Source organism: Pseudomonas sp. NPDC087612, from assembly GCF_044743505.1.
In the GTDB taxonomy this organism is placed as follows: Bacteria; Pseudomonadota; Gammaproteobacteria; order Pseudomonadales; family Pseudomonadaceae; genus Aquipseudomonas.
This window is the reverse complement of the sequence record NZ_JBIUWO010000015.1, coordinates 1-54,935: the sequence shown is the minus strand read 5'-3', so window position 1 is coordinate 54,935 and position 54,935 is coordinate 1. Positions and strand designations below refer to the sequence as shown.

General features: G+C 63.2%; 53 protein-coding genes and 1 pseudogene (1 of these 54 running past the window's edge). 33 read left to right on the top strand and 21 right to left on the bottom strand.

Annotated features, from left to right (window positions below):
- On the bottom strand, window positions 1-483 hold the 5' portion of the coding sequence (locus ACIOVF_RS25845) for a putrescine utilization regulator PtrR (RefSeq protein WP_093382780.1). 405 nt of this gene lie to the left of the window's left edge; only the first 483 of its 888 coding nucleotides appear in the window; its start codon is at window positions 481-483; its stop codon lies beyond the left edge, outside the window.
- A gap of 103 nt (window positions 484-586) precedes the next feature.
- Here ACIOVF_RS25845 and ACIOVF_RS25840 point away from each other — a divergent pair, with 103 nt between their 5' ends.
- Window positions 587-1,978, top strand: coding sequence for an aldehyde dehydrogenase family protein (locus tag ACIOVF_RS25840; protein WP_401293540.1), 1,392 nt, complete (start codon window positions 587-589; stop codon window positions 1,976-1,978).
- A gap of 12 nt (window positions 1,979-1,990) precedes the next feature.
- Here the strand turns inward: ACIOVF_RS25840 and ACIOVF_RS25835 are convergent, their stop codons facing one another.
- Window positions 1,991-3,382, bottom strand: coding sequence for a PLP-dependent aminotransferase family protein (locus tag ACIOVF_RS25835; RefSeq protein ID WP_401293537.1), 1,392 nt, complete (start codon window positions 3,380-3,382; stop codon window positions 1,991-1,993).
- A gap of 87 nt (window positions 3,383-3,469) precedes the next feature.
- Here ACIOVF_RS25835 and ACIOVF_RS25830 point away from each other — a divergent pair, with 87 nt between their 5' ends.
- The 3 genes from ACIOVF_RS25830 (at window position 3,470) to ACIOVF_RS25820 (ending at window position 5,508) form a co-directional block, all read left to right on the top strand.
- Window positions 3,470-3,931 carry a GNAT family N-acetyltransferase gene (locus tag ACIOVF_RS25830; protein WP_045202028.1) on the top strand — a complete coding sequence of 154 codons (462 nt, stop codon included), beginning with the start codon at window positions 3,470-3,472 and terminating at the stop codon, window positions 3,929-3,931.
- A complete protein-coding gene (locus ACIOVF_RS25825) occupies window positions 3,924-4,565 on the top strand; it encodes an FMN-dependent NADH-azoreductase (protein ID WP_401293534.1) in 642 nt (213 codons plus the stop codon). The genes ACIOVF_RS25830 and ACIOVF_RS25825 overlap by 8 nt, the downstream gene beginning before the upstream one ends.
- Window positions 4,566-4,629: 64 nt before the next feature.
- Window positions 4,630-5,508, top strand: a complete 879-nt coding sequence (locus tag ACIOVF_RS25820) for an alpha/beta hydrolase (RefSeq protein ID WP_401293531.1) — start codon at window positions 4,630-4,632, stop codon at window positions 5,506-5,508.
- A gap of 265 nt (window positions 5,509-5,773) precedes the next feature.
- Here the strand turns inward: ACIOVF_RS25820 and ACIOVF_RS25815 are convergent, their stop codons facing one another.
- The 3 genes from ACIOVF_RS25815 to ACIOVF_RS25805 form a co-directional block, all read right to left on the bottom strand.
- Window positions 5,774-6,091 (bottom strand): DUF2388 domain-containing protein, encoded by a 318-nt coding sequence (locus ACIOVF_RS25815; protein WP_045201991.1) that lies wholly within the window; start codon window positions 6,089-6,091, stop codon window positions 5,774-5,776.
- Window positions 6,092-6,159: 68 nt separating this feature from the next.
- Window positions 6,160-6,903 (bottom strand): hypothetical protein, encoded by a 744-nt coding sequence (locus ACIOVF_RS25810; RefSeq protein ID WP_045201988.1) that lies wholly within the window; start codon window positions 6,901-6,903, stop codon window positions 6,160-6,162.
- Between the two features lie 121 nt (window positions 6,904-7,024).
- Entirely contained in the window at window positions 7,025-9,349 is a 2,325-nt protein-coding gene (locus tag ACIOVF_RS25805) for an FdhF/YdeP family oxidoreductase (protein WP_401293528.1), read from the bottom strand.
- 341 nt (window positions 9,350-9,690) lie between these two features.
- Here ACIOVF_RS25805 and moaA point away from each other — a divergent pair, with 341 nt between their 5' ends.
- Window positions 9,691-10,695, top strand: a complete 1,005-nt coding sequence (gene moaA, locus ACIOVF_RS25800; protein WP_401293526.1) for a GTP 3',8-cyclase MoaA — start codon at window positions 9,691-9,693, stop codon at window positions 10,693-10,695.
- 19 nt (window positions 10,696-10,714) lie between these two features.
- Here the strand turns inward: moaA and ACIOVF_RS25795 are convergent, their stop codons facing one another.
- Window positions 10,715-11,863: a glycerate kinase gene (locus ACIOVF_RS25795; RefSeq protein WP_195884115.1), complete on the bottom strand. Its 1,149-nt coding sequence runs from the start codon at window positions 11,861-11,863 to the stop codon at window positions 10,715-10,717.
- A 110-nt stretch (window positions 11,864-11,973) separates the two neighbouring features.
- Complete coding sequence (locus ACIOVF_RS25790; protein ID WP_045201980.1) at window positions 11,974-13,074, bottom strand: sugar diacid recognition domain-containing protein; 1,101 nt, start codon at window positions 13,072-13,074, stop codon at window positions 11,974-11,976.
- Window positions 13,075-13,235: 161 nt separating this feature from the next.
- Between ACIOVF_RS25790 and ACIOVF_RS25785 the strand changes: the two genes are divergently transcribed.
- Together ACIOVF_RS25785 and ACIOVF_RS25780 are read left to right on the top strand one after the other, a co-directional pair.
- Window positions 13,236-14,570 carry an MFS transporter gene (locus ACIOVF_RS25785; RefSeq protein WP_093382740.1) on the top strand — a complete coding sequence of 445 codons (1,335 nt, stop codon included), beginning with the start codon at window positions 13,236-13,238 and terminating at the stop codon, window positions 14,568-14,570.
- 111 nt (window positions 14,571-14,681) lie between these two features.
- Complete coding sequence (locus tag ACIOVF_RS25780; RefSeq protein WP_401293522.1) at window positions 14,682-15,689, top strand: aldo/keto reductase; 1,008 nt, start codon at window positions 14,682-14,684, stop codon at window positions 15,687-15,689.
- Here the strand turns inward: ACIOVF_RS25780 and ACIOVF_RS25775 are convergent.
- From ACIOVF_RS25775 to ACIOVF_RS25765, 3 genes are all read right to left on the bottom strand, one after another.
- A complete protein-coding gene (locus ACIOVF_RS25775; protein WP_249744351.1) occupies window positions 15,667-18,246 on the bottom strand; it encodes a PAS domain-containing hybrid sensor histidine kinase/response regulator in 2,580 nt (859 codons plus the stop codon). The two genes, ACIOVF_RS25780 and ACIOVF_RS25775, sit on opposite strands and share 23 nt — an antisense overlap.
- On the bottom strand, window positions 18,176-19,339 hold the full coding sequence (nosP, locus tag ACIOVF_RS25770; protein ID WP_401293519.1) for a nitric oxide-sensing protein NosP: 1,164 nt from the start codon (window positions 19,337-19,339) through the stop codon (window positions 18,176-18,178). Before nosP ends, ACIOVF_RS25775 begins: the two co-directional genes overlap by 71 nt.
- Before the next feature lie 152 nt (window positions 19,340-19,491).
- Window positions 19,492-20,673, bottom strand: a complete 1,182-nt coding sequence (locus ACIOVF_RS25765) for a porin (RefSeq protein ID WP_045201972.1) — start codon at window positions 20,671-20,673, stop codon at window positions 19,492-19,494.
- Between the two features lie 339 nt (window positions 20,674-21,012).
- On the opposite strand from ACIOVF_RS25765, the gene ACIOVF_RS25760 reads away from it, so the two are divergent.
- Both ACIOVF_RS25760 and ACIOVF_RS25755 read left to right on the top strand, forming a co-directional pair.
- Entirely contained in the window at window positions 21,013-22,083 is a 1,071-nt protein-coding gene (locus ACIOVF_RS25760; protein WP_401293515.1) for an enoyl-CoA hydratase/isomerase family protein, read from the top strand.
- Window positions 22,084-22,099: 16 nt separating this feature from the next.
- On the top strand, window positions 22,100-23,251 hold the full coding sequence (locus ACIOVF_RS25755; RefSeq protein WP_401293512.1) for an acyl-CoA dehydrogenase family protein: 1,152 nt from the start codon (window positions 22,100-22,102) through the stop codon (window positions 23,249-23,251).
- An 84-nt stretch (window positions 23,252-23,335) separates the two neighbouring features.
- Here ACIOVF_RS25755 and pedF read toward each other — a convergent pair whose 3' ends face one another.
- Window positions 23,336-23,773, bottom strand: coding sequence for a cytochrome c-550 PedF (gene pedF / locus ACIOVF_RS25750; RefSeq protein WP_045201967.1), 438 nt, complete (start codon window positions 23,771-23,773; stop codon window positions 23,336-23,338).
- A gap of 260 nt (window positions 23,774-24,033) precedes the next feature.
- Between pedF and exaA the strand changes: the two genes are divergently transcribed.
- Complete coding sequence (gene exaA, locus ACIOVF_RS25745) at window positions 24,034-25,905, top strand: quinoprotein ethanol dehydrogenase (protein WP_093382724.1); 1,872 nt, start codon at window positions 24,034-24,036, stop codon at window positions 25,903-25,905.
- A gap of 78 nt (window positions 25,906-25,983) precedes the next feature.
- On the top strand, window positions 25,984-26,622 hold the full coding sequence (locus ACIOVF_RS25740; RefSeq protein ID WP_045201964.1) for a pentapeptide repeat-containing protein: 639 nt from the start codon (window positions 25,984-25,986) through the stop codon (window positions 26,620-26,622).
- Here the strand turns inward: ACIOVF_RS25740 and ACIOVF_RS25735 are convergent.
- Complete coding sequence (locus ACIOVF_RS25735; protein WP_093382718.1) at window positions 26,619-27,245, bottom strand: response regulator transcription factor; 627 nt, start codon at window positions 27,243-27,245, stop codon at window positions 26,619-26,621. The two genes, ACIOVF_RS25740 and ACIOVF_RS25735, sit on opposite strands and share 4 nt — an antisense overlap.
- A 161-nt stretch (window positions 27,246-27,406) precedes the next feature.
- Between ACIOVF_RS25735 and ACIOVF_RS25730 the strand changes: the two genes are divergently transcribed.
- The 11 genes from ACIOVF_RS25730 to ACIOVF_RS25680 all read left to right on the top strand — a co-directional run bounded on the left by ACIOVF_RS25730 (window position 27,407) and on the right by ACIOVF_RS25680 (window position 38,973).
- Window positions 27,407-28,072 carry a response regulator gene (locus tag ACIOVF_RS25730; RefSeq protein ID WP_401293506.1) on the top strand — a complete coding sequence of 222 codons (666 nt, stop codon included), beginning with the start codon at window positions 27,407-27,409 and terminating at the stop codon, window positions 28,070-28,072.
- A gap of 546 nt (window positions 28,073-28,618) precedes the next feature.
- Complete coding sequence (locus ACIOVF_RS25725; RefSeq protein ID WP_401293505.1) at window positions 28,619-29,680, top strand: 3-deoxy-7-phosphoheptulonate synthase; 1,062 nt, start codon at window positions 28,619-28,621, stop codon at window positions 29,678-29,680.
- 115 nt (window positions 29,681-29,795) lie between these two features.
- Window positions 29,796-30,077, top strand: coding sequence for a peptidylprolyl isomerase (locus tag ACIOVF_RS25720; protein WP_093382710.1), 282 nt, complete (start codon window positions 29,796-29,798; stop codon window positions 30,075-30,077).
- Window positions 30,078-30,170: 93 nt separating this feature from the next.
- The gene (locus tag ACIOVF_RS25715; protein ID WP_401293503.1) at window positions 30,171-32,024 is read left to right on the top strand and encodes an extracellular solute-binding protein; all 1,854 of its coding nucleotides are present in this window, start codon (window positions 30,171-30,173) and stop codon (window positions 32,022-32,024) included.
- A complete protein-coding gene (locus tag ACIOVF_RS25710; protein WP_401293501.1) occupies window positions 32,021-33,079 on the top strand; it encodes a microcin C ABC transporter permease YejB in 1,059 nt (352 codons plus the stop codon). Before ACIOVF_RS25715 ends, ACIOVF_RS25710 begins: the two co-directional genes overlap by 4 nt.
- On the top strand, window positions 33,079-34,101 hold the full coding sequence (locus ACIOVF_RS25705) for an ABC transporter permease (RefSeq protein ID WP_045201955.1): 1,023 nt from the start codon (window positions 33,079-33,081) through the stop codon (window positions 34,099-34,101). The genes ACIOVF_RS25710 and ACIOVF_RS25705 overlap by 1 nt, the downstream gene beginning before the upstream one ends.
- 29 nt (window positions 34,102-34,130) lie before the next feature.
- Window positions 34,131-35,522 (top strand): sigma-54 interaction domain-containing protein, encoded by a 1,392-nt coding sequence (locus ACIOVF_RS25700; protein WP_401293498.1) that lies wholly within the window; start codon window positions 34,131-34,133, stop codon window positions 35,520-35,522.
- Between the two features lie 233 nt (window positions 35,523-35,755).
- Window positions 35,756-37,147 carry a GntP family permease gene (locus tag ACIOVF_RS25695; RefSeq protein WP_401293495.1) on the top strand — a complete coding sequence of 464 codons (1,392 nt, stop codon included), beginning with the start codon at window positions 35,756-35,758 and terminating at the stop codon, window positions 37,145-37,147.
- A gap of 10 nt (window positions 37,148-37,157) precedes the next feature.
- Window positions 37,158-37,928: a 3-hydroxybutyrate dehydrogenase gene (hbdH, locus tag ACIOVF_RS25690; RefSeq protein WP_045201949.1), complete on the top strand. Its 771-nt coding sequence runs from the start codon at window positions 37,158-37,160 to the stop codon at window positions 37,926-37,928.
- 57 nt (window positions 37,929-37,985) lie between these two features.
- Window positions 37,986-38,465 carry a serine protease inhibitor ecotin gene (gene eco / locus ACIOVF_RS25685; protein ID WP_401293492.1) on the top strand — a complete coding sequence of 160 codons (480 nt, stop codon included), beginning with the start codon at window positions 37,986-37,988 and terminating at the stop codon, window positions 38,463-38,465.
- 232 nt (window positions 38,466-38,697) lie between these two features.
- Window positions 38,698-38,973: a peptidylprolyl isomerase gene (locus ACIOVF_RS25680; protein WP_007932676.1), complete on the top strand. Its 276-nt coding sequence runs from the start codon at window positions 38,698-38,700 to the stop codon at window positions 38,971-38,973.
- Here the strand turns inward: ACIOVF_RS25680 and ACIOVF_RS25675 are convergent.
- Window positions 38,970-39,230 carry a DUF1652 domain-containing protein gene (locus tag ACIOVF_RS25675; RefSeq protein ID WP_045201943.1) on the bottom strand — a complete coding sequence of 87 codons (261 nt, stop codon included), beginning with the start codon at window positions 39,228-39,230 and terminating at the stop codon, window positions 38,970-38,972. The genes ACIOVF_RS25680 and ACIOVF_RS25675 overlap by 4 nt on opposite strands.
- A 276-nt stretch (window positions 39,231-39,506) precedes the next feature.
- Here ACIOVF_RS25675 and ACIOVF_RS25670 point away from each other — a divergent pair, with 276 nt between their 5' ends.
- Window positions 39,507-41,852, top strand: a complete 2,346-nt coding sequence (locus ACIOVF_RS25670) for an autotransporter outer membrane beta-barrel domain-containing protein (protein ID WP_401293488.1) — start codon at window positions 39,507-39,509, stop codon at window positions 41,850-41,852.
- A 37-nt stretch (window positions 41,853-41,889) separates the two neighbouring features.
- A pseudogene (locus ACIOVF_RS25665) lies at window positions 41,890-44,160 on the top strand (autotransporter outer membrane beta-barrel domain-containing protein).
- Here ACIOVF_RS25665 and ACIOVF_RS25660 read toward each other — a convergent pair.
- Entirely contained in the window at window positions 44,157-44,783 is a 627-nt protein-coding gene (locus ACIOVF_RS25660) for a LysE family translocator (RefSeq protein WP_093382680.1), read from the bottom strand. The pseudogene ACIOVF_RS25665 and the gene ACIOVF_RS25660 overlap by 4 nt on opposite strands.
- Before the next feature lie 305 nt (window positions 44,784-45,088).
- Here ACIOVF_RS25660 and ACIOVF_RS25655 point away from each other — a divergent pair, with 305 nt between their 5' ends.
- The 3 genes from ACIOVF_RS25655 to ACIOVF_RS25645 all read left to right on the top strand — a co-directional run bounded on the left by ACIOVF_RS25655 (window position 45,089) and on the right by ACIOVF_RS25645 (window position 47,443).
- Window positions 45,089-45,820 (top strand): hypothetical protein, encoded by a 732-nt coding sequence (locus ACIOVF_RS25655; protein WP_045201935.1) that lies wholly within the window; start codon window positions 45,089-45,091, stop codon window positions 45,818-45,820.
- Window positions 45,821-45,927: 107 nt separating this feature from the next.
- The gene (locus tag ACIOVF_RS25650; protein ID WP_401293484.1) at window positions 45,928-46,737 is read left to right on the top strand and encodes an AraC family transcriptional regulator; all 810 of its coding nucleotides are present in this window, start codon (window positions 45,928-45,930) and stop codon (window positions 46,735-46,737) included.
- Between the two features lie 79 nt (window positions 46,738-46,816).
- On the top strand, window positions 46,817-47,443 hold the full coding sequence (locus tag ACIOVF_RS25645; protein WP_401293481.1) for a LysE family translocator: 627 nt from the start codon (window positions 46,817-46,819) through the stop codon (window positions 47,441-47,443).
- Here the strand turns inward: ACIOVF_RS25645 and ACIOVF_RS25640 are convergent.
- Entirely contained in the window at window positions 47,421-48,116 is a 696-nt protein-coding gene (locus ACIOVF_RS25640) for a metallophosphoesterase (protein WP_401293478.1), read from the bottom strand. The two genes, ACIOVF_RS25645 and ACIOVF_RS25640, sit on opposite strands and share 23 nt — an antisense overlap.
- 182 nt (window positions 48,117-48,298) lie before the next feature.
- On the opposite strand from ACIOVF_RS25640, the gene ACIOVF_RS25635 reads away from it, so the two are divergent.
- From ACIOVF_RS25635 to ACIOVF_RS25625, 3 genes are all read left to right on the top strand, one after another.
- Window positions 48,299-48,637, top strand: a complete 339-nt coding sequence (locus ACIOVF_RS25635; protein ID WP_401293475.1) for a hypothetical protein — start codon at window positions 48,299-48,301, stop codon at window positions 48,635-48,637.
- 15 nt (window positions 48,638-48,652) lie between these two features.
- On the top strand, window positions 48,653-48,979 hold the full coding sequence (locus ACIOVF_RS25630; protein ID WP_045201922.1) for a DUF2388 domain-containing protein: 327 nt from the start codon (window positions 48,653-48,655) through the stop codon (window positions 48,977-48,979).
- 78 nt (window positions 48,980-49,057) lie between these two features.
- On the top strand, window positions 49,058-49,339 hold the full coding sequence (locus ACIOVF_RS25625; protein ID WP_401293471.1) for a hypothetical protein: 282 nt from the start codon (window positions 49,058-49,060) through the stop codon (window positions 49,337-49,339).
- A gap of 9 nt (window positions 49,340-49,348) precedes the next feature.
- Here the strand turns inward: ACIOVF_RS25625 and ACIOVF_RS25620 are convergent, their stop codons facing one another.
- Genes ACIOVF_RS25620 through ACIOVF_RS25600 form a run of 5 tightly spaced genes read right to left on the bottom strand, consistent with a single transcriptional unit; the run spans window position 49,349 to window position 52,487 of the window.
- On the bottom strand, window positions 49,349-49,876 hold the full coding sequence (locus ACIOVF_RS25620; RefSeq protein WP_401293468.1) for a DUF2867 domain-containing protein: 528 nt from the start codon (window positions 49,874-49,876) through the stop codon (window positions 49,349-49,351).
- A 12-nt stretch (window positions 49,877-49,888) separates the two neighbouring features.
- Window positions 49,889-50,314: a bleomycin resistance protein gene (locus ACIOVF_RS25615; RefSeq protein ID WP_401293465.1), complete on the bottom strand. Its 426-nt coding sequence runs from the start codon at window positions 50,312-50,314 to the stop codon at window positions 49,889-49,891.
- 30 nt (window positions 50,315-50,344) lie between these two features.
- Window positions 50,345-50,692 carry a hypothetical protein gene (locus ACIOVF_RS25610; protein WP_401293463.1) on the bottom strand — a complete coding sequence of 116 codons (348 nt, stop codon included), beginning with the start codon at window positions 50,690-50,692 and terminating at the stop codon, window positions 50,345-50,347.
- 47 nt (window positions 50,693-50,739) lie between these two features.
- Window positions 50,740-51,756: a fimbrial protein gene (locus tag ACIOVF_RS25605; protein ID WP_401293460.1), complete on the bottom strand. Its 1,017-nt coding sequence runs from the start codon at window positions 51,754-51,756 to the stop codon at window positions 50,740-50,742.
- The gene (locus tag ACIOVF_RS25600) at window positions 51,753-52,487 is read right to left on the bottom strand and encodes a molecular chaperone (protein ID WP_401293457.1); all 735 of its coding nucleotides are present in this window, start codon (window positions 52,485-52,487) and stop codon (window positions 51,753-51,755) included. Before ACIOVF_RS25600 ends, ACIOVF_RS25605 begins: the two co-directional genes overlap by 4 nt.
- Window positions 52,488-52,597: 110 nt before the next feature.
- Here ACIOVF_RS25600 and ACIOVF_RS25595 point away from each other — a divergent pair, with 110 nt between their 5' ends.
- Window positions 52,598-52,969, top strand: a complete 372-nt coding sequence (locus tag ACIOVF_RS25595) for a hypothetical protein (protein WP_401293454.1) — start codon at window positions 52,598-52,600, stop codon at window positions 52,967-52,969.
- A 7-nt stretch (window positions 52,970-52,976) separates the two neighbouring features.
- Here ACIOVF_RS25595 and ACIOVF_RS25590 read toward each other — a convergent pair whose 3' ends face one another.
- Entirely contained in the window at window positions 52,977-53,183 is a 207-nt protein-coding gene (locus ACIOVF_RS25590; RefSeq protein ID WP_045201909.1) for a DUF6434 domain-containing protein, read from the bottom strand.
- A gap of 145 nt (window positions 53,184-53,328) precedes the next feature.
- On the opposite strand from ACIOVF_RS25590, the gene ACIOVF_RS25585 reads away from it, so the two are divergent.
- Together ACIOVF_RS25585 and ACIOVF_RS25580 are read left to right on the top strand one after the other, a co-directional pair.
- On the top strand, window positions 53,329-53,562 hold the full coding sequence (locus ACIOVF_RS25585; protein WP_045201907.1) for a hypothetical protein: 234 nt from the start codon (window positions 53,329-53,331) through the stop codon (window positions 53,560-53,562).
- 261 nt (window positions 53,563-53,823) lie between these two features.
- Window positions 53,824-54,558: a hypothetical protein gene (locus ACIOVF_RS25580; RefSeq protein WP_045201905.1), complete on the top strand. Its 735-nt coding sequence runs from the start codon at window positions 53,824-53,826 to the stop codon at window positions 54,556-54,558.
- The last annotated feature ends 377 nt before the right edge of the window (window positions 54,559-54,935 follow it).

Below are 54,935 nucleotides of genomic sequence, written 5' to 3'. Positions count from 1 at the left end.
TTCGACGAACACCGGCACCCCCTCGAGCGCCGGGTGCAACACCGGGCCGTCGACGAAGGCGGCGCTCAGGCGCCCGGCCAGCACGCCGTCGATCATCGCCCCGGACGGCCCGGTGGTGAGGTCCAGTTCGACCTTGGCATAGGCCTGGTTGTAAGCCGCCAGCAGCGTCGGAATGCGCACCGCGGCGGTGCTTTCCAGCGAGCCGAGGGCGAAGGCGCCTTGCGGCTCGTCACCCGCCACGGTCAGCCGCGCCTCGGCCACCAGGTCGAGAATACGCCGGGCATAGTCGAGAAAGTTCCAGCCCGCCGGCGACAGGCGCAAACGGCTTTTTTCGCGGATGAACAGCTCGGCACCCAGCTCCTGCTCCAGCTGCTTGATCCGCGTGGTCAGGTTCGACGGCACCCGATGGATGTGCTGGGCCGCGGCACTGATGCTGCCCTGCTCGGCCACCGCCTTGAACATCTCCAGTTGCACCAGATCCATAGTCATTCTCTCTGCGTGAATGTTTTGCTCAGTATTATTCAGTTTAAGGCAAAGACACAACGCAGTAGTCTGAAACCGTTCCCCTCCCCTCAGGACCGCCGTGATGACCGCGATCAACTTGCACACCCACGCCTTGTCGATCAACCCCGCCAATGGCGAGCAGATCGGCCACTATGCCTACGAAAGCGACGCTGTCCTCGATGCTGCCCTGAGCCGCGCCGCCCAGGGCTATGCTGCCTGGCGCCGCACGCCGGTAGCGGAACGCACCGCATTGCTGCTGGCCCTGGCCGGCGCCCTGCGCAACAACGCCGAGGCCATGGCGCGGATGATCACCGACGAAATGGGCAAGCCGGTGGCCCAGGCCAGGGGTGAAATCGAGAAATGCGCGCAGCTCTGCGAATGGTACGCGGCCAACGGCCCGGCCATGCTCGAGGCTGAAGCGGCCCCGGTGCCCGTCGGCAAGGCGCGCATCGAATACCGCCCGCTCGGCCCGCTGCTGGCAGTGATGCCGTGGAACTTCCCGATCTGGCAGGTGCTGCGCGGCGCGGTGCCGGCGTTGCTGGCCGGCAATACCTATGTACTCAAGCACGCGCCGAACGTGATGGGCAGCGCCTACCTGCTGCTCGAGGCGTTCCAGCGCGCAGGTTTCCCCGAGGGCGTGTTCGAGGTGATCAACGTCACCCCAGAGGGCGTGTCCAAGGCCATCGCCGACCCGCGCATTGCCGCCGTGACCCTGACTGGCAGCGTACGCGCCGGTACCGCCATCGGCGCCCAGGCCGGCGCCGCGCTGAAAAAGTGCGTGCTGGAGCTGGGCGGCTCCGACCCGTTCATTGTCCTCAACGATGCCGACCTTGATGAAGCGGTCAAAGCCGCCGTCATCGGCCGTTACCAGAACACCGGCCAGGTCTGCGCCGCAGCCAAGCGCCTGATCGTCGAGCAAGGCGTGGTCGAGGCCTTCACCCGCAAATTCGTCGAGGCCACCCAGGCGCTGGTCATGGGCGATCCGCATGCCAGCGAGACCTACATCGGCCCGATGGCCCGCTTCGACCTGCGCGATGAGCTCGACCAGCAAGTCCAGGCAACCCTGGCCGAGGGCGCGACCCTGCTGCTTGGCGGTGGCAAGGTGCAAGGCAACGGCAACTACTACCAGCCCACCGTGCTGGCCGACGTCACCGACCAGATGACTTCGTTCAAGCAGGAGTTGTTCGGCCCGGTGGCCTCGATCATCACCGCCCGCGATGCCCGCCATGCCCTGCAACTGGCCAACGACAGCGAATTCGGCCTGGCCTCGACTATCTACACTGCCAATGCTGCGTTGGCCGAGCAACTGGCCGATGAGCTGGACACCGGCGGCGTGTTCATCAACGGCTACTGCGCCAGCGACCCGCGGGTGACCTTCGGCGGCGTGAAGAAGAGCGGCTTTGGCCGTGAGTTGTCGCACTTCGGCGTACGCGAGTTCTGCAATGCGCAGACTGTGTGGGTGGACCGCAACTGACAGCCGCCACGGCTAAAGGCCCATCGCCAGGCGTAACTGCCTGGCCAGCGCAACGGCTTGTTCGCGGCTGGTGACATTGGTAAAGCCGATCAACAACCCGCGCCGTTGCCCGGGTTGTCGGTACCAGCCTGAAAGCGGCTCGATCGCCAGGCCAAGCACCCGCGCGCGGCGGGCAATCGCACAATCGTCGAAGCCGCCGCGCACATCTGCCACCAGGTGCATGCCGCCTGCCTGATTGTCCAGTTGCAGATACTCACCGAGTTCGGCCTGCAAGGCCTCGACCAGTTGCTGGCGCCGCTGGGCATAGAGGCTGCGCATCTTGCGCAAGTGCCGGGCAAAATGGCCTTCTTCGATAAATGCGCTCACCGTCGCTTGCAACAACTGCGGGCAGTGGTTGTGCATGTCCCGGGCCACGCTGGCGAAGCGCTCTACCTGGGCCTGAGGAACCACCAGATAGGCCAGGCGTATGCCCGGCGCCAGTACTTTGCTGAAGGTCGCGCAGTACAGCACCCGCCCCTCGCTGTCGAGGCTCTTGAGTGCCGGCACCGGCCGGCCGCGGTAACGGTACTCGCTGTCGTAGTCGTCCTCGATGATCCAGCTGCCCTGGCTACTGGCCCAGTCCAGCAGGCGCTGGCGCCGCGGCAGCGACAGCGTGACGCCAAGAGGGCTCTGGTGATGGGGCGTGACCAGGGCAAAGCGCGCATCAGCAGCCCGAGCGATAGCGGCGTCGACATCAAGGCCGTCGCCATCCACCGGCACCGGCACCAACTGCACCCGGGCGTGCTCAAGAAAACGCCTGGCCTGGAAGTAACCCGGGTCTTCGAACAAGCAGCGGTCACCGTCCTCCAGCAGGCTGGAGCAGATCAGGTCGAGACAGGCACGGTAGCCTGCGCAGATGAAAACCTGTTGCGCAGTACAGCTGATGCCCCGCGACACCGCCAGGTAACCCGCCAATGCATGGCGCAGGGCAAGCTGCCCTTGAGGGTCCGGGTACGCCAGGCCCTCCACCCCGCTTTGGCGCAAGGTACGCCCCACCAGGCGCGTCCACAGCTTGCGCGGAAAGGCGTCCAGCGCCGGCAAGCCGATCTGCAAGGGCATTGGCAAATACGTTTGCGGCTCCGGGGCCAGCGCTGGCCCCGGCACATCGACATCTACTGCCCTGGTACTGAGCGACGGGGCGACCACCGTGCCTGCCGGGCCCCTGGATTGCACATAGCCTTCACCGCCGAGCATCTGGTAAGCCGCCTCGACCGTGCCGCGCGCCAGGTTGAGTTCCGCCGCCAGGGCCCGCACCGAAGGCAGGCGCTCACCCGGCTGCAAGCGCCCGGTACTGATGGCGTCGCGAAAACGCAAGTAGATCTGTCGATAGAGGGGCGTCATCGTCGGTGGGCTGGAGGCTGGCATGTCCTAGTCATTTGTGCATTTTTTGGACCTATAAGGTAGTCCGTTGCCGCCGTAAAGTAACGGCTCAAATTGATCTGGGAGAAACCCGTGGGCGAACAGGCAACCATCCGCTACCTGCAAGAAGGCACCGAGCAACGCGACGCCTTCGAGCTAATGCGCGAACTTCGGCCGCACCTGGTGGATGCCGACGCGTTCGCGCAGCAAGTCAGGCGCCAGGCGCTGCAGGGCTACCGCTTGCTCGGGGCTTTCTACGGCAAGCAACTGCTGGGGCTGGCAGGGGTAAGGAGCAGCGAGAACCTGCTCTATGGACGCTTTACCTACGTCGACGACCTGGTGGTGTCCCCGGCCATGCGCGGCCTGCGGGTCGGCGCCGCATTGCTCGATGCCGCGCGCGCCGATGGCCTGCGCAACGGCCATGCCTACCTGGTGCTCGATACCGGGCTGCATATGCCATTGGCCCAGCGCTTCTATTACCGTGAAGGACTTTTGGCCAAAGGCATGCATTTTGTTCAGGCACTGCCCGCCGCCGAGGCACAGCGCCATGGATAACCTGCTCCTGGTCAATGCCAGCATGCGCGGCAGCGCCTCGATCGGCTTGCGCCTGGCCGACGAAATGGTCGCTTGCATCCGCCACCAGTACCCACACCTCAAGGTGACCCTGCGGGACCTGGCGGCCACGCCACTGGCGCCGTTGAGTGCCGGCTACGCGACAGCGCTGACCGGCTTTGTACCGCCGCACGACCCGGTATTTGCAAGCTCCGAGGCACTGATCAGCGAGCTCGAAGGCTGTGACCTGCTGCTGATTGCCACGCCCATGCACAACTTCACCGTGCCGGCAGCGCTCAAGCTCTGGATCGACCATGTGCTGCGCATCCACCGCACCTTCATTGCCGGCCCTGAAGGCAAGGTCGGCCTGCTCAAAGACCGGCCGGTGTACCTGATCGTCAGTTCAGGCGGCTACCACCGCGGGGCACGGGCCCGCCAGCCGGACTTTCTCAGCGCTTACCTGCGCCACGTGCTCGGCACGTTGGGCCTTCAGAATGTGCACTTCGTCTACCTCGAAGGCATGGCCGTCAGTGATCAGGCGCGGCTTGCCAGCGTCACTCAAGCCAGGCTCGAACTCGCCCGGCAGCGCTGGTTTGGCGAACTGTGTGGGTCAGCGACCACGTCGGTGCGTTCATAGGCGAGGTGCAGTGCGTCGACGCTTCTGTTAAAACGCGTCTTTGTATTCAGACGAACGAATTGCCATGGCCTTTTTCTCGCTCAATCGCCCGCGCCGCTGGCTCTACGGGCTGGCCCTGACCTGCGTAGTGGTCGGCCTGCCGGTGGGTTGCGCGGTGCTCGAGCACAAGGAGCGCGAGTTGCTGTTTCGCATCGAGCCGGGCAATGCCAGCTGGTACCGGGGCATGCCCGCAGACGTCCAGGAGCTTGAATTACGGCCCGAGACCTTCAAGGCCGGGCAGAACATCCACGCCTGGTGGTGGCCAGCAAAAAGGCCGGATGCACCGGCCATCCTCTACCTGCACGGGGTGCGCTGGAACCTCACCGGCCAGCTGTTTCGCATCCAGCAACTGCATAACCTTGGCTATTCGGTGCTGGCCATCGACTACCGCGGTTTTGGCCAGAGCCGTGGCGGCCTGCCCTCCGAGGCGAGCGTCTACGAGGACGCGCAGGTGGCCTGGGAACGCTTGCAGGCGTTGCAGCCCGACCCGCGCAAACGGCTGATCTACGGGCACTCGCTGGGCGGTGCGGTGGCGGTCGAGCTGGCCGCGCAGTTGGGCCAGCAAGCGCACAAGGACCAGCGTCCGGTGCCGGCGCGCGGCTTGATCATCGAATCGACCTTTACCTCCCTGGGCGATGCCGCCACCGCGGTGGCGAAAACCTCGCTGCCGGTGCGCTGGCTGCTGTCGCAGAAGTTCGACTCGATCGACAAGATTGCCGATATCGGCATGCCGCTGCTGGTGGTGCATGGCCTGGACGACCGCTTGGTGCCGCCGCGGTTCAGCGAGCAACTGTTCGCTGCGGCGCAGCAGCCGAAAAACCTGCTGCTGGTGCCGGGGGCTACCCATAACAACAGCATGAGCCTGGCGGGGCAGCGTTACCGGCAGGCGATCGAGGCGCTTTGAGGTGGACCTGTAGCGGCCTCATCGCGGGTCAAGCCCGCTCCCACATTGGACCTGTGTACGCCGAACCTGTGGGGGCCTTGCCAGCGCTCAACATCTGATGTGCTGACTGCACCGGCCTCATCGCGGGTCAAGCCCGCTCCCACAGTGGGCCTGTTTACACCGAACCGGTGGGAGCTGGCCTTGCCTGCGATCGAGCGCGCAGCGGTCGTAATCCAGGCGCCGCCTGCTGCATTGACTTCACCGGCCTCATCGCCAGCACTGGTGATTATTGCCCGGCGCCGAATTGATCTTGCAGCAGGATCGCCCGCGCCAGTTCTTCATCACTGGCTTTGAGGTCGGGGTTCTGCGCGCGGATGCTCTGCAGCATCGACTCCAGGTACACGCCGCGGATCGCACCGTCACTGGCGATGAACGACGAGGCGTCGTCACGGGCGGGGATGATGCGTTTGTCGTCCTTGAAGGTCGAGTACAGCGAAGCGGATACCCCGGCCGAGGTGGCAACATCACCGGCGTCGACTTTGGCCAGGGCCGAGCCGAAGGGCAGACAGAGCACAAGCGAGGAAACGAGCAGTAAACGGCGCATGGTGATGCCTCCGGATAAAGAGTACCTACATCAACTAGGATTGCCGTAAGTACCTTGAGTTCCCCGGCCTATTGCACCGGCAGGAAGTTCATCAGCAGCAGGCTTTGCGCGTAGTTAAGGCCAATACGCCGATAGCGCTCGTCGAGCATCTGCGCCAGCAGGTCCAGGCGCGCGACGATCTTGCCGAATTCCACGGCAAAGCTCAGGTTGCTGCCCTCCTCCGATATTTCATTGGAAAACAGCAGCAGCACGCCATTGGCGTCCTGGCGCTGGCTGAGCAGCCAGGTGGCCTTTTCGATGTTGCGCGCGGCATTGCTGACGAACTGCGGGTCGATGGTGTCGGTCATGAAAAATTCGGTGCGCCCGCCATGGGCGGTGACCAGCATGCTGCCAATGGCATAGATGAAGGCGCCGACCCGATCGCCGCGAAACTCCGGGCTAAGCGCATAGCTGAGCGCAGCCAGGTCGCGGCGCTCGCCCAGTTGCGCCAACGGCTGGCGTTGCTCGATGGCCTGGCGGATCTGCCGCTCGGCGGTGCTGGCATCGACATAGCCGGACTGGCGCCACTGGTTGGGGTTGCGCTGGTACAGCTTGTTCATCAGCAGGTAAAGGCTGCGCAGGTTGTCGCGCATCGACAGCGTGGCCATGCGGTCGACGCTGGTCTGCAACAGCTCTTGAGGGCGGCCTTGGCTGAACTGGCTGACGATGTCGCGGCCTTGTTGCTGGCTGCAGGCGCTGAGGCTGGCAAGCAAGGCGCCCGCCATCACCGGCAGGCGCAGGTGTCGCAGGAAAACGAGAAACGGATCAACCATCGGCACCGGTCAGTAGTCAGCGGCGACGCTGGGAGTCAGCGTCGCCTGGCCATGAATAGAGCCGACAAATCGGAAAAAGTGCGATGGTGGGCGCGATTGCCTCAGCGACTCGAGTACAGCGTCAGAGGTGCGCTGATGGAATCAGGTTGTCGGCGCTGGCTTTCTCGAGCTTGATGGCGATGAATTTCGAGGTCGGTGTGAAGGTGCGCTCGCCGTAGCTTTCCAGCGGCACCAGCGGGTTGGTTTCCGGGTAGTAGGCCGCGGCCTGGCCTGGTGGAATGTCGTAGGCGACCAGGGTAAAGCCGCTGACCCGTCGCTCGCGGCCGTCTTCCCACAGCGAGACCATATCGACCTTGTCATTGGGCTTGAAACCCAGACGGCGGATGTCCTGCTCGTTGGCGAAGACCACCTCACGCAGGCCGAATACGCCGCGGTAGCGATCGTCGAGGCCGTACAGGGTGGTGTTGTACTGGTCGTGGGAGCGCAGGGTCTGCAGGATCAGGTCCGGGGTGTCGCCACGGGCCAGGACCTCTTCGTTGATCAGTTGCGCCGGCAGCACGCTGGCGGTGAACTGCGCCTTGCCGCTTTGCGTGTGCCAATCGCGCTGCGCCGCAGTGTTGCCCAGGTGGAAGCCACCAGGGTGCTGCAGGCGCACATTGAAGTCCTCGAAACCCGGGATGACGTCGGCAATCAGGTCGCGAATGCGGCTGTAGTCGGCAACCGTCCACTGCCAGTCGATCGGCCGGTCACCGAGGGTGGCCTTGGCGATGCCGGCGACAATCGCAGGCTCCGAGCGTAGCAGCGGCGAGCAGGGTTTGAGCTGGCCGTGGGAGATATGCACCATGCTGAAGGTGTCTTCGACGGTGATGCCTTGCGGCCCTTCGGCCTGCAGGTCGATTTCGGTACGGCCCAGGCACGGCAGGATCAGGGCGTCACGGCCGGTGACCAGGTGCGAGCGGTTGAGCTTGGTGGCGATGTGCGCGGTCAGCGCGCAGTTGCGCAAGGCGTCGTGGGTGCGCGGGGTATCGGGGGTGGCCTGGGCGAAATTGCCGCCCAGGGCGATGAACACCTTGGCGCGCTGCTCTTCCATGGCCTGGATCGCCAGCACTGCATTGTGCCCGTGCAGGCGCGGGGCCTTGAAGGCGAAGCGCGCTTCCAGGGCATCGAGCAGGCGCGCCGGTGGCTGCTCGTCGATGCCCATGGTGCGGTCGCCTTGCACGTTACTGTGGCCGCGTACCGGCGACAGCCCGGCGCCCGGCTTGCCGACGTTGCCGCGCAGCAGCTGCAGGTTGATGATTTCCTGCACGGTCGGCACTGAGTGACGGTGCTGGGTCACGCCCATGGCCCAGCACATGATCACCCGCTCGGCGCGCCGGTACATGCGGGCAGCCAGCTCAAGCTCGGCCAGACTCAGGCCCGACTGCTCGACAATATGCGCCCAACGGGTGGCATCGACTTCGGCCAGGTAAGCGTCGAGCCCCGAGGTGTGCTCGGCGATAAAGACGTGGTCGAACACTGCCGGCTCGCCCTTGGCCTGGGCCTCGCGTTCCCATTGCAGCAAAAACTTGGCGATGCCGCGCATCACCGCCATGTCGCCGCCCAGGGCCGGACGAAAGTACGCGGTGTTGGTCGGCTCGGAGCCGTTGCTGAGCATCTCGAACGGGTGCTGCGGGTGCTGGAAACGCTCCAGGCCACGCTCCTTGAGCGGGTTCAGGCAGATCACCTGAGCCCCGCGCTTGACTGCCTCGCGCAGCGGTTCGAGCATGCGCGGGTGGTTGGTGCCGGGGTTCTGGCCGATAACGAAGATTGCGTCGGCGTGCTCCAGGTCGTCGAACACCACCGTGCCCTTGCCGACCCCGAGGGTTTCCGACATGCCGACACCGCTGGCCTCATGGCACATGTTCGAGCAATCAGGGAAGTTGTTGGTGCCGTAGGCGCGCACGAACAGCTGGTAAAGGAACGCCGCCTCGTTGCTGGCCCGGCCGGAGGTGTAGAACTCGGCCTGGTCAGGAGATTCGAGGCTGTTGAGGTGCTGGGCGATCAGCGCAAAGGCGTCCTCCCAGCTGGTTTCGACATAGTGGTCGGTGGCGGCGTCATAGCGCATCGGATGGGTCAGGCGGCCCTGATATTCAAGCCAGTAGTCGCTCTGGCGGGCTAGCTCGGTGACGCTGTAGCGGGCGAAGAAATCCGCATCGACCAGGCGCCCGGTGGACTCCCAGTTGACCGCCTTGGCGCCGTTCTCGCAGAACTTGACCATGCCGCTTTCCGGCGACTCGCCCCAGGCGCAACCGGGGCAGTCAAAACCGCCGTTCTGGTTGGTCTTGAGCATGACGCGCAGGTTCTTGAAGGCGTTTTCGCTGCCCAGCCAGCTCTTGGTCACGCTTTTCAGCGCACCCCAACCGGCGGCGGGGGCGTCATAGTTTTTTATATGTTCATCTTGGCTCATCGCGGCTTCCTCGCTTGGCACGCAGGGCATCTTTAACGTTTCACCGATTAACAACTTGTTATTGACAGGTTGATTAATGGCGAACTTCGTTTTCTACCCTTTCAGGCTATTGAGCGTGGACTCAGGCGTCTAATCAAAACAAATGACGAACCGATCAAAACCCTCTATCACGCCGCTCAAACCCACGTAATACAGGGGCTGCAAGCTACCGATAGATGAGCCTTATCAGTTGGTCATTAATAGTGATTTGACCGACATGGACGATTTAAATAGCCTCGACCATCATCAAAAAACTAGTGCGCAAACGCATCCCGGACGCGCGATAAGAGGCCCTGCCCAGCATGAGTGCAAACGGCAAACAACTGGTCGACGGCTACAGTCGTAAAATCGATTACCTGCGCATGTCGGTCACCGATCGCTGCGACTTTCGCTGCGTCTATTGCATGGCCGAAGACATGCAGTTCCTGCCGCGCCAGCGCATCCTCACCCTCGAGGAGCTGTACCAGCTGGCCGAGCGTTTCGTCGCCATGGGCACCCGCAAGATCCGCCTGACCGGTGGCGAGCCGCTGGTGCGCGCTGGCATCGTCGAGCTGTGCGCACGCATCGCCGCCCTGCCCGGCCTGCGCGAACTGTGCATGACCAGCAACGGCTCGCAACTCACCCGCCTGGCCCAGCCGCTGTTCGATGCCGGCCTTTCGCGCCTGAACATCAGCCTCGACAGCCTCGATGCCGAGCGTTTCAAGGCTTTGACCCGCACCGGCGACCTGGCCCAGGTGGTTGCCGGCATCGACGCCGCCCATGCCGCCGGCTTTCGCCGCACCAAGCTCAACTGCGTGGTGCTCAAGGGCCGCAACGATGATGAAGTGGTCGATCTGGTGCGCTTTGCCATCGATCGCCAGCTGGATATTTCCTTTATTGAAGAAATGCCCCTGGGGGTGATCAGCGAGCACCAGCGCAGCGAGTCCTATTGTTCAAGTGACGAAGTGCGCGCGCGTATCGCCGAGCACTTCAGCCTGATCGAGTCGGCCGAATCAACCCAGGGCCCCTCGCGTTACTGGCGTCTGGCTGAGGCGCCGGATATCCGCATCGGCTTCATCTCGCCGCACAGCCACAACTTTTGCGCCAGCTGCAACCGCGTGCGGCTGACCGTCGAAGGCCGTCTGCTGCTGTGCCTGGGCAATGAGCACGCCGCCGACCTCAAGCAGGTGCTGCGTGCCCACCCGGGTGACAGCCAACGCCTGGACAAGGCCATCCGCCAGGCCATGACCCTCAAGCCCTACAGCCATAACTTCGATATCAATGGCGAGGTGCAGATTTTGCGTTTCATGAACATGACGGGGGGCTAGCGGCGATGACGCCGGCCCGTCAGCCGGCGGGCAACGCCCGGGCGCGGCACCACAGGCGGGCGATGTCGCCGGCGCGGGCCTGGAGCAAGGCTGGCGCATTGGCACAGGCCGCCTCCAGGGTCATCGGCCCGCTGGTCAGGGCAAACGCGGCGTCGATGCCATGGGCATACAGCTGTTGGTAACCCTCGCCCAAGGTGCCAGCAATCACCACCACCGGCACCCCATGGCGCTGTGCTACCCGGGCCACGCCGAACGGCGTCTTGCCGCGCAGGGTCTGCGCATCAAAACGGCCCTCGCCGGTAATCACCAGGTCTGCCCCCTGCACCGCCGCTTCAAGCCCGGCAAGCTCGGCCACCACTTCGATCCCCGGGCGAAAGGCCGCCTGCATGAAGGCCTTGGCGGCAAAGCCCATGCCGCCAGCGGCGCCGCTGCCAGGAAAGTCACGCACATCAGTGCCCAGCAGTTGCCCGCAGTGGTCGGCAAAGTGTCCCAAGGCCTGGTCCAGGGCCCGGACCTGCTCGGGGCTTGCGCCCTTTTGCGGGCCAAAGATCGCTGAAGCGCCATTGCTGCCGCACAGCGGGTTGTCGACATCCGCGGCAACTTCCAGCTGCACCTCGCGCAAACGCCGGTCCAACGCGCTGGCATCGATGCGGGCAAGCTGGGCCAGGGCCAGGCCGCCTTCAGCCAGCGGCTGATTGTCGGCGTCGAACAATTGCAGGCCCAGCGCCCGCAACATGCCGCTGCCGGCATCATTGGTGGCACTGCCGCCGATGGCCAGGATAATCCGCCGGGCGCCAGCATCCAGCGCCGCAGCAATCAGTTGGCCGGTGCCGAAGGTGCTGCTGCGACAGGCATCGCGCTGCGCCAGGGTGAGCAGTTGCAGGCCACTGGCGGTGGCCATTTCGATGATCGCCGTGTGGCTGTCGGCCAGCCAGCCCCAACCGGCGTCGACCGGCTCACCCAGCGGTCCGCGCACGCGCAGGCTGCGCAGCTCGCCGGCACAGGCAGCGACGATGGCCGCCATGGTACCTTCGCCGCCGTCGGCCATCGGGCACTTGACCCGTTGCGCCTGCGGCAACACCAGGGCAATACCGGCAGCAATGGCGTCGGCGACGCCTTCGGCGCTGAGGCTGTCCTTGAACGAGTCGGGTGCGATGACGATTTTCATGGGGATTCTCCTGATCCAGATGCCTGCATGCTGACAGTTGGGCTGCAAGAGTGCGTCGGTCGGATGCACAAAAACCGCCCGCGCTTGTTTGGCACTTGGCCAAAACTGCCTCAGTTGCCGGCTGGCAGCAACTGCAATCCCAGGTACAGGCTGAGCATCCCTTCCAGGCGCAACGGGTCGACTTCGCTCAGTTCGGCGATGCGCTCCAGGCGATAGCGCAGGCTGTTGCGGTGAATGCCCAGGGCATCGGCGCAGGCCTGGCTCTGGCCATCGTGGGCACACCAGGCGCGCAGGGTTGCCAGCAGCTGGCCGCTGTTGTCCTTGGCACGAATGCGCTGCAGCGGTTCGAGCAGCTCGTCGAGGGCGTCATCATTGCGATGGCGCCACAGCAACGCTGGCAGCCGGTAGCGGCTCAAGGTCAGCAGGCGCTCGGCCGGCAGCACTTCGCGGCCATAGGCCAGCAAGTCGCGCACCCGCCGATACCCCCGGCGCAGTTGCTCCAGGCTTTGCGCCGGCGAACCTGCGGCCAGGCGCTGCACCTGCCAGCCATGGCGTTGCAAACGCTCCAGCAGTTTCGGCTCATCCAGCACCACGGTGGCGGGCCGGCACCAGAGCAGCGACTGGCGCGCGGGGCTTACGCACCAGCTGTCCGGGTAGCGGCTCATCAACCAGCTGGCCAACGCCTCGGCCGCAGGCCCGGCGTCCAGCTCAAACAGGCAGGGAATGCGCGGCAGTTGCGGCTTGAGGCCCAGCTGGCGAGCCTCATCGACCAGCCGCGGCGAATCGCCAGAGCCGCCCAGCAGCAATGCCAGCAGGTCGTCGCAGCGCTGGCGCCGCCACTGCTGCTCGACCTGCAGGTGACGCTGGGCCAAAAGCATTTCGGCGGTCATCCGTACCAGCTCGCCATAGGTGCGCAACTGCTGCGGATCACCGGTCAGGCCCAGCACGCCGATCAAGCGCCCGTCGAGCAGCAGCGGCAGGTTGACCCCGGGCTGCACACCCTTGAGGCACTTGGCCGCTTCGACGTCGAGCTCGACGATTCGACCGTTGGCCAGCACCAGCTGCGCACCTTCGTGACGGGTGTTGATGCGCTCGGGCTCGCCACTGCCGAGGATCAGGCCCTGGCTGTCCATGACGTTGACGTTGCACGGCAGAATCGCCATCGCCCGCTCGACGATGTCTTGCGCCAGGTCATGGTCCAGTTCGAACATGGGAGGATCCTTGTTGTCGCAATGATTGGTCCGGGGCACAGCAGGCCGCACGAATTGCTGTGCAAAAGCACAAAGACAGCCACGGTCCGCTCACCGAGACTCGTCGCAGCAGCCGCCTCGATGCAGGCTGCGGCAATAAACATAACAACAGAGAGAGAATCATGTCATACAGCCCTGCCCCTGACCAAGGCCAAGACGTCACCCGCAATGCGCTGTATCGGCGCATCACCTTGCGGCTGATTCCGTTCATCTTCATCTGCTACCTGTTCAACTACCTGGACCGGGTCAACGTCGGCTTTGCCAAGTTGCAGATGCTCGATGCGCTCAAGTTCAGCGAAACCATCTACGGCCTGGGTGCCGGGATTTTCTTCATCGGCTATGTGCTGTGCGGGCTGCCCAGCAACCTGGCACTCAACCGCTTCGGCCCGCGGCGCTGGATCGCGCTGATGATGATCGCCTGGGGCACGCTGTCGACCTGCCTGCTGTTCGTCACCACGCCCATGGAGTTCTACGTCCTGCGCCTGTTCACCGGCGCTGCCGAAGCGGGCTTCTTCCCCGGCATCGTGCTGTACCTTTCGCGCTGGTTCCCGGCCACCCGTCGCGGGCGGATCATGGCCCTGTTCATGTCGGCGATCCCGGTGTCGGGCTTGCTCGGCGGGCCGTTCTCGGGCTGGATTCTCAATCATTTCGCCGCCGGCCAGCATGGCCTGGCCGGCTGGCAGTGGATGTTCCTGATCCAGGGCCTGCCGACCGTGCTGCTGGGCTTTCTGGCGATCTTCCTGCTCAGTGATGGTTACGCCAAGGCCAAATGGCTAAGCCCGGCCGAACGCCAGATCATCGAAACCGACCTCAAGGCCGATGCCGCCAGCAAGCCGGTGACCAGCAGCGACAGCCTGCTGTCGGTGTTTGCCAACCCGCTGATCTGGACCTTCGGTTTCGTCTACTTCTGCATCCAGAGCGGGGTCTATGCGATCAACTTCTGGCTGCCGTCGATCATCAAGAACCTGGGTTTCAGCGACGCCCTGCTGATCGGTTGGCTGAGCGCCATCCCCTACCTGCTGGCCGGGGTGTTCATGCTGCTGGTCGGGCGCTCGGCAGACCTGCGCAACGAGCGCCGCTGGCATCTTGTCGTGCCGATGCTGATGGGTGCCCTGGGCCTGCTGATCGCGGTGAACTTCGGCCACAGCCCGGTGATTGCGATTATCGGTTTGAGCATTGCCACCATGGGCGCCCTCACCGGCCTGCCGATGTTCTGGCCAATGCCCACCGCACTGCTCAGCGCCGGTACCGCAGTGGCGGGCCTGGCGATCATCAACTCGGTCGGGCAGATGGCCGGCTTTCTCAGCCCCTACCTGGTCGGTTTCATCAAGGACCAGACCGGCTCGACCGATGCCGCGCTGTATTCGCTGGCGGGCTTGATTGTGTTTGGTAGTTTGGTGGCGCTGCGGGTTTCGCGGGTGCGGGCTGCCGGGGCGGCGGCCGAACCGGCGAACTGAGGCAAGCCCGCTCCTACATAATGTAGGAGCGGGCGTGCCCCGCGATGCTTTAAATCAGAGGTGGAACTGTGTAAAACAGATCGAATTCCAATCGCCAAAGGCCTTTCGATCATGATTTACCGTCCACTGGGCCAAAGCGGCCTGCAGGTGTCGGCACTGACCCTGGGCAGCATGATGTTCGGCGAGCCGACCAGCACCGAAGACTCGCTGCGCATCATCGCCAAGGCCTGGGACCAGGGCATCAATTTCATCGACACCGCCGACGTCTACAACGCCGGGCGCAGCGAGGAAATCGTCGGCGAGGCCATTGCCCGCCACCGCCACGACTGGATCCTCGCCTCCAAGGTCGGCTTCGGCCCTGCCGAGGGCCTGCCCAACCGTAGCGGCTTAAGCCGCAAGCACATCTTCAATGCCATCGAAGCCAGCCTGACCCGCCTGGGCACCGATTACCTGGACATCTACTACCTGCACCGCGAAGACCACAACACCCCGCTTGAGGTCACCGTCAGCGCCATCGGCGACCTGCTGCGCCAGGGCAAGATTCGCCACTGGGGTGTGTCCAACTTCCGCGGCTGGCGCATCGCCGAGCTGTGCAACCTGGCCGAGCGCCTGGGCGTGTCCAAGCCGGTGGCCAGCCAGCCGCTGTACAACATCGTCAACCGCCAGGCCGAACCCGAGCAGTTCAGCGCCGCCGCCCATCACGGCCTGGGCATCGTGCCCTACAGCCCGCTGGCGCGCGGCGTGCTCAGCGGCAAGTACGCGCCCAATGCCAGCCCCGATGCCAACAGCCGCGCCGGACGCCAGGACAAGCGCATCCTGGAAACCGAATGGCGCCCAGAATCGCTGCAGATCGCCCAGCAGATCCACGCCTACCTGCAGCCCAGGGGCATCGGCATGGTCGAGTTCGCCATCGCCTGGGTGCTCAACAACCGCGCGGTCAGCTCGGCGATCGTCGGCCCGCGCACCGAAGCCCAGTGGGACACCTACAGCGGCGCGCTGGCGGTGCAGATCAGCGCTGAAGACGAAGCCTTCATCGATTCGCTGGTGACCCCGGGCCACGCCTCGACTCACGGCTACAACGACAGCGCGCACTACGTCAGTGGTCGCGTGGCGCGCTGAGTTCGGCGCCGAGCAGGTGGCTGATGGCGGCCTTGAGCTTCATCGGCCGCACCGGCTTGTGCATCAACGTATGGCCGCGCTCGCGCACCTGTTGTTTTAGCTCGTTGCTGTAGTTGGCGGTGATCATCAAGGCCGCCAGCGGTACAGGCCGCTGGGCATTGATCGCCGCCACCGCATCGACGCCGTTGCGGCCGTTGTCCAGGTGGTAATCGGCGATCAGCAGGTCGGCTTCGGCGCTGTTGCAGGCCACCTGGCGCGCCAGGTCCTGCTCACTCAAGGCCGTCACCACCTCGCAGCCCCACTGCTCGAGCAAGGTGCGCATGCCAGCGCAGATCGCCGCGTCGTTATCCAGCACCCAGATACGCGCGCCTTCCAGGCGTTCGCGCAGCGGCTCGCTGAGGTCGGGTTCGGCCAGCCGCCTGGGTGCCTGGAGGCTGCAGGGTACTTCGACGGTAAACACCGAGCCCTTGCCCGGCACTGAACGCAATTGCAGGCGGTGGCCGAGAATCCCGGCGATCTTGTCGACGATGGCCAAGCCCAGGCCCAGGCCGCGATCCTGGTCCGGGCGCTGCGCATCACCACGACGAAACTCCTCAAACACCTCTTCGCGGCGCTCTTGGGCAATGCCGATACCGGTGTCCCAGACCTCGATCGACAACGCCTTGGCGCGCCGCCGGCAGCCGAGCAGCACGCGGCCGCGCGGGGTGTAGCGGATGGCATTGCTGAGCAGGTTGCGCAGTATCCGCGCCAGCAACTGGATATCGCTGTGCACGCTCAGCCCACAGGGCACATAGGCCATGCGCAGGCCCGCGCTGGCGGCGGCATGAGCAAATTCGGCGGCGAGGTTGTCGAGCAGGTCGCTGACGGCGAAGCTGGCAAGGTCGGCCTTGATCACCCCGGCGTCGAGCTTGGAGATATCCACCAGGGTGCCGAGCAGGTTCTCGACGTCATCCAGCGAGTTGCTGACATTGCGCACCAGCGCAGGGTTAGCGCTGCTCTGTTCGAGCAAGGCACTGGTGAACAGCCGCGCCGCGTTCAAGGGTTGCAGCAAGTCATGGCTGACGGCGGCGAGGAACTTGGTCTTCGACAGGTTGGCCTGCTCGGCTTGCTGCTTGGCCTTGCTCAGTTCCGCGGTGCGTTCGCGTACCCGCACTTCGAGGTTCTGGTAGGCCTGGTGCAGGGCCTCGGCGCTGCGCCGGCGTTCGGTGATGTCGCGAATCAGCACGAAAATCCCAACCACCTCGCCACTGGCCAGGCGGTTGGGCACGTAGGAGCGCAGCATGTAGCGTTCCTGGCCGTTGACGTGGGTCTCGGCGCATTCGAACGTCACGCTCTCGCCGGCCAGCGCCCGCTCGATGTAACCCTCCAGGCGCTGGTAGTGCCCGGGGCTGTGCACCTCGCGCAGGTTCTGCCCGAGCATCACCCCCGGCGGCCAGCAGTACCACTGCTCGTAGACCTTGTTGGTGAACTCGTAGACCAGCTCGGCATTGAGGTAGGCAATCAGCGCCGGCACATGGTCGGTGATCAGCCGAATCCAGCGCTCGCTTTCGCTCAGGGCTTGCGCGTGCTGGTAGCGTTCGGTGATGTCGGTGAAAGTGTTGACGAAACCGCCGGTGGGCAACGGATGGGTACGGATTTCCAGCATGCGTCCGTCGAACAGGCGCTGTTCCAGTTCATGCACACAGCGGCCATTGCCGTCGCGGCTGGCCGGGGTCAGCAAGGCCAGTTCGCTGTCGGCGATCACTTCGGTAAAGGATCGGTGGGCGGCGATCGGCGCCAGGCCGCTGAGTTCGAGAAAACGCCGGTTCCACAGTTCCAGCACGCCGTCGGCATTGACCATGGCCACGCCCTGGGACAGGTTGTCGACCGCCCGTTGCAGCAAGTAGGACTTTTGCGCCACCGCCTGCTCGCGGCGCCGGGTTTCGCTGTGCTTGACCTCGGTGATGTCGGTGAACAGCATCACCCGCCCGCCGTCCTGGGTTGGCCGCTCGCTGACCTGCAGCCAGCGCCCGTTGTGCAGACGATACAACAGGTGTTCGTCGCTGACGCCGCGCAGTTCTTCGCGCAACAGGCCGCTGCTGTGCATCAGGCGCTTGACCTCGGCCAGGCGCATGCCGCTGATGATGCGCAAGCGGCTGCCGGCCCAGAAGGCCTTGAAACGGCTGTTGAAGAGGACGATGCGCAAGTCCGGGTCGAACAGCACAAAGGCGTCGGAGATGCTTTCGATGGCATCGACCAGGTGCTGGTGGGCGGTTTCCGCGCGCAGCCGGGCCTCGCTGAGCAGGTGGTTGCTGGCCTTGAGCTCGACCAGGGTCTGGTTCAGGGCATCGGTGCGCTCGCGTACCTGTTCGGCCAGCACCACCGAATGCTGGAACGCCGCATAGGAATCGTCCGGGCGCGCCGCCCCCGACTCCAGGCGCTCGATCAGCGCAGCGTTGATGCGCAGCAGCTTGTGGTTGGCCCGTTGCAGCTCGGCCAGGCGCGGGTCACTGTTCACACTGGCCTCGGGGCCGGCCGATGGCAACGCCGGTGAAGGTCTGGTTGATGTGCATGCCATTGAACTGTTCCCCGTAGGAGTTGAAACCCAGCACCCGCTGACTGCGCAGAAAACGGCCGACCTCGGCCAGGCTGTCGCTGCCTTCGAGCTCCAGGCGGCGCAGGAAGCAATCGCAACCGATGGTCAGCAGCAAGGGCCCGAGGCGTTGTTGCAGGCCGCTAAACAGGTGCTGCAGATTTGGCAACAGTGGCCCCGGACGCATGGCGGTGAGGACGATGCCGTTCTCCACCGCGCAGTAGAAACTCAGGCTCAGGTCCTCGTGCACCTGCTGGATGGCGCGCACGTAATAACGCTCGTTGATGCGCACCGCCAGCGGGTGGGCGGCGAAGGTGCGGTGATTGATCTGGCTGACCGGCACGCCGATCAACTGCGCGTATTCAAGCGCTGCCGGTTCGGCGTTGAGCTCGTAGACCCGGCGCAACTGGCGATCGGCGCGGGTGATTACCAGTTTTTCACTGCGCGGCTCGATGTGATGGGTGGTGAACACCTCGAACTCAAGCCCGGTGTTGACCAGCAGCACCACCGCAGCGCCACTGCGAAAGTCGCCGTCGAAGTACACATGGGTGTGGTGCAGATGATTGTCGTCACCGGCCGAACCACCGAAATGCGGGATATCGCCCAACGCCGCACTGAGTGCCGCCAGCACGGTTTCTTCACGGCTGGACAGGCCGTCGAGCAGGGTCAGGGCAAAGCTGTGGCCCTTGATCGGCGCCAGGGTATTGCTACGACACTCGCCCACCAGGCGCTCGACCGTGGCCTGGGCCTGGATCAGGCTGAACGCCGGCATGGCGTCGATCAGTTCGGCGGCGATGGAAAACTGCCGGTGATCAAAACCCAGGGCGGTGATACAGCCACGGCCGTAACCGTCGGGGGTCAGTTCGCCGGCACTGGTGCAACCGGCCAGGCGAATGCCGCCGAAGCTCTGTTGCAGGGCCTGGGCCAGGGCCGGCAGGTCGTACTCGGCGGAGCAGAAGAACAACACGAAACCCAGGTGCGGGTGCAGCAGCTGGCTGGCCAGTTCCTGGGCGGCCAGCTCAGCGGCGCTGGCCCGCGACACGGCACTGATCACGCCCTCGGCCGGGAACTGCTGCATGGGTGCCTCCTGGGTGGGCATTGATCGATGCAGGCAGTTTAGGCAGGCGCGGTAGCGCGCCGAATGCTACTTGGGTACTGGGTATGGGTGGCATTGGTTGTAGAGCGGGTAGCCTCATCGGGGGGCGAGCCCGCTCCTACCGGTCAATGCGTTTACCAGGTCAGCACCGCGCCCACGGCGAAGGTATCGGTGTCTTCATTCTGCGCATCGCCTTCATGGCCGTCGATCTCGAACTGGTTGTACTCGGCGACCAGCTTGAGGTTGTCGTTGATGTCATGAAACAGCGCTATGCCACGGGTTTCATAGTCGGCGCCGGTGTTCACTGCGCCATTGCCGTCATCCCTGGTCTTGCCATACGACAGCGCCAGACGGTTTTTGCCGAGCTTGTACGAGCCCTGAAGCAGATAACCCTTGCTGTCGACCTCACGCAAGGTCGCCTCGCCGGCGTTATTGGTGAAGAACGGGTTGATGCCCTTGGCGGTAAAACCTGAGCCGGTCAGCGACAACCCGCCGATCTTCGCCTGCACGCCATAGCCGAGGCCCTTGGAAGTCACCGAATCGACGCTGCTGTCGGTGTTGTCCGAGGTCTGGTAGGTGCCGTTGAGCCAGCTATAAATCTGCGCGCCGCCGAGGTCGAACTGGTAGGTGATCTCGCTCTCGGTGCGCGGGTTTTCCTGGTAGGCCTTGCCCACCGCGCTGTCGTCGTTGGTGTCCACCGGGTCGAGGATCCCCACGGCAATGCGCAAGCCGTCCAACACCGGCGTGCGGTAGGTGATCTGCGAGGTCGGGAACGGGTACGGGTAGCCGCTGCCGATGTTGCCGAACGACACCCCGCCGCCATCGACCAGGCCCAGGGTGTCGCTGACCTGGCCGTAGCCGGCGAGCAACTCGTCGAGGAGGATGTTGGAGCGGGCGAACAGGCCGAAGTCCTTGCCGATCAACACCTCGCCCCATTCGGGGTTGGCCACGGTGCCGTAGAACTGGCGCACGTCGATGGCGGTGTCGGTGCCGTTGGTTTCGCTGTCGTTGATGGTCACCCAGAACGAGGCCCGGCCGCCGAGCTTGAGGTCATCGACCTGGCGGGTCATGTTGAAGCCCAGGTAATTGGGCAGAAAGCCCATCTTCACCCGCGACTGGCGACGGTCGTATTGCTCCCCGGCGCGGTCGACGTCGCTGTTGACGTAGAAGGCGTTGATGTAGCCGTCGGTGGAAAAGGTCGTCTGCTCCTTGTCGTAGAGCATGATCTCGGCGCCGGCCAGCGGGCTCAGGCCCAGGGCGGCAAGGCTGGTCAGCAACGGCAGGAAACGGCGATTGGCATTGTTATTGTTGTGCATGGCGCTCTCCGCAAAACGGGGGGACAGATGTCGGAGGCGATTATCGAAAGGCCAGGCAAGCGGCCATACCCTGCCTTGGCGGCGCTCCCGTGCTGCTTTGGCGCAACCGGCCCGGCTGCCCGCAGGCGGAACTAATCCCTTGCCCGTCAGTGTCACAAGGCTAAAGTGGCAAGACCCGGTGCGTTAGGCGCGCCCACCCATGCAAAAATGCAGACTGAGCCTGCAGATTTACGGATTGTATTGGGCAAATTTGCACTGATACGATCCTTCGATCCTCTAGCGCCTATCCAGACCGTGTTAAAACACGTGGAAAATCAATAACAAAGCAGGGAGAAAGCGATGACCGCGCACGCTCAAGCGCCAACCGACGTCCATGTACTGGCCGAGGTTCGCAACCATATCGGTCACTTGACCCTCAACCGCCCCACCGGCCTCAACGCCCTGACCCTGGACATGGTCCGCCGCCTGCAGCGCCAACTTGACGCCTGGGCCACGGACTCACAGGTGCATGCCGTGACCCTGCGCGGCGAAGGCCCGAAAGGTTTCTGCGCCGGCGGCGACATCCGCTCGCTGTACGACAGTTACAAGGCCGGTGACAGCCTGCACCGGGATTTTTTCGTCGAGGAATACGCCCTCGACCTGTGCATCCACCATTACCCCAAGCCGGTGCTGGCACTGATGGATGGCTTCACCCTCGGCGGCGGCATGGGCCTGGCCCAGGGCGCCGACCTGCGGGTAGTCACCGAGCGCAGCCGCCTGGCCATGCCGGAAACCGCCATCGGTTATTTCCCGGATGTCGGCGGCAGCTACTTCCTCTCGCGCATTCCCGGCGAGCTGGGCATCTACCTGGGGGTCAGCGGCGTGCAAGTGCAGGCGGCCGATGCGCTGTACTGCGGCCTGGCCGACTGGTACCTGGACAGCAGCAAGCTGGCCAGCCTCAATGAGCGCCTCGACACCCTGAGCTTTGGCGAACACCCGCTCAAGGACCTGCAAGGGGTGCTGGCCAAACTCGGCACCCAGGTGCTTGAAGACGCACCGCTGGCCAGGTTGCGCCCGGCCATCGATCACTTCTTCGCCCTGCCCGACGTTGCCAGTATCGTCGAGCAACTGCGCGCCGTGACCGTGGCCGACAGCCATGAATGGGCACTGAAAACCGCCGATCTGCTCGACAGCCGCTCGCCGCTGGCTATGGCCGTGACCCTGGAGATGCTTCGTCGCGGCCGTCACCTGAGTCTTGAAGACTGCTTCAAGATGGAGCTGCACCTGGACCGCCAGTGGTTCGAGCATGGCGACCTGATCGAAGGCGTACGCGCACTGATCATCGACAAGGACAAGCAGCCACGCTGGAACCCCGCTACCCTCGCCGGCCTCGACCGCCAGCGCGTGGATCAATTCTTCGAAGGCCTCTGAGGCCTGGAGTACGCAGATGCAAGACCTGGAACTGACTGAAGAACAGATCATGATCCGCGACATGGCCCGGGACTTCGCCCGTGGCGAGATCGCCCCCCATGCCCAGGCCTGGGAAAAGGCCGGCTGGATCGACGATGGCGTGGTGCAGAAGATGGGCGAGCTGGGCCTGCTGGGCATGGTCGTGCCCGAGCAATGGGGCGGCAGTTACACCGACTATGTCGCCTACGCCCTGGCGGTCGAAGAGATCGCCGCCGGCGATGGTGCCACCGGTGCGCTGATGAGCATTCACAATTCGGTGGGCTGCGGCCCGCTGCTCGCCTACGGCAGCGCCGAACAGCAACAGACCTGGCTTGAGCGCCTGGCCAGCGGCCAGGTGATCGGCTGCTTCTGCCTGACCGAGCCGCAAGCGGGCTCCGAGGCCCACAACCTGCGCACCCGCGCCGAGCTTAAGGGCGATCGCTGGGTGATCAATGGCGCCAAGCAGTTCGTCAGCAATGCCCGCCGTGCAGGGCTGGCGATCGTCTTCGCGGTCACTGACCCGGAGCTGGGCAAAAAGGGTATTTCGGCGTTCCTGGTTCCCACCGACAACGAAGGCTTCGTGGTCGATCGCAGCGAGCACAAGATGGGCATCCGCGCCTCCGACACCTGCGCGGTAACCCTCAACAACTGCCGTATCCCGGCAGCCAACATGCTCGGCGAGCGCGGCAAGGGCCTGGCCATTGCCCTGTCCAACCTCGAAGGCGGGCGTATCGGCATCGCCGCCCAGGCCCTGGGCATTGCCCGCGCGGCGTTCGAGGCGGCGCTGGTGTATTCGCGTGACCGTATTCAGTTCGGCAAGCCGATCAACGAGCACCAGAGCATCGCCAACCTGCTGGCCGACATGCAGGTGCAGATCAACGCCGCACGGCTGTTGATTCTCCACGCCGCACGCCTGCGCAGCGCCGGCAAGCCATGCCTGAGCGAAGCCTCACAGGCCAAGCTGTTCGCCTCGGAAATGGCCGAGCGGGTGTGCTCCAAGGCGATCCAGGTGCATGGCGGGTATGGCTATCTGGAAGATTACCCGGTCGAGCGTTACTACCGCGATGCGCGCATTACCCAGATCTACGAAGGCTCCAGCGAAATCCAGCGCATGCTGATTGCCCGGGAGTTGAAGCACTACACCTTGTAAACACGGCCTACTGCAGGAGCGGGCTTGTCCCGCGATGCGATATCACTGTTGAATCGCTATCGCGGGTCAAGCCCGCTCCTACAGTCACTCCTCGACATGCACGCTGTCGAGGTAACTGCGCACCGCCCATAAGGCTTCCTGGCTGAGGTAGTCAGCCATCTTCGGCATGTACACCCGGCCATCGCGTACCGCGCCATTGCGCACCCGCTCGACAAACCATTCATCACCGGCTGCGCCTTCGTCGAGCAAGCGCAGGTCCGGGGCGATGCCGCCGGACTTGGCTTCAAGGCCGTGGCAAGCAGCGCAGTTCTGGTTGTAGGCCGAAGCACCGATGGACACCGCCTCGTCGTGGTCCTTGCTGTTGCGGTAGGGGTTTTCTGCGCGCCACTGCTCACCGAGCTTTTCCAGGTTGCCGGTGTTGACCGCGGTCGGCGTCACGTTGCCATGGGCAAAAGCCCCGGCGCTGCTCATCAGGCTGGCGCTGACGATCAGGCTCAACCAGGCGTTTTTTGCTGTTTTCATTGTTCTGCCCTCGACTGCTGTTTGCACGCAAAAACCTCTCGGCTGAAAGGTTGTGCCGGCATCTTAGAAACGTGCTGGCGAGGCCCCCATGCTGCTTTGGTGGCCGCAGCCTCCTCCCTTGGTAGTAGCGCTTGTGGGGCAGTGCCAAATCATGCCCGGCCTGGGAAATTTTCCCGTAAAGACCGGGAGATTTTCCGTATCGATCGCGCCCTTGGCGTTCCAGGCTATGCAGGCCAAAACCTTCATTGGGAACTCCAACCATGACAATAAGATCGTTACCCGCCGCACTTTCCCCGCTGACTGCTGCCGTGCATACCGTCCTCCTGCTGGGCAGCCTGGCCCTGGCCCCGCATGCCCTGGCGAAACCTGTGAGCTGGGAAGACATCGCCGACGACCACAAGAGCACCGGCAACGTGCTGCAGTACGGCATGGGCACCAATGCCCAGCGCTGGAGCCCGCTGGCCCAGGTCAACGACCACAACGTGTTCAAGCTGACCCCGGCCTGGTCGTACTCTTTTGGTGACGAGAAGCAGCGCGGCCAGGAGTCCCAGGCCATCGTCAACGACGGCGTGATCTACGTCACCGGCTCGTACTCGCGGGTGTTTGCCCTCGATGCCAAGACCGGCAAACGCCTGTGGACCTACAACCATCGCCTGCCGGACAACATTCGCCCGTGCTGCGACGTGGTCAACCGCGGCGCCGCCATCTATGGCGACAAGATCTACTTCGGCACTCTCGACGCCCAGGTCATCGCCCTGAACAAGGACACCGGCAAGGTGGTGTGGAAGAAAAAGTTCGGCGACCACAGCGCCGGCTACACCATGACCGGCGCCCCGACCCTGATCAAGGACCAGAAGAGCGGCAAAGTGTTGCTGATTCACGGCAGCTCCGGCGATGAATTCGGCGTGGTCGGCCAGCTGTATGCCCGCGACCCGGAAACCGGCGACGAGGTGTGGATGCGGCCCTTCGTCGAGGGCCACATGGGCCGCCTGAACGGCAAGGACAGCACCCCCACCGGTGACGTCAAGGCGCCGTCCTGGCCGGATGATCCGAACACCGAGACCGGCAAGGTCGAAGCCTGGAGCCATGGCGGCGGCGCGCCGTGGCAGAGCGCAAGCTTCGATGCCGAGACCAATACCATCATCGTCGGCGCCGGCAACCCGGGGCCGTGGAACACCTGGGCGCGTACCTCCAAGGATGGCAACCCGCACGACTTCGACAGCCTCTACACCTCGGGCCAGGTCGGTGTCGACCCCTCGACCGGCGAAGTGAAGTGGTTCTACCAGCACACGCCTAACGACGCCTGGGACTTTTCCGGCAACAACGAGTTGGTGCTGTTCGACTACAAGGACAAGGACGGCAAGCAGTACAAGGCCACCGCCCATGCTGACCGTAACGGCTTCTTCTACGTGGTCGACCGCACCAACGGCAAACTCAAGAACGCCTTCCCGTTCGCCGACAACATCACCTGGGCCAGCCACATCGACCTCAAGACCGGCCGCCCGGTGGAAAACCCCGGCCAGCGTCCGGCCAAGCCCGAACCTGGGCAAACCAAGGGCAAGCCGGTAGAAGTCTCGCCACCGTTTTTGGGCGGCAAGAACTGGAACCCGATGGCCTACAGCCAGGACACCGGCCTGTTCTATGTGCCGTCGAACCAGTGGAAAGAGGAGTACTGGACCGAGGAAGTCAACTACAAGAAAGGCTCGGCCTACCTGGGCATGGGTTTCAGGATCAAGCGCATGTACGAGGACCACGTCGGTTCGCTGCGGGCCATGGACCCGACCACCGGCAAGATGGTCTGGGAGCACAAGGAGCGCCTGCCGCTGTGGGCCGGGGTGCTGGCGACCAAGGGCAACCTGGTGTTCACCGGTACCGGTGATGGCTACTTCAAGGCCTTCAACGCCAAGACCGGCGAGGAACTGTGGAAATTCCAGACTGGCAGCGGCATCGTCTCGCCGCCGATCACTTGGGAACAGGACGGTGAGCAGTACATCGGTGTGACCGTCGGCTACGGCGGCGCGGTGCCGCTGTGGGGTGGCGACATGGCCGAGCTGACCAAGCCGGTGGCCCAGGGTGGCTCGTTCTGGGTGTTCAAGATCCCGGCCTGGGACACCAAGACGGCCCAGCGCTAAGCCCATCGCCGGCCAAGCCCGCTCCGTGTTGGAGCGGGCTTGCCCCGCGATAGCCATCTCACAGCCCAGGAGATCCCCATGAAATACCTCCCGCTCTTGCTCACCCTCGCCTGCACCGCCGCCCTCGCCGACGACGACGCGCCATTGACCATCAACGGCTGCACCATCGCCCAGGAGAGCCAGTGCCCCAACGCCAACCTGCGCAACGCCGACCTCAGCAACCAGGACCTGCGCAAAATGAACCTGGCCGGTGCCGACCTGCGCGGGGCGAATTTGCGCCACGCGCGCCTGGACCTGGCCAACCTGGAAAAAGCCCGACTGCAAGGCGCCAATCTCACCCGCGCCAGCCTGCAGCAAAGCAACCTGCGCCTGGCCGACCTGCGCGATGCCAGGCTGATTGCGGTACAGGCCTGGGGCATGTTCGCCCAGGGCGCCAACTTCGAAAATGCCGACTTGAGCGCCGCCTACCTGGAGTTCGCCCGCCTGTCCGGGGCCAAACTGCACAACAGCAAACTGCAGGCCGCCGACCTGGAAATGACCTGGTTGAGCAAGGCCGACCTCAAGGGCGCCAACCTTGCCGATGCCAATCTGCAAGAAGCCAAGTTCGGCGAAAGCAACCTGGAGCAGGCCGACCTGCGCGGCAGCCGCCAGCATTACGCCAACTTCCAGGACAGCAACATGCAAGGCTGCCAGGGCTGCCCGACCACCTGGGACTAGGCAACCACCCGCAGCAAGCCGGCCTCGATCGCCAGGCGCACCATCTGCGCCTGGGAGGCCACCTGCAATTTGCTTTTGAGCAGGGTCAGGTAGTTGCTCACGGTCTTGCTGCTGATGCACAACTGCTCGGCGATCAGCCGGGTCGGCGTGCCCTTGGCCAGCATCAGAAAGATTTCCGTTTCACGTTGGGTCAGGCCGTGAATGCCAGTATCGCCTGGCTGACAGACAAGCTCGGTGGCCAGTGCCTGTTCGATGTAGGCATGCCCGCAAAGCACCCGGCGCACCGCTTCAAGCAGCACGGCAGGCTCCGCCGCCTTGGACAGGTAACCACAGGCGCCGGCCGCCATGGCCTGGCGCACCAGGCCAAGGTCGGTGTGCTCGCTGAAAAACAGCACGCGCAGTTGCGGCAGGCGCTGGCGCAGGCGTCGGGTGGTTTCCACGCCGCTGATACCCGGCAAGTCAACGTCCATGATCACCAGCCCCGGCAACTGCTCGCCGACCTTGGCCAGCGCCTCTTCGCCACTGGCTGCCTCGATCACCGTCATGCCCTCCAGGCCCTGTTGCAGCGCCGCGACCAGGCCCAGGCGCAGCATCGGGTGATCATCCACCAGCAATATCGCCATCTTCGCAGCTCCCGCAGGTTTGCCCCATGCTAGAACGCACGCCTGGGCGCCCGCCTACTACTTTGGTACTGTTTTGCTTGTCGATGGTCGCATTCCCAAAGCGTTGCACCTGGCCTGTAATGAAGGGGTGCAGCACAACCACAACAATAAGGTGCAAAGCCATGTACAAGATTCTGATCGCCGACGACCATCCGTTGTTTCGCGAGGCCATCCACAATGTCATCAGCGACGGCTTTCCCGGCAGCGAGGTGATGGAAACCGCCGACCTCGACAGCGCCCTGGCGATCACTGGCGATCATGACGACCTCGACCTGATCCTGCTCGACCTGAACATGCCCGGTATGCACGGCCTGGGCGGTTTGATCAACCTGCGCAACGAGGCGCCGACCATCCCGGTGGTGATCGTCTCGGCCGAACAGGACAAGCAAGTCGTGCTGCAGGCCATTACCTACGGCGCCGTCGGCTTTATCACCAAATCCTCGCCACGCTCGCAGATGACCGAGGCCATCGAGCAGATTCTCAACGGCAATGTCTACTTGCCGCCGGACATCATCCGCACGCAAAAGAACAGCAGCCGGCGCAACCAGGGTGACCATCAGGGCTTTGCCCCCGAGCTGCTGCAAGCCCTGACCCGCAAGCAGTTGCTGGTGCTCGAACGCATGACCAAGGGCGAATCGAACAAGCAGATCGCCTACAACCTCGACATCGCCGAAACCACGGTCAAGGCTCACGTCTCGGCGATTTTGCGCAAGCTCAACGTGCACAACCGGGTGCAGGCGATCCTCAGTGCCGGCGACATCGACTTCACCGCTTACCTGCGGCGATAGTCACGCTCCATGACAATCATGCAAATTAGCCATTGAAACCTGAGCAAGGCCTGAAGTAAGCTCGGGCACATCAACTGGAGAGTCACATGTCGCACACCACCCTCACTCACGCTTGCAGCACTGGTCGCCTGTCGCGCCCCGTGGCCGCTGCCGAGTGCGCGACTGTCTCCCCGGCAGCGTTTTATTTTGGGTATTGGTTTAGCCACAGGCGCCGCTGATACCCTCACCGGCGCCCACTTTCAAGGGGCCGCCGAACACGAGAATACTCAACCCCCGGTCGGCCCCCCGACCGGGGGTTTTGCGTTTCAAGGCCCCGGCAATCAACGAATTACATTGAGGAACAGAACATGAACTACGCCACTTACCGTTACCAAAGCTTCAACTTCTGGCGATTTAGCCAATCCCGTTCGGGCCAGCCTGCCGCCTCCGATCGGTCACTTGTTGGTGGCACACATACACATGACGCCAATCCGGCCAACTGTCGAACACCTCGATAGGGCCGAGCGCGCGGGCCAGACCCCGCCAGCCGCCCAGGGAATTCACACCATGCAATCGTCCACCCTCGCTCTGCCACTGTCCGAACCCAGCGCTGCCAACAGCGCCGTCAGCCAACGCCTGCCGAGCCCGATGTTGCTCAAGCAGCAAATGCCGCTTTCCCCCGCCCTCGCCGCCCAGGTCGAAGCCCATCGCCAGGCCGTACGCGCCATCCTCGATGGCCACGACCAGCGCCTGCTGATGATCGTCGGCCCGTGCTCGCTGCACGACCCGCGCTCGGCCCGCGAATACGCCCAACGCCTGGCCCGCCTGGCCTCGGAGGTCAGCGACAAGATGCTCCTGGTGATGCGCGCCTACGTCGAAAAGCCGCGCACCACCGTCGGCTGGAAAGGCCTGGCCTACGATCCGCACCTGGATGGCAGCGACGACATGCACGGCGGCATCGCGCTGTCGCGCGGGCTGATGCTGGCCATGCTCGAATGCGGCCTGCCGGTGGCCACCGAGTTGCTGCAACCGATGGCGGCCGGCTACTTCGATGACCTGCTGAGCTGGGCGGCGATTGGCGCGCGCACCACCGAGTCGCAGATTCACCGCGAAATGGTCAGCGGCCTGGGTTTGCCGGTAGGCTTCAAGAACGGCACCGACGGCGGTGTTGGCATTGCCTGCGACGCGATCCGCAGCGCCGCCCACGGCCACCGGCACTTCGGCATGGACGTGCAAGGCTACCCGGCGATTGTCGAGACCCTGGGCAACGCCGATACCCACCTGGTGCTGCGCGGCGGCAGCAAGGGCCCGAACTACGACCGCCAGAGCATCGCCCTGGCCCGCCAGGGCCTGGCCAAAGCCGGCGTCGCGGCACGGATCATGGTCGATTGCAGCCACGCCAACAGCGCCAAGGACCCCCTGCGCCAGCCGGCGGTGTTCAACGAGGTGCTCGAGCAGCGCCTGCAGGGCGATACCTCGCTGATCGGCATGATGATCGAGGGCCACCTGTTCGACGGTTGCCAGACACTGGGCACGCAGCCGCTCAAATACGGCGTGTCGATCACCGACGGTTGCCTGGGCTGGGATTCGACCGAGCGCTTGCTGCGTGAGGCGGCTGCGCGCTTGTGAGCCGTATCACGGGGCAAGCCGGGCGCCGCAGCGCAGCTCCCACTTGCCCCGCGACAACTATCAGCCAACCCGCATTTACGTTAGGCTTTACGTTTTACCCCAAGGAGCCACTCCCATGGCCAAAGCCACTGCCCGTCACATCCTGGTTGCCACCGAAGACAAGTGCAACGAACTCAAAGCCCAGATCGAAGGCGGCGCCGATTTCGCCGAAGTCGCCAAAGCCAACTCCACCTGCCCATCGAGCCGCCAGGGCGGCGACCTGGGCTCGTTCGGCCCGGGCCAGATGGTCAAGGAGTTCGACACCGTGGTGTTCAGCGCGCCGGTCAACACCGTGCAAGGCCCGGTGAAGACCCAGTTCGGTTATCACCTGCTGGAAGTGACCAGCCGTCAGGACTGATCGCTACTCTGCAAGCCGGCCTCCAGGGCCGGTTTGCTCGCGCAAGTGACCTGCTAAGCTTCAGCCACAGTCGTGGTTCAGGTGGTCAGGCGCTTGCGAATTGCTCCCTTCCCCTTCTTGTTGTTCGTCTTCGGCCTGGCCCTTGCCTGGTCATGCGCTGCCACGCCAGCGCCGGTCCACGCCCTGACGGTATACGGCGAAGCACCGCGCTATCCGTCCAGCTTCCAGCACTTGCGCTACGCCAACCCCGATGCGCCCAAAGGCGGCAGCCTGCGCCGCTCGGCCATCGAAATCGGCCAGTTCGACCACATCATTCCCTACATCGACAAGGGCATCGGCGTTGCCGAGGTCGATGGCTGGCTGTATTCGCCGCTGGCGGTGCGCTCCCAGGATGAACCCTACACCGTGTACGGGCTGGTGGCGCAAAAGCTTGAGCGCGATCCGCAGGGGCTGTGGCTGCGCTTCTATCTTGACCCGCGTGCGCGCTTTGCCGATGGCCAGCCGATCCGCGCCGAGGATGTGCGCTACACCTTCGCGCTTTTGATGCGCGCCGGTAGTCTCAAGTACCGCACCCAGTTCGCCGATGTCTCTGAGGTAAAGGTCGAGAACCCGCGCCAGATCATCTTTTACTTCAAGAACAACCAGAACCGCACCTTGCCTCTGGACCTGGCGACCCTGCCGGTGCTGCCCGAACACTGGTGGAAAGACCGCGATTTCGCCAATGGCGCAGGCTTCGAGGCGCCGCTGGGCAGCGGCCCGTACAGCGTCGGGCGGGTCGACAACGGTCGCAGCATCACCTTCGAGCGTAACACGAGCTGGTGGGGGCGCGACCTGCCGGTCAACCGTGGCCGTTACAACTTCGACCAGGTGCGCATCGAGTACTTTGGCGACACCGAAGTGGCGCGCCAGGTGCTGCGCGGCGGCGGCTTCGACTACAACCGCGAGTTCTCTGCCACCGCCTATACCCTCGGTTACGCCAGCCCGGCGCTGGACGATGGCCGCCTGCAGCGCGCGCACCTGGCCAAGGACGCCCCGCAAACCGCCCAGGGCTTTGTCTTCAACCTGCAACGCCCGGTGTTCAAGGACCGCCGGGTGCGCCAGGCGCTGGGCCTGCTGTGGGACTTCGAGTGGAGCAACCGGCAGATGATGCGCAACCTGTACATTCGCCAGCAGAGCTTTTTCGCCAATACCGAACTGGCCGCGCGCAACCTGCCCGACGCCCAGGAGCTCAAGCTGCTGGAGCCGTTGCGCGGGCAGATACCCGACGAGGTCTTCAGCCAGGTGTTCGAAGCGCCGCGCAGCGACGGCTCGGGGCTGATCCGTGACCAGCAGCTACAAGCCCTCGAACTGCTCGAAGCGGCAGGCTGGCAGCCGCGCGGTGATCAACTGGTCAATGCCCAGGGTGAACCGCTGAGCTTTACCTTCCTCAACGGCCAGGCCGGTTTCGAACGCTTGCTGCTGCCGTGGAAGCGCAACCTGGCGCAAATCGGCATCACCCTGCAGATCCGCCGCATCGACGCCTCGCAATACGTCAACCGGCTGATGGCCCGCGACTACGACCTGATCGTCACCGGCTACCCGGTGTCCCCGTCGCCCGGGCTTGAGCTGTACAACTATTTCGGCTCGGCAGCGGCCAGCGACCCCGGCTCGAACAACTACATGGTGCTCCAGGACCCGGCCGTGGACCGCTTGCTCGACGGCCTGGTCAAGGCCGAAACCAAGGCCGACATGCTGCGCCATGCCCATGCCCTGGACCGTGTGCTGAGCTGGAACTACTACTGGATTCCCAACTATTACCCACCCGGCTCATCTACCGTGTGGTGGAACCGCTTCGGCCTGCCCAAGGTGCAGCCGAGCAACGACGAAGGCCTGGACAGCTGGTGGCAAGTCAGCCCGACACCGCTGACCAACGCGCAGATGGCCGAGCGCCTGGGGAGCCGGCCATGATCGGCTACATCCTGCGCCGTCTGCTGCTGATCATCCCGACCTTGCTGATTATCCTGCTGGTCAATTTCGTCATCGTCCAGGCTGCCCCCGGCGGCCCGGTGGAACAAGCGGTAGCGCGCCTGCAGGGGATCGGCGGCGGTGCGCCGGGGGCCAGCAGCGAAACCCTGCACGCAAGCTCCAGGGCCAGCCGTGGCCTGGACCCCAAGCTGCTGGAAGACATCAAGCGCCAGTACGGTTTCGACAAGTCGGCGCCCGAGCGCCTGTGGCTAATGCTCAGCCAGTACGCCCGGCTGGACTTCGGCTCAAGCTTTTTTCGCGGCGCCAAGGTCACCGACCTGATCCTTGAGAAGATGCCGGTGACCCTGTCGCTGGGTTTCTGGGCCACACTGCTCACCTACTTGGTGTCGATCCCGTTGGGGATCCGCAAGGCGGTGCGCCACGGCACCGCGTTCGATGCCTGGAGCAGCAGCCTGATCGTCATTGGCTACGCCCTGCCCTCGTTCCTGTTCGCCCTGCTGCTGATCGTGCTGTTTGCCGGCGGCACCTCGCTGAACTGGTTTCCGGTGCGCGGGCTGGTCTCGGAAGACTTCGACCAGCTCAGCCTGTTGGGCAAGATCGCTGATTACTTCTGGCACCTGGTGCTGCCGGTGGGCGCGCTGGTAATTGGCGGCTTTGCCACCCTGACCCTGCTGACCAAGAATGCCTTTCTCAACGAGATCACCCGCCAGTACGTGATCACCGCCCGGGCCAAGGGCCTGAGCGAGCAACGGGTGCTGTACGGGCATGTGTTTCGCAACGCCATCCTGCTGGTGGTGGCCGGCATTCCCCAGGCGCTGATCAGCGTGTTCTTTGCAGGTTCCCTGCTGATCGAGGTGATCTTCTCCCTCGACGGCCTGGGGCGCATGAGCTACGAGGCGGCGGTGGCGCGGGATTATCCGGTGGTGTTCGGCTCGCTGTTCATCTTTACCCTGTTCGGCCTGCTGGTGCGCCTGATCGGTGACCTGTGCTACACCCTGGTCGACCCGCGCATCGACTTTGCCACGAGGGCGCACTGATGTTCAGCCTGTCGCCGGTATCGCGCAGGCGCCTGCAGCGCTTTCGGCGCAACCGCCGTGGCTGGATTTCGCTGTGGCTGTTTGCCTTGTTGCTGCTGGTGAGCCTGGGCGCGGAGCTGGTGGCCAACGACAAGCCATTGCTGTTGAGCTACCAGGGCCAGTTGTATTACCCGGCATTCAAACGTTACAGCGAGCAGCAGTTTGGCGGCCAGCTGCCATTCCAGCCGGACTACCGCAGCCAGTACGTACGCCAGCTGATCGAGGGCCAGGGCGGCTGGATGCTGTTTGCACCGGTACCGTTCAGCGCCGACACCCCGAACTACGATTTGCTGGTGCCCGCCCCCAGCCCGCCGTCAGCAGTCAACTGGCTGGGCACCGACGACCAGGCCCGTGATGTATTGGCGCGGGTGCTGTATGGCACTCGGGTGTCGATTCTGTTTGCTCTGGCGCTGACCCTGATCAGCACCCTGATCGGCATCGCCGCCGGCGCCTTGCAGGGCTACCACGGTGGTTGGGTCGACCTGATCGGCCAGCGCTTGCTGGAGGTCTGGTCGGGGCTGCCAGTGTTGTACCTGCTGATCATCCTCAGCGGCTTTGTCGAGCCAAACTTCTGGTGGCTGCTGGGGATCATGGCGCTGTTTTCCTGGCTGGCGCTGGTGGACGTGGTGCGCGCCGAGTTCCTGCGTGGGCGCAACCTCGAGTACGTGCTGGCCGCCCGTGCCCTGGGCCTGCCTGACCGCTGGGTGATCCTGCGGCACATTTTGCCCAACGCCATGAACGCCACCCTGACCTACCTGCCGTTTATTCTTACCGGCGCCATTACTACCCTCACCGCCCTGGATTTTCTCGGCTTCGGCATGCCCGCCGGCAGTGCGTCGCTGGGCGAGCTGGTGACCCAGGGCAAGCAGCACCTGCAAGCGCCGTGGCTGGGCTTTACCGCGTTCTTTGCCCTGGCGCTGATATTGTCACTGCTGGTGTTCATTGGTGATGCCTTGCGCGAAGCCTTCGATCCACGGGCATAATCGCAGCCTTTACCCCGGCGGAGCGGCCCATGCAGGACAGTGACAGCCTCAAGGACTACCAGCAGGTGCGCCTGCTGGCGATTCGTTCGCTGTTCGAGATCATCGAGCAGTCCAGCGAAGGCACGATCATCGTCGACCGCGATGCGCGCATTGTCTGGATGAACCAGCGCTATGCCCGGCGCTTTGGCCTTGAAGACGCCAGCAGCGCCATTGGCCAACCGTGCGAAAGCGTCATCCCCGGCAGCCTGATGCGCGACGTGCTAAGCAACGGCCGGCCGATCCTGCTGGACATGCTCGACACCCCCAAGGAGCCGCTGGTGGTCATGCGCCTGCCGGTGCACGACGCCGCCGGCACGCTGATCGGCGCTATCGGTTTTGCCCTGTTCGACGAGCTGCGCAGCCTCTCGCCGCTGCTCAAGCGCTACGCCAGCATGCAGCAGGAACTGGCCTCGACCCGTTCGTTGCTGCGCGCCCGCCAGGCCAAGTACAGCTTCGCTCAGTTCATCGGCACCAGCGCCGCCAGCCTTGAAGTCAAGCGCCGCGCCCGGCGTGGCGCCAGCAGTGACTCACCGGTGTTGCTGCTGGGCGAAACCGGCACCGGCAAGGAGCTGCTGGCCCATGCCATTCATGCCGCTTCGCCGCGGGCGCACAAGGCCTTTGTCAGCATCAACAGCGCCGCAATCCCGGAGACGCTGCTCGAAGCCGAGTTCTTTGGCACCGCCCCGGGCGCCTTTACCGGCGCCGAGCGCAAGGGCCGCCCGGGCAAACTGCAGATTGCCGAGGGTGGCACGCTGTTTCTCGATGAAATCGGTGACATGCCCTTACCGCTGCAAAGCAAGCTGCTGCGCGTCTTGCAAGAGAAGGAATACGAGCCGGTCGGCTCCAACCAGATGATCCACAGCGATGTGCGGATCATTGCCGCCACCTCCACCGACCTGCAGGCGGCCATGGCCCGTGGCGAGTTTCGTGCCGACCTGTACTACCGCTTGAACGTGCTGCCGATCCAGGTGCCGCCGCTGCGTGAACGCCTGGAGGATTTGCCAGCGTTGAGCGAGGCGATTCTTGAAGAGCTGGGCAGCCAGCACGAGCTGGACGATGAGGCCCAGGCGCTGCTGGCCCGGCATGCCTGGCCGGGCAATATCCGCGAGCTGCGCAATGTGCTGGAACGGGCGACCTTGCTGGCCGATCAAGCGCGCCTGGGGCTGGGCGATGTTCAGGCGGCGCTGGGCGACCTGGCGCCGCTGCCGGTTGAAGCCGCCACGTTGAGCTATAAACAGGCGTGTGCCGATTTTGAGCGGCAGTTACTCGAAAACACCCTGGCGCGCTGTGCCGGGAATGTACCGCAAGCGGCGCGGCAGCTGGGGTTGGGGCGCTCGACGCTGTACAAGAAACTGGTGGCGCTGGGGATCAAGTCTCAATAAAGAGATATGTGTTTCTTTTTTGAGATTGTTATCGCGGGGCAAGCCCGCTCCCACCGGGAAGATGTCCGACGGCAGGAGCGGGCTTGCCCCGCGAACCGTTCAATCTCAATTCAGAGACTTTCATCTCGAGAGAACAAGCTATATCTATATAAATCAACAGCTTAAAGAGTTGGCACGATTCCCGCTATCGCCTCCTGACCAACAAAAACAAGATGCACCCAAGGAGACACTCGATGAGTGTGATCATCGCCCTGGCAGCCCTGGCGCTGCTGATGCTGGCTGCCTACCGTGGTTATAGCGTTATCCTCTTCGCCCCCATCGCCGCCCTCGGCGCGGTGCTGTTGACCGACCCTTCGGCAGTCGCCCCGGCCTTTACCGGGGTGTTCATGGAGAAAATGGTCGGCTTTATCAAGCTGTACTTTCCGGTGTTCTTGCTCGGTGCGGTGTTCGGCAAGCTGATCGAGCTGTCGGGTTTTTCGCGCTCGATCGTCGCCGCCGCCATCCGCCTGCTTGGCACCCGCCAGGCCATGCTGGTGATCGTGCTGGTCTGCGCCCTGCTCACCTACGGCGGCGTGTCGCTGTTTGTGGTGGTGTTTGCGGTGTACCCGTTTGCCGCCGAGATGTTCCGCCAGAGCAACATCCCCAAGCGCCTGATCCCGGCAACCATTGCCCTGGGCGCGTTTTCGTTCACCATGGATGCGCTGCCCGGCACCCCGCAGATCCAGAACATCATCCCCAGTACCTTCTTCAACACCACCGCCTGGGCCGCGCCCTGGCTGGGCCTGATCGGTACGCTGTTCGTGTTCTGCACCGGGATGCTTTACCTGCAGCGCCAGCGCAACAAGGCCCAGCGCGCCGGTGAAGGCTACGGCAGCGAGCTGCGCAACGAGCCGGAAACCGCCGCCGACCTCAAGCTGCCCAACCCGCTGCTGGCACTGTCGCCGCTGTTGCTGGTGGGAGTGATGAACCTGCTGTTCACCCACTGGATTCCGGCCTGGTACGGCAAGACCCACACTTTGAGCCTGGCGGGCATGAGCACGCCGGTGCAGACCGATATCGCCAAACTCACGGCGATCTGGGCGGTGGAAGCGGCCTTGCTGCTGGGCATCCTGCTGGTGCTGGTGGCAGGCTTTGGCGCGATCAAGAGCCGCCTGGCCGAGGGCAGCAAAAGCGCGGTCAGCGGCGCCTTGCTGGCGGCGATGAACACCGCGTCCGAATATGGCTTTGGTGCGGTGATTGCCTCGCTGCCGGGCTTTCTGGTGCTGGCCGACGCGCTCAAGGCGATCCCCAATCCGCTGGTCAATGAAGCGATTACCGTGACCTTGCTGGCCGGTATCACCGGCTCCGCGTCCGGTGGTATGAGCATCGCCCTGGCGGCGATGTCCGACAGCTTCATCGCCGCCGCCAATGCCGCCAACATCCCCCTTGAAGTGCTTCACCGGGTCGCGGCCATGGCCAGCGGCGGCATGGACACCCTGCCGCACAACGGCGCGGTAATTACCCTGCTGGCGGTCACCGGCCTGACCCACCGCGAGGCCTACAAGGATATTTTCGGCATTACCCTGATCAAGACCCTGGCAGTGTTCGTGGTGATTGCTACGTTCTATGCCACCGGTATCGTCTAAGGAGCACCTCATGAGTCTCAATGGCAAGACAGCAGTCGTCACCGGCTCCACCAGCGGCATCGGCCTGGGCATTGCCCAGGTACTGGCCAAGGCCGGGGCCAATTTGATCCTCAATGGCTTTGGCGATGCCCGCGCGGCGATTGCCGAAGTCGCCCGCCACGGCACCCGGGTCGGCCATCACCCGGCCGACCTTAGCGATGTGGCGCAGATCGAAGACCTGTTCGCCTATGCGGAACGCGAGTTCGGCGGCGTCGATATCCTCGTCAACAATGCCGGCATCCAGCATGTGGCGGCGGTCGAGGAATTCCCGGTGGAACGCTGGGATTCGATCATCGCCGTCAACCTCTCGGCGGTGTTCCATGGCACCCGCCTGGTGCTGCCGGGCATGCGTGCGCGCAACTGGGGACGGATCGTCAACATCGCCTCGGTGCACGGCCAGGTCGGCTCCACCGGCAAGGCCGCTTATGTCGCCGCCAAGCACGGGGTGGTCGGCCTGACCAAGGTGGTCGGGCTGGAAACCGCCACCAGCAACATCACCTGCAACGCCATTTGCCCCGGCTGGGTACTGACCCCGCTGGTGCAGAAACAGATCGATGATCGCGCCGCCAGCGGAATCGATCCGCAGCAGGCCCGGCACGACTTGCTGGCCGAGAAGCAGCCGTCGTTGGCCTTTGTCACTCCCGAACACCTGGGTGAGCTGGTATTGTTCCTCTGTAGCGAAGCTGGCAGTCAGGTTCGTGGCGCTGCCTGGAACATCGATGGCGGCTGGCTGGCCCAGTGACGGGCAGCCTTGGACCCTGGCTGCGGCATCGTGTTTTTTTATCTGCAAGGAGGCCTTATGCGCCCACGCTCCCTCACCGCGTTGTTCACCCTGACCCTGGCGGCCGCTACTTCGGTACAAGCTGCCAGCCTCAAGGATGTAGCGCCCTACCCCGAGGCCGAAAAAGGCTTTAGCCGCCAGGTGATCCACCTGCCAAAACAGGCTGACGAGTCGGCCTACAAACTCGAAGTGCTGGCTGGCAAACAGCTGGAAGTCGACTGCAACCGCCAGCACCTGGGCGGCAACCTCGAAGAACAAACCCTGCAAGGCTGGGGCTACAACTACTACCGCCTGGAAAAAGTCTCGGGCCCGGCCTCGACCCTGATGGCCTGCCCGGACGGCAAGAAGAAACAGGCGTTCGTGCCGGTGGTTGGCGACGGTTTCATGCTGCGCTACAACAGCAAGCTGCCGGTGGTGGTGTATGCGCCTGAAGGTGTCGAAGTGCGCTACCGCGTGTGGTCGGCTTCGAACAAAGTGAAAAAAGCTACAGTGGAATAAAGCGCTGCTGCTTGAACAACAGCCCTGTGGGAGCGGGCCCGCGATGAGGCCAGTACATTCAACACACCAGGTGTCGCCTGAGTTGCGACCGCTGCGCGCTCGATCGCGGGTCGAGCCCGCTCCCACAGGTGCCTTTCGCCGGCACCGACGCCCTTGAGCAATTTCGCGACCGCCAAGCGCTGCGCGATCAGGCATAATGCGCGGTTTTTACCCGTTGCGAAGGTAGGTTCAGATGAAAGCACAGGCCCGGCACATTCTGGTCAAGACCGCTGAAGAGGCCGAACAGCTCAAGCAACGCATCGCCAAGGGCGAGGCGTTCGATGTGCTGGCCAAGAAGTACTCCACCTGCCCGTCCGGCAAGCGCGGTGGCGACCTGGGCGAAGTGCGCCCGGGGCAGATGGTCGGCGCCATCGACCAGGTGATTTTCAAAAAGCCACTGCGCACCGTGCACGGCCCGATCAAGAGCAAGTTCGGCTATCACCTGGTGCAGGTGTTCTACCGCGATTAAAGGCTGTCGCGACGCCGTTGCAAGCGTTGACTGCGCTGGTCTTCAAGGTCATTGCGCAGGCCGACGATCAGGTTGGAAATCGCCCGGCTGCTGGTCAGTTGCTCGGCACTGATGCCGGTCACCAGCAAGTCGACCCGCTCGCAGCTGCGGTCGAACACCCGCACGGTCAGCGAGCGGTCGGCAGCCAGGGTGCATTGGCAGCGGGTGGGTAAAAAACTGCTTTCTATAATGTTGCGCAACTCCAGGGTCGAGAGCATCGGTACATCTCCTTGGCAGGTGGCGGACAGCGGTTCCGTGTTGCCCGGTCCAGCCCCAAGACTAGGCCATATTCCCTAAGCGAATCAGACCCTTTCACTATAAGCACCTGGCGGTTTTACCGGCTGCGGGACAGTAGCGGCCATTCGCCACCTAGCATTTTTGTCAGTTGCCGATATTGCTCATTGCTCTATACCTGCAAAGCAAGACCCGTCCGGTACTAACAGGGGGGCTGGACAGCCAGTGGGGCAATGCCTGGAAGACACGGAGCCTGTCTGATGCGAATTTCGCTTATCGTGGTACTAAGCGCCTTACCCTTCACCGCCCTGGCGCAGAATCTCGTGGTTGGGCCCGGCGATACCCTCGGTGTCGTCGTCCAGACGCCGTTGATCGATGACTTCCTGATGACCGGCGGGACCCTGCAGTCCCTGGCACAGGGCGATGCCCGCGATACGTTCAATATGTCGGCGGGGCAGATTATCGGTGCCTTTGAAGACGGTGACGTGGCGTTCTTCTCAGGTGGCAGCATCGGCCGGGTCGACATGAAGCTGGACAACAACATTTTCAGCATGTCCGGCGGCACCATCGTCGGCAACCTGGTCACCGGTTTTGGCAACGACCAGATATTCCTCAATGCCGGAACCATCGGCGGCAACATCAGCACCAGTGGCGGCACCGATGTGTTCGTCATCACTGGCGGGGAACTGCGTGGCAACCTCCTCGCCAGCTTCGGCAACGACTCGCTCAAATGGCAGGGCGGCGTTATACGCGGCAGCGTCGACATGGGCGGTGACGATGATGTGGCGGTGCTCGAAGGCCTGGGCAGCCCGGCCCTGAACATCACCGTTAACGGTGGCGCAGGTATCGATAGCCTGACCTTCAACAACAGCCAGCCGGTGGGGGGCGATCGCTACATCAACTGGGAGTCGGTCAGCCTCATCAACGCCAGCCAGTTCAAACTGGACAACACCCTGACCCTGGGCGATGCCAGTGCCGTTGCCGCGCCCACCAGCTTCAACATCGACGCCAGCAGCTCGCTGGTCTCGCGTACCGGGGTGATCACCCCCTTCACCGCCGGCCAGCCGCTGACGGTCAACAACAGCGGGCTTATCGACCTGAGCAGCGGCGGCGATGCCCAAGGGCGGTTGACCATCAACGGCAACTACACCGGCAACGGCGGCACCCTCAAGCTCAACAGCGTACTGGCCGGCGACGGCGCGGCATCTGATCGCCTGGTGGTCAGCCGGGGCTCGATCTCCGGCACCACCAACCTGCAGATCAACAACTTCGGCGGCGCCGGTGCGGTGACCAGCCAGAATGGCATCCAGGTAGTTGAAGCCATCAACGGAGCGACCAGCAGCAACACCGCCTTCGTCCAGACCCAGACCCTGTCGGCCGGTGCATTTGATTATCGCCTGTTCAAGGGTGGGGTGACGGCTGATAGCGTGAACAGCTGGTACCTGCGTTCAACCGTCGTGGTGCCCACCCCGTTGCCGGAGCCAGTTACACCTGTTGAACCCGGTACGCCGGTTGACCCCGGAACACCGGTTGATCCTGGTACGCCAGTCGATCCCGGTACACCCGTTGTGGTGATCCCGCCCCCAATCGCTGGCCCTGCTCCCGGCCAGCCTGACTTGCCGCCCCCACCGGCGCCCGGCGAGAGCATCCCGCTGTACCGTCCGGAGGTTGCCACCTACGCCGCCGCGCCTCGAGCTGCGGCGTTGATTGCCCGCGCGGCGCTGGGCACCTTTCACCAACGTCAGGGCGACCAGAGCCTGCTGAACCAGGAGGGCGCGTTATCGGCCAGCTGGGGCCAGGCCTATGGCGACAGTTTCCACCAGAGCTGGTCGGGTACTGTCAGCCCAAGCCTGGATGGTAACCTGTACGGCTTCAAGGTTGGCCAGGACCTGTATGCCTGGCTCAACGATGATGGCCTGCGCCAGCACGTCGGCATGTATGTCGGTCACAGTCGCCTGAGCGGCGATGTAAAGGGCTTCGCCCTGGGCTTTGAAGACAACAAGGTCGGCGACCTGAAACTCGACAGCGACAGCGTCGGCGCCTATTGGACCCTGATCGGCGCGCAACAATGGTATGTCGATGCCGTGGTGCAGTACTCGGACCTCGACGGCCGGGCCAAATCCGATCGCGGCGACAAGCTCGACCTCAACGGTCACGCCTGGACAGCGTCATTGGAGGCCGGCTACCCATTTGCCCTGTCGTCGTACTGGACCCTGGAGCCGCAGGCACAACTCATCGCCCAGAAAGTCTCGTTGGACAGCGCCAACGACAGTGTCAGCTACGTTAGCTTCGACACCCAGACCGAGGTGAGTGCGCGCCTGGGCATGCGTCTGGAAGGCAAGTTCAAATCCGCCGGAGTGCACTTGCAGCCTTATGTAACCACGGATTTCTGGAGTGGCAACGGAGGCCGCGACACGCAGACGTACGATCATGTCGACAAGGTCAAGACCGATTACAACTACACTTCCCTGAGTGTCGGCACCGGCCTGGTTGCGCAACTGAACAAGAACCTCAGCGTGCATGCGGGTATCGACTACACCACCAACCTGGACAGTCGTCAGCAGGAGCACGTCGGCGCCAACCTGGGGTTGCGTCTGAGTTACTGAACGCGCTTTGTTGCCAGTCACCAAGGGAGCGGGTCTGATGCGAGTGCCACTGTTCTTGACCTTGGGAGTCCTTCCCTGGATGACGTTTGCCCTGGATGCCGAGGCCGAAGATCGCGTCGTGGTCGACGGCGACGTTTTTGGCGACATCGTGCAGACCCCGCAGGCCGATACCCTGACCATGAGCGGAGGTACGGTACAGTCGCTGGATCAGGGCGACGGACGGGACCTTCTGATCATGACCGGCGGCCATATCGTAGGCACCTTCGCCAACGGCAACAGCGTTGCCCTGCGAGGCGGGCGTATCGGCCGCATAGAGTTGCAGCCCGGCAACGGTGATGTAGCGCTCACCAGCGGCTCCATAGACGGCGATCTGATCACGGGTGATGGCCATGATTTTTTGGTGTTTCGCGGCACTGTGCTCGGCGGCAACCTGATCACCGGCAAGGGTATCGACCTGATTTCCTTCGAGGGTGGCGAGATTCACGGCAACGTTTCCACCGGCCCCGAGAACGATCACTTCAACTGGAAAGGCGGCCAACTGTACGGCAGCGTCGACATGGGCGACACCACCGACCAGGTGCTGATGGTCAACCTGCGGGCCGAGCAGTTGTTCGTGCCCTTCAATGGCGGCGCTCCACGCGATGAGTTGCATTTCCAGAACAGCTTTCCCACAAACGGAGCGTTGTACACCAACTGGGAGAGCATCAGCCTTGGCTTCGTAAGCCACTACACACTCAACGACACCTTGGTTCTCGGCGACGGCGGAGGCCCGATCGATGTTGCCACCGGCACGGGCGATCTATTCATCGGCAGAGAAAGCACGCTGTTCTCAAGCACCGGTGTGATCCGGCCCTTTGCTGCCGGCCTGAACGCGCGCCTGGGCAACACCGGCCTGGTTGACCTGCGCAACAGCGGCGATGGCCAGGGGCGCCTGACCGTCATCGGCAATTATTTCGGCAACGAAGGCAGACTGGCGGTGAACACCGTACTAGGCACTGACGACTCGCCTTCCGACCGCCTGGTTATCAGCCAAGGGGCGATTTCTGGCGATACCGCCCTGCTGGTTACCAATCTTCATGGCCCGGGCGGGCTGACCCGCCAGGACGGCATCCTGGTGGTCGAGGCCGCCAATGGTGCAACCAGTACCGATACCGCCTTTACCCAGACCCAGCGCCTGTCGGCCGGGGCTTTCGACTATCGCCTGTTCAAAGGAGGGATAACGCCCGGCAGCGAGAACAATTGGTACCTGAGTTCGGCGCTGGTCGCGCCTGCTGACGGCCGCCCGCCGCCCTTGGCCGCACCGGCCCCGGGACTCGCCGAACTGCCCCGGGCGATCCCCGGCCAGGTCATCCCGCTGTAACGATCGCAGGCCTCACTGTATGCCGCTGCGCCTCGCGCCGCGGCGTTGATCGGACAATTCAACCTCGGTACTTTCCATCAACGCCAGGGCGACCAGCGCCTGCTCACTGAACAGGGCGCCTTGGCCGCCAGTTGGGCGCAAGCCCATGGCTACAGCTTTCATCAAAGCTGGTCCGGCTCGGTGAACCCCAGCCTGGATGGCAATCTTTATGGCTACAAGGCAGGCCAGGACCTGTTTGCCTCGCCCAGCGCCGCAGACTACCGCCAGCACATTGGTGTTTATGTCGGCCACAGCCGTTTGAACGGTGATGTCAAAGGCTATGCGCAGGGATTTGCGGATCGCCCGGTCGGTGACCTCAGGCTCGATGGCGACAGCGCCGGGGTGTACTGGACGCTGATCGGACCGCAACACGGTTACCTCGATATGGTCGTGCAGTACACCGACCTGGACGGCCGCGCGCGCTCGGAGGACGGCGAAAAAATCGACCTCGACGGCCATGCCTGGGGTAGCTCGCTGGAGGTGGGCCGGCCGTTTGCCTTGTCCAACCAATGGAGCCTGGAGCCCCAGGCACAAGTGCTGGTGCAGAAGGTCAGCCTGGACAAGGTGCAAGATGGTGTATCGACGGTCAGCTTCGATACCCGGACCGAAGTGAGCAGCCGCCTGGGGCTGCGTCTTGAGGGTAACCTGCGAGCAGGCACGACGCCCCTGCAGGCTTACCTGCAAACCAACATCTGGCACGCCGATGGCGGGCACGACTCGCTGGTCTTCGCCGGTGTCGACCAGGTCCGGACCGATTATCGCTCAACGTCCCTTGAAGTCGGCACCGGACTGGTGGCGCAGTTGCATAAGCAGTTCAGTGTGCATCTGGGCATCGACCACGCCAGCAACCTCGACAGCCGCCAGCAGGAGCGCGTCGGTGCCAACCTGGGAATACGCATCAGCTACTAGGCACGCCGCGCTGCCAGCAAGCCGATGCCGGCGCAACCCAGCAGCGTGGCACTGACCCGGTTGAACAGCCGGCGTGGCCCGGGCTGGCTGAACCAGCGCTGCAGGTAGGCACCCAGCCAGGCGTAGATGGCGATGGCCAGCCACTCCAGCAGCAGGAACAGCCCGCCCAGCCAGGCGAACTGCTCGGCCACCGGCACCGGGCTGGCGACGCTGACAAACTGCGGCAGGAAGGCGGTGAAAATCAGGATCGCCTTCGGGTTGCCCGCCGCCACCCAGAACTCCTGGCGCGCCAGGCGCAAGGCACCGCGGCGTTGGCCGTCAGCCGCCAGCGCCTCGCCCACTGGCGCGCGCCACAGCTGCCAGGCGATGTAGAACAGGTAGGCTGCGCCCAGCACCTTGACCAGCAAAAACAGGTACTCGCTGGTGTGCAGCACCACTGCCAGGCCCATGGCTGCCAGCACGATCATCCCGGCAAAGGCCAGCAACCGGCCGATGCCTGCCACACAGGCAATGCGCAGGCCGTAACGGCTGGCGTTGTTCAGTGACAGCAGGTTGTTCGGGCCAGGGGCCATGTTCAGGGCAAAACAGGCCGGGATGAACAGCGCGAGGGTGGACAGGTCCATGGGGGCTCTCCGGTGACAGGAGCGACAAGATTCCCGCGCACACAGTTGCCGGGTCAAGGTACAGCTGAGGGAAAAAACTGTGTGCCGGGCAATGCACCCTGCCCCTTTGGCAACAAGCACTTGGCTTGAGGCTAAAGCGATTCGCTTGAACCCGCGCCACCACTGATAGCAAAACAATATCAGTACTCACCTTCGGCTTGGCTATACCTCCCTCTGGCACATGAGTGCCCGGGTGCACGGAGGCTGCACACAGGAACGCAGCGCACCGTCACCTGCCCTGTCAACGCTAGGAAAAGGACATTTCCATGGAAAGCATCGGTGTACTCGCCACCCAGACCAACTGGAACGGTGGCCAACGTCTTACCCTCAATGCCGGCGATACCGCCACCTGCACCACCCTGAGCCCGGGGCAGTTGTACGGGATCTTCATCTACAACTCGGCGCAGAACCAGACCAGCGCCACGGTCAATGTGAACTGGAGCAACAGCCAGCCGCCTTGCCCGATCACCGTGCCTGGCACCACCGCCAACGCCGGCCTTGCCTCAATAGGGTTTGTCTCGGGTACGGATACCCAGACAGTCTCGGTGTCGATTGCCCCCAACAGCGGCCTGGCCCAGGTGGATATCTGGCTCGGTAGCGTCAGCATGCCGATCAACACCGCCGGCTTGAACAACCAGGCGTTGCAGGCCAATGGCGAGCTCTACCCGTTCAGCAAGTACAGCCGCTACTACGCAGTGCCACCGTCAAAATGGATGAGCCTGACGATTGCCAGCAAGATCACTCAGTTCGTCTCCTGCCAGTTCCGCGAGGAAAAGGCCGTCGTCTACGTGATCAATGAAACCTCCAACGGCTTGTTGTCGGGCCAGATCACCTCCATCGGGCCAACCGCCAAGACCGCTGGCGTCGTGACCATCCTGCCAACCAGCTTGCAGAGCATCACCAATACCCTGCAGGGCGATGGCAGCCAATGGGTGTGGATGGATGCCGATAGTGCGCAAGACTCGCAATCGGCCAGCATCGCCTTGCAGTCCATGTAATTTCGCCTGAGCTTGCGCAAACGCCCCTCCCGGCAACGTGAGGGGCGTTTGTTTTAGCCGGTGGATTGCGGATAAGCTGCAGGCTTCGCCCCTTTGAGGCTAACGTGATGCTGCGGGCAACCGGCAAAAACCCTACCCTGTTCTGGCGTGACCCGGCCCTGCCCTTTGTCGAGAGCCGCCGCGCCTGCGACAGCCGTGCCTGCTACAAGGCGCACAGCCATCCGACGTTCTCGATTGGCGCGGTCGATCAGGGCTGCAGTGTGTTCACCGGCGCAGGCAAAGGGCAAACGCACCTGTTGCCCGGCACCCTGGTGTTCGTCCCGGCGCACTGCGTGCATGCCTGCAACCCTGAACCCGGGCTGAGCTGGAGCTACCAGATGCTCCACCTGGACGCCGGCTGGCTGCAAGCCTTGCGCCTGGAGTCGGCCCTGGCCCCGCAGGTTCAGGCAAGGCCTGCGAAGATCACCCGCAATCCTTCTACCTATGAGCGCTTTACCCGGCTCAACGACTTGCTGTTCTCAGAGGCCTGCGCCGGTGTGAAAGAGGCCGCGCTGATCGAGTTCATCGGTGATCATGATGATCAGGCGCCAGCCACCACAGATCAGGCGCTTGATCGCAGCCTCGAACCCTTGCTCGAGCGCCTTGCCCAGGAAGACGCCAGCAACCTGTCGCTGGGCGAACTGGCCAGCAGCGCCGGCATGGGCCGTTACCAGCTGATCCGGGCGTTTCGCGCCGCCACCGGGCTTACCCCGCATGCCTGGCAGTTGAACCTGCGCATCAACCGCGCCCGCCAGTGGCTGCGCAAAGGCCAGGACATGGCCGACATTGCCTACCGCCTGGGTTTTGCCGACCAGAGCCACTTCCAGCGGGTATTCAAGGCCCATACCGGGGTGACACCTGGCCTGTACCGCAGCTGAGCGCGCAATTTTCTTCAATACAGGTGCAGCCGCCGCTACGGACAATCAGCAGCCCTCTCGCTGAAGAAGTCCGAAACCGATGGAACAGTTTTTACTCGTTGCCGCCGCGCACTTTCTCGCCTTGCTGTCCCCCGGCCCGGATTTTTTCCTGGTCGCGCGCACCTCGATGAGCGCCGGCTGGCTCAAGGCAACCGGCGCCTGCCTGGGCATTGCCCTGGCCAATGGCGTGTTTATTGTCGCGGCCTTTGCCGGAGTGTCGGCGCTGCGCCCGGACAGCACGCTGTTTGTCCTCATCCAGTTGGCCGGTTGCGCCTATTTGCTGTACCTGGGCGTGCTGTTCCTGCGCCATGCCGGTGCCAGCGCCCTGACCCGGGTGGGCGATGACCCTGTACTGCTAAAGAGCCCGTGGTTCCAGGGCCTGGTGATGGGCTTTGTCTCGGGGATTCTCAACCCGAAGAATGCGCTGTTCTATGTCAGCCTGGCCAGCATGGTCGCGGCCAGCCAGGCCAGTGCTGGCTGGAAATGGCTGTATGGCCTGTGGATGTTCAGCGCAGTGCTGCTGTGGGATGTGCTGGTGGCCGCGGCCATTGGCAACCTGCGGGTACGCCGGCGCTTTGCCCGGCTGCTGCCCTGGCTTGAGCGGGTGTCGGGGGTGGTGCTGATGTTGCTGGCGCTGGGGGTAATCATTCACCTGGCCTGGGGTTGAGCACGGTGAGGCTGGCGAGGTCGAGCAGGCTGAACTGGCCGCTGGCCCAGCCGCCGGTGTCGATATGCCAGATATTACCCAGCACCCGCACCTCACGCTGCGGGGTGTGCCCGACCACCAGCGCCCGCAGCCCTTCAACGGGCGTCTCATCGCCAGCAGCCAGGCGCTTGCGCGACCATTGGCAAACTTCCTGGACCTCGCTCGGTGGCGTACTCACCAGCAGCTCGCGTAATTGCGACCAGTGGCGGAACGGGCAATCGGCATGCAGCAGGGCGATCAGCCCGTCTGCGGTTTCGACCTCAAGGGCCAGCGGCAGGCGCCGAAAGCGCTCGGCAAAGCGCGCCTGTTCATCGCTGTCCAGGGCCAGGAACCAGCCGCCGCCGGCGGCGCGGTACTGGCTGTAGTCGAGGGTGCCGCCATCAACGTGGGTGATCGCCAAGGCTTCATGGTTGCCCTGCACCGCGTGGAACCACGGTTTGGCCAGCCACTCCAGGGCCTGCGGGCACTCCGGGCCGCGGTCGACCAGGTCGCCAACGCTGAACAGGCGGTCTACCGTCGGATCGAAGCCAATAGCTGCCAGCCGCTCCTGCAGGCGTGAAAAATGCCCATGGATATCGCCCACGGCCACGTCCCGCCCGCGCCTGTTGGCTGTAAACCGCTCGATCCTGCGCACTGCCGACTCCTCTGTTTTAAATCTGCACAAGCGTACAATGAAGCCTGTGCAGCGAACTGCGCAAGGCCGTAGATCGACAAGTTCTACCTGCAACGCCCGGGTTAGACGTCGGGCTTTTAGCCATCAGCTGTTATGCTGGCGGTTTTCCAGCCGTCGGATGACGGCAGCAAGCAAGGACGCTTATGCGCAAACGCTCCCGCCCGTGGGACAGCAACGACCTGGGAGTACTGGCCCTGGCCATCGCCGCACTGACCGGCGCCGTATGGCTGACCCTGTCGTACTGGATAGACCAGGAACGCGGCTGGGTCCGCATGCCCCGAGGTGGTCGCACGGGCTCCGGCTACATCACCTACTTCGCCGACCTGCAGCCAGAAGAATTCCACCGCGCCCTGTTGTTCAACCTGTGGTTTGCCGGCGCCTTGCTGATCGCCGGCCTGCTGCTGTGCTGGGCGGTGACGAAAATGCGCCGCCATCCGTCATACAACCGTCACACAGTTTCACGCAACACCCCTCTCAAGTAACGGAGCGGCATTAACATGGACGTGGGCAAAATTGCAGCACTGCTGGTGGTGCTGGGGCTGGCAACGCCTGCCTGGGCCGGTGAACCGATCGAGAACCCGATCGAACGCAGCACCATGGTGGTGGCAATTGGCGTCAGCGTCGTTGTGGCCAGCCCGTTTATCACCACCACCGGTGCGCCGGCGCTGTTCAAGTCGGCCAAGGATGACGCCACCGCGTTCGTCGGTTCCGACGGTGCCATACGCGGCGTCGCCTTCGAACGTGCGGTGCAGGAATACCGGGCCGGCAGCGGCCCACGGCCGATGAGCGACATGCAACTGGCCCTGGCCATTGTCACCCTGTAGCAGCGCCGAACCTGCACCTGCCCAAGCGGTCCAACCCTTAGAGCCTGTTGTTAAGCAACAGTGCCAAGGAGGATCCCCATGGTCACTCACTTCAAGACCGCCGGCCACCTGGCCTGCGGTCACCACGGTAAAAACCTGGTCGCCACCAGCGAACTCAATCGGGTCAAATGCCGTAGCTGCCGCAACACCGATGCGTTCAAGACCGCACGCAAGGACCAGCGCAATGCCGCCCGACGGGCGCGCAGATCTGCCACGCAACATACCGCCGGCGACTGGCGCAGCGCCTGGGTCGAGCGCCTGAGCGCCCTGCCCGGCCGCCAGCGTTTGCCACGCGGGTTTGCCGGCCAAGGTTTCGTCTGAGACCTGCCTCTACCTGGCGCGGATCAAGCGCTTGAGGGCAATGGGCGCGATAAACCGGTGAAACGGCGCGACCGGCAGCATGTACAAGCGCCCGAGACGATTGTGCGTGTGCACCACGGTGGACACCACGATCTCGCGGCGCTTGTCGGCGCCCAGGGGCAGGCGCAGCAACGAGATGTAAACGTCCAGGTGCTTGTCGCGATCGACCAGCAGCACTTCATCCGGGCTATTGCTGACCAGGGTGAAGATACCAATGCGCTCATCGACCCGGTAAGACCCTTCTTCGCGATCAAGGTCAATCCTCGACAAGCGCCCCAGGTCTTTCAGGCCACACAAGCGAACCAGGCGATTGCGCAACACCATCAGGTTGTCGATCCAGCCCGGCATGCTGCTCATCAACCGCAAGAAATGGCCCAGCGCCGTGCGCTCGGCGTTTGCCACCTGCGCCCGCTGCGCATCGACGAAATCGGCGCCGGCCAGTTGCAGGTGGATGCGTGCATTACCCGGAACCGCACAGCCAGTGATGGGCGTGTTCATTTGCGGGTGTCCTTATGGGCAGGGGCGAAAGCCGAGGTCCTGGAAAAACCGCAGCAGGTAGCCATCCGGGTCCTGAATCAGGAAATTGCGCTGGCCGGCCTCACGCTCATCACTGCGATACCAGTGATCCTCCACCGCACGCCGCAACGGGTAGCCGCCGGCCTCGAATGCGCCGGCCAGTGCAGTGGCGTCTTCACAGAGGATTTGCAGGTTCAGGCCTCGGCCAAAAGGCGCTTCAAGCGGGCCGACGCGCCAGGGCGATTCGCTGTGCCAGTCCTGCTCGAGCATGATCTGGCTGTTGCCCAGCGACAGGAAAGCGAACTTGTCCTCGGGGCGTTGGTACTCCAGCGCAAAGCCGCCAATGTCGCAGTAAAACTTAAGGCTGCGCTGCAGGTCGCTGACGATCAGTTCCGGCACCAGTGCGTTCATCTTGAACATCGGGATATCCCTATAAAGGTAAAGAGTGGCCTAGCCCCGGTGCTCGCTGCTGAGCACACGGGCATCCTGGTCGATGTAGAAGCGCCAGAGGTTGCGGCATTCAACGAAGGTCACGATGGTTGCCGGTGGCTGGCTCATGGTCTCGGTGAGGGCCAGAAACGTGACCTGGTCACAGGCCGGCTGGCGGGCGATAGCGTAGAGCGCCTGGCGCTGGGCGCGGCTGATGCGTTGCACGCCCTCCTCACCCCAGCGCTGGTAAGTATTGGTGTGCACTTGCGGGCTATATACCGGTAGCAACGACTCGTCGATGACCGGCGCCACCTGCGTGCTGCAGCCGGTCGTTAGTGCAAGTGCAATCCAGCTAAGATAGCGAAACACCACTGCGCCTCCCTGGCAAAGCACCGAGTCTACAACAGCGCTGCGGCCTACTTGTAGAAAATATCCAGGGTCGCGCCGGCATTGAACTCGCCAAAGGTCGGCGTCGCGGTCATCCACTTCAGGCGCGCCAGAAAGTTGTGGGTATTGGTGGTCGAAGTGGTCTTGGGGGTGAGCAAGAACTCCTTCTTGAAAAACAACGCGCGTTGATCGTCTTCGTTGATCAGGCTGATGCCCACCGACTTATTGTCGCTCGGAATCAGCGTGTCCTGGGCCGCGTTCAAGGTCGCGGTCAACGGTTCCAGATAACCGCCCAGGCCGTAGGCGGCATTGCAGGAACGCTGTTCGGTGATGGTGAACGGCACCTCCTTGATCGTTGCACCGACCTTGGCGCCCGAGGTGCGGATCGCGCCGAAGTTAATGACACTCGGCTGGATGTTGATCGAGGACTCGCAAGGCAGATAGCGGAATTTGTTCAGGCCGTTGACGGTGACGTTGTAGCTCTCGCCGGGCCGCACACCGCCTACTCCATCGAACTGAAAAGCCCGGTAGTTGGCAAGCGAAGTGATAGGCCCTTCCTTGTTATCGCCTGCAGGTGACTTCTTTACGAAGAACAACGAGTAGGTCATCGACTTGCTTTCTTTTTTCCAGCCGCAGTTGTCGTTGGCCGGGCAACCAGCGACCCACCAGCCGATGTTGAGCTTTCCGCCGCTGAGCGACGAGTACAAGTAATCCTTGCCTTCATAGGTAACACCGATTTCGATGTCCTTACCCAGGTCCACCCGGCTCGGGTTCATGTAAAAGTAAATGTCCTCACCAGGCCTGCCCTGAATATCCACCCAGCACTCGACATTGATACGTTGGGTCGCCTGCCGCCAAAGCACAGTGCCCGCAGGCAATGAATTGGGAATGGCGGTGGTATCGGTAATGGTGGTCGTGTCATTGATGAGCGCCGAACCGGTCTTCTGGCATTTCAGCGCATAGCTGTCAGGAATGCTCAAAAAAAACAAAACGCCAATAAAAAGTAACTGTCTGTTAAACATGGCAACGCCTTCCGGAATAATCACAACTGCAGCTCGCTGCGAAGCTCATGGGCCAGCCCGGCGTCGCTGATATAGGCGTAGGCCACCTGGCCGACAGGCCGGTCGCAGTCGCTCACGGGCAATGGATAGGTTGAAAACGGCGCAATCATCAGATGATCAATGGCCTTGCCGCAGGCGGCGCCTGAATGATCAAGCAAACCGACCTCGGTCAGGGTGAGGTAATAGGGCGAGTCGTTGCGCGCTTCATAGCTGTCGCCTGCAATTGCAGACCAGCGCAGCTGCTCCACAGCCTCCTTGACCGAGCCCGGTAATTGCGGCCGGTAGAACAGCTTGAGGTTGTGCTGCAAGGCAATCGCCATGGCGTTGCTGTCGGCGGTCTTTTTCGGAATCTGCAGCACTTTCAGCATCAGCAACGACTCACGGTCCTCAGGCAGGCCCTGCCCCTGATAGAGAATGTCGGTCGATGCCTTACTGTTGGCGGGTATCAGCAGCAAGGGTTTCGACACGGCCATGGGTAACTCGCGGCTGTCCTGCTTGTCGCCCCAGCCAAGCTTGACCTGCACCAGCGCCGGCTCAGTACCCTGGTTGACGATAATCAGCGGCAACTGCTTCTGCGTGCCCTCGAAAACGAACCGGGTAAAGCCATCGAAGGTAATCTCGGCCCGTGCCGAAGCGCTGGCCATTACCGCTAGTAAAATGCCAGCAACGGTTTTGAGCGTGCGCACAAGCTGAGGAATGCGAGGATCGAAAGTCATGCGCCGATTCTGGCCTGGCCCGTGGCAGGTCTGTATCAGACGATTCCTAAAGGCAATCACAGGGCGCGGGCAACATGGGTATCATGTGCAGCTCTGAAGGAGCAGCAAGCATGAATACTGTGGCAACGGACCGGGAATTACTGAAACTGGCGGCCAGGGCTGCCGGCTATGAACTCATCGACTGGACAGACGCGTGGCCAGGTATCGCCGGGCACCCGAGGGTCGGTGAACAGGGTTTTCTGCTGCGCGTTGAGCAACGCCAAGTGTTGTGGAACCCACTGGTGGATGATGGCGATGCCCTGCGCCTGGCGGTGAAACTGGGTATTCATATCGATTGCGCATTTCTCTGCGCGATGCCGAGGGATCTTTACGGAAAGAACCCCGACGACTGGACTGAAGGATCAGATATCGACTCGGACGACGAGTGTGAGTTGATGCGCCGCGCCATTGTCCATACCGTGGCCCGTATCGGCAAACGCTAGGATCAGATCAACGGTGAGTCCGCATCCACTCATCCGCCACGTCGCCCATCGTCAGGGGTTCCGCCGTTTTTACCCAGGCCATGAAGGCCCGATCGAACTTGAATGCTGCCCCACACTGGCCAATCAGAAACCGCCGGACCTCCTGGGTATTGCGGTAATGCTTGTCCAGCGGCGTGCTGCGGGTAATCGGCCCTGCGTGCCAGTCGAAGCTCATTTCCGGTTCCCTGGATGGTGTGGTTCGCCCAAAGCCTAGCACTGCCCAGGCCACAAAACATCAGCAGAATGACCCGCACCGTTCAAGGCAGTGGATAGATCTGCCAGTACCCGTTACCTTGAGGCTTCACGCAAGGAGTTCGAACATGGCAGATAAATATGTTGGCAAGCTCATGGGTGTCGGCACGGACAACGTGCAGTACGTGATCAACATTTATCAGGACGAGACCGTTGAACGCTCATCTCACGGCATGGTTCGCCATGAAGGCCGCAAGCATTTCGAGATGCAATTCGGCGGTGAGGTGAAGCAGATTTCCGAGACGGAGTACGAGATTGTGGCCACGGGCGTGAGGGTCACTGTGCGCGGTGACCAACGCTAGCCCCACCCCTTGCGTTTGTTCCTGTTCTTGACCCCGCCCTGGCGTGCTTTGAGTTTCGGATTTATCTCGCCAGATCGATTCGCCCGAATTGCCTTCACCTGATACGCATCGAAGCCTATGTCTTGCCCCTGAATGCGCGCCAGCATTGACACTGTTCCGGCAGGTTGATGTTAATATTCGGCGCGGCCACGCCGCACTGCGCAAACAGGAGCACCATGCATACCTTGCAGGTATGCTGATTTTTGATAAGGACTATTTTTCATGCGTTTTCAACGTTCGGGCATCGCCGCCCTTCTCGCCACATTAACCTGCACGGCTGTTCTGGCCGCAGATGACATTTCCGGCGTCGCCCTTGGATCCTCGTTGGCTGTCGCCAAAGAAGCCATTGCAGAGGCAAACCCAAACTTCAAGCTTTCGCCCTTGATGCTGCGTGACGGCAAGGAAGCCGGCGTTACAGCAGTTACAGCAGACCGACTCAAAGGAACCGGCCTCAGCAATGCGGGGGGGCCTTCTGACGAGTTTGCAGCGCTGCAGAATGATGCCGGGAAAGTCTGGTTCATTGCGCGTGTTCAACGCTTCGAAGACGGGTCGCGCATCAAGACAGAGGCACTTAAAGCTGCCTTGACTGAAAAGTTCGGTAAACCGTCGAACATTACCCAGATGATGTCGCTCGGCCTTGTCTGGCAGTACGACCGCGACGGCAAACAGTACTTTGGCCCCAGCTCAGAGGGTCCATGCAAGGGCGTGCGCAGCGCCAGCAGCAACATTCCCGGTGTGTCGTTTCCGGCGCCGCAATCGTTTAGCCCAACCTGCGGGAAAATCATCGAGGTTGGCGCTTCGGAACAACCAGACGAAATGGTGCCTCACTACACGGTGTCCATCATCGACGTCAAATCGATGTTTGACGAGCTGGCTGCGCGTGATGCTAACGCCGAAGCCGATCGAAACAAGAAACTGTCTGATGAGCAAGCGAAGAACGTAAAACCCAAAATCTGACAGGAGACGCTGTACATCTTTGCGCCGTCAAAAAACGCAGAATGTGTGCAGCCAACCTCCAATCTGCATCAGCAATGGCGGCCCGTCCTCAAGGAATTGGGGATCGGCTACCGGCGGCCATACAGCCGAAAGAGCAAGCGCAGCGATTGAGGGGCAGATCAGGCTGTTCAGCCAAAATGAGAATCGTCTGATGTCGAGCAGGAGGCTGGATAGGTAGCTTTACCTATTCATTTCTGACAGTACGAATTAGCAATGTCCATACAAAACTCGGAATTTACGCAGAGCAAGCAAGCAAGCAAGCAAGCAAGCAAGCAAGCAAGCAAGCAAGCAAGCAAGCAAGCAAGCAAGCAAGCAAGCAAGCAAGCAAGCAAGCAAGC

Excerpts from the sequence above, each read along its gene's own strand:
- ACIOVF_RS25840 (WP_401293540.1), top strand. The coding sequence starts at position 587 with ATGACCGCGATCAACTTGCACACCCACGCCTTGTCGATCAACCCCGCC.
- ACIOVF_RS25835 (WP_401293537.1), bottom strand. The coding sequence starts at position 3,382 with ATGCCAGCCTCCAGCCCACCGACGATGACGCCCCTCTATCGACAGATC.
- ACIOVF_RS25825 (WP_401293534.1), top strand. The coding sequence starts at position 3,924 with ATGGATAACCTGCTCCTGGTCAATGCCAGCATGCGCGGCAGCGCCTCG.
- ACIOVF_RS25820 (WP_401293531.1), top strand. The coding sequence starts at position 4,630 with ATGGCCTTTTTCTCGCTCAATCGCCCGCGCCGCTGGCTCTACGGGCTG.
- ACIOVF_RS25815 (WP_045201991.1), bottom strand. The coding sequence starts at position 6,091 with ATGCGCCGTTTACTGCTCGTTTCCTCGCTTGTGCTCTGTCTGCCCTTC.
- ACIOVF_RS25810 (WP_045201988.1), bottom strand. The coding sequence starts at position 6,903 with ATGGTTGATCCGTTTCTCGTTTTCCTGCGACACCTGCGCCTGCCGGTG.
- ACIOVF_RS25805 (WP_401293528.1), bottom strand. The coding sequence starts at position 9,349 with ATGAGCCAAGATGAACATATAAAAAACTATGACGCCCCCGCCGCCGGT.
- moaA (WP_401293526.1), top strand. The coding sequence starts at position 9,691 with ATGAGTGCAAACGGCAAACAACTGGTCGACGGCTACAGTCGTAAAATC.
- ACIOVF_RS25795 (WP_195884115.1), bottom strand. The coding sequence starts at position 11,863 with ATGAAAATCGTCATCGCACCCGACTCGTTCAAGGACAGCCTCAGCGCC.
- ACIOVF_RS25790 (WP_045201980.1), bottom strand. The coding sequence starts at position 13,074 with ATGTTCGAACTGGACCATGACCTGGCGCAAGACATCGTCGAGCGGGCG.
- ACIOVF_RS25785 (WP_093382740.1), top strand. The coding sequence starts at position 13,236 with ATGTCATACAGCCCTGCCCCTGACCAAGGCCAAGACGTCACCCGCAAT.
- ACIOVF_RS25780 (WP_401293522.1), top strand. The coding sequence starts at position 14,682 with ATGATTTACCGTCCACTGGGCCAAAGCGGCCTGCAGGTGTCGGCACTG.
- ACIOVF_RS25775 (WP_249744351.1), bottom strand. The coding sequence starts at position 18,246 with ATGGCATGCACATCAACCAGACCTTCACCGGCGTTGCCATCGGCCGGC.
- nosP (WP_401293519.1), bottom strand. The coding sequence starts at position 19,339 with ATGCAGCAGTTCCCGGCCGAGGGCGTGATCAGTGCCGTGTCGCGGGCC.
- ACIOVF_RS25765 (WP_045201972.1), bottom strand. The coding sequence starts at position 20,673 with ATGCACAACAATAACAATGCCAATCGCCGTTTCCTGCCGTTGCTGACC.
- ACIOVF_RS25760 (WP_401293515.1), top strand. The coding sequence starts at position 21,013 with ATGACCGCGCACGCTCAAGCGCCAACCGACGTCCATGTACTGGCCGAG.
- ACIOVF_RS25755 (WP_401293512.1), top strand. The coding sequence starts at position 22,100 with ATGCAAGACCTGGAACTGACTGAAGAACAGATCATGATCCGCGACATG.
- pedF (WP_045201967.1), bottom strand. The coding sequence starts at position 23,773 with ATGAAAACAGCAAAAAACGCCTGGTTGAGCCTGATCGTCAGCGCCAGC.
- exaA (WP_093382724.1), top strand. The coding sequence starts at position 24,034 with ATGACAATAAGATCGTTACCCGCCGCACTTTCCCCGCTGACTGCTGCC.
- ACIOVF_RS25740 (WP_045201964.1), top strand. The coding sequence starts at position 25,984 with ATGAAATACCTCCCGCTCTTGCTCACCCTCGCCTGCACCGCCGCCCTC.
- ACIOVF_RS25735 (WP_093382718.1), bottom strand. The coding sequence starts at position 27,245 with ATGGCGATATTGCTGGTGGATGATCACCCGATGCTGCGCCTGGGCCTG.
- ACIOVF_RS25730 (WP_401293506.1), top strand. The coding sequence starts at position 27,407 with ATGTACAAGATTCTGATCGCCGACGACCATCCGTTGTTTCGCGAGGCC.
- ACIOVF_RS25725 (WP_401293505.1), top strand. The coding sequence starts at position 28,619 with ATGCAATCGTCCACCCTCGCTCTGCCACTGTCCGAACCCAGCGCTGCC.
- ACIOVF_RS25720 (WP_093382710.1), top strand. The coding sequence starts at position 29,796 with ATGGCCAAAGCCACTGCCCGTCACATCCTGGTTGCCACCGAAGACAAG.
- ACIOVF_RS25710 (WP_401293501.1), top strand. The coding sequence starts at position 32,021 with ATGATCGGCTACATCCTGCGCCGTCTGCTGCTGATCATCCCGACCTTG.
- ACIOVF_RS25705 (WP_045201955.1), top strand. The coding sequence starts at position 33,079 with ATGTTCAGCCTGTCGCCGGTATCGCGCAGGCGCCTGCAGCGCTTTCGG.
- ACIOVF_RS25700 (WP_401293498.1), top strand. The coding sequence starts at position 34,131 with ATGCAGGACAGTGACAGCCTCAAGGACTACCAGCAGGTGCGCCTGCTG.
- ACIOVF_RS25695 (WP_401293495.1), top strand. The coding sequence starts at position 35,756 with ATGAGTGTGATCATCGCCCTGGCAGCCCTGGCGCTGCTGATGCTGGCT.
- hbdH (WP_045201949.1), top strand. The coding sequence starts at position 37,158 with ATGAGTCTCAATGGCAAGACAGCAGTCGTCACCGGCTCCACCAGCGGC.
- eco (WP_401293492.1), top strand. The coding sequence starts at position 37,986 with ATGCGCCCACGCTCCCTCACCGCGTTGTTCACCCTGACCCTGGCGGCC.
- ACIOVF_RS25680 (WP_007932676.1), top strand. The coding sequence starts at position 38,698 with ATGAAAGCACAGGCCCGGCACATTCTGGTCAAGACCGCTGAAGAGGCC.
- ACIOVF_RS25675 (WP_045201943.1), bottom strand. The coding sequence starts at position 39,230 with ATGCTCTCGACCCTGGAGTTGCGCAACATTATAGAAAGCAGTTTTTTA.
- ACIOVF_RS25670 (WP_401293488.1), top strand. The coding sequence starts at position 39,507 with ATGCGAATTTCGCTTATCGTGGTACTAAGCGCCTTACCCTTCACCGCC.
- ACIOVF_RS25660 (WP_093382680.1), bottom strand. The coding sequence starts at position 44,783 with ATGGACCTGTCCACCCTCGCGCTGTTCATCCCGGCCTGTTTTGCCCTG.
- ACIOVF_RS25655 (WP_045201935.1), top strand. The coding sequence starts at position 45,089 with ATGGAAAGCATCGGTGTACTCGCCACCCAGACCAACTGGAACGGTGGC.
- ACIOVF_RS25650 (WP_401293484.1), top strand. The coding sequence starts at position 45,928 with ATGCTGCGGGCAACCGGCAAAAACCCTACCCTGTTCTGGCGTGACCCG.
- ACIOVF_RS25645 (WP_401293481.1), top strand. The coding sequence starts at position 46,817 with ATGGAACAGTTTTTACTCGTTGCCGCCGCGCACTTTCTCGCCTTGCTG.
- ACIOVF_RS25635 (WP_401293475.1), top strand. The coding sequence starts at position 48,299 with ATGCGCAAACGCTCCCGCCCGTGGGACAGCAACGACCTGGGAGTACTG.
- ACIOVF_RS25630 (WP_045201922.1), top strand. The coding sequence starts at position 48,653 with ATGGACGTGGGCAAAATTGCAGCACTGCTGGTGGTGCTGGGGCTGGCA.
- ACIOVF_RS25625 (WP_401293471.1), top strand. The coding sequence starts at position 49,058 with ATGGTCACTCACTTCAAGACCGCCGGCCACCTGGCCTGCGGTCACCAC.
- ACIOVF_RS25620 (WP_401293468.1), bottom strand. The coding sequence starts at position 49,876 with ATGAACACGCCCATCACTGGCTGTGCGGTTCCGGGTAATGCACGCATC.
- ACIOVF_RS25615 (WP_401293465.1), bottom strand. The coding sequence starts at position 50,314 with ATGTTCAAGATGAACGCACTGGTGCCGGAACTGATCGTCAGCGACCTG.
- ACIOVF_RS25600 (WP_401293457.1), bottom strand. The coding sequence starts at position 52,487 with ATGACTTTCGATCCTCGCATTCCTCAGCTTGTGCGCACGCTCAAAACC.
- ACIOVF_RS25595 (WP_401293454.1), top strand. The coding sequence starts at position 52,598 with ATGAATACTGTGGCAACGGACCGGGAATTACTGAAACTGGCGGCCAGG.
- ACIOVF_RS25590 (WP_045201909.1), bottom strand. The coding sequence starts at position 53,183 with ATGAGCTTCGACTGGCACGCAGGGCCGATTACCCGCAGCACGCCGCTG.
- ACIOVF_RS25585 (WP_045201907.1), top strand. The coding sequence starts at position 53,329 with ATGGCAGATAAATATGTTGGCAAGCTCATGGGTGTCGGCACGGACAAC.
- ACIOVF_RS25580 (WP_045201905.1), top strand. The coding sequence starts at position 53,824 with ATGCGTTTTCAACGTTCGGGCATCGCCGCCCTTCTCGCCACATTAACC.